The following is a 41,453-nucleotide window of genomic DNA, read 5'->3' as shown; positions in this document are numbered from 1 at the left end:
GCCATCTGAATGAGCTGCTCCTGGAAGACGGGCACACCGAGCGTGCGCTCCAGCACCGGCTCGAGCGCCGGGTGCAGATAGGAGACGGGCTCCGCGCCGAGCTTGCGACGCACGAACGGATGCACGGCCCCGCCCTGGATCGGACCCGGACGGATGAGGGCGATCTGGATCGCCAGATCGTAGAAGCTGCGCGGCTGCAGGCGCGGCAACAGCCCCATCTGCGCGCGCGATTCCACCTGGAAGACACCGATCGAATCAGCCCGGCAGAGCATGTCGTAGACGCCGGGCTCCTCTTTCGGGATCGTCTCCAGCGTCCACTCCTCGCCCGTGGAATCGGAGATCGCGTCGAAGCAGTTCTGCAGGGCGGCGAGCATCCCGAGCCCCAGCAGATCGAACTTCACAAGGCCCATCCACGCGGCATCATCCTTGTCCCACTGGATGACAGTGCGATCCGCCATGCGCGCATGCTCCACAGGGACCACCTCGCCGACCGGACGCGCTGTCAGCACCATGCCGCCCGAATGAATGCCGAGATGCCGGGGCGCCTTCAACATCTCCCCGGCGTACTCCAGAACGTTCTCCGGAATGTCATGCCCCTCCACAGGAAGCACCTCCGACCCCCAGCCATCGACCTGTCGTGACCAGGCATCCTGCTGGCCGGGGGAGTAGCCCAGCGCCCGGGCCATGTCCCGCACCGCATTCTTCGGCCGGTACTGGATCACGTTCGCGACCTGCGCCGCGCAGGAGCGGCCGTACTCCCGATACACCCACTGGATGATCTCCTCGCGGCGGCCCGAATCGAAATCGACATCGATATCGGGCTCCTCCTCACGGGTGCTCGCGAGGAACCGCTCGAAGGGCAGACCGTACAGGATCGGATCCACCGCGGTGATGCCGAGGAGATAGCAGACGGCGCTCGCCGCGGCCGAACCGCGACCCTGGCACAGGATGCCCCGACGACGGGCCTCTGCGACGATGCCGTGCACGATGAGGAAGTACCCGGGGAAGTCCTTCTCCTCGATCACAGCCAGCTCCCGCTCGATGCGCGCCCGACCCGCCTCGTTCAGATGCGGGTAGCGGCGGGGGACGGCGTCGTGCACGAGACTCCTCAGCCACGTCATCGGCGTATGCCCGGGCGGAACCTTCTGCGTGGGCAGATCCGGGCGCGCCCGGCGCAGAGGGAAGGAGGAAGCCTCGGCGATGCGCAATCCGTGGGAGATCGCGCCGGGATACCGCTGGAACCGTCGGGTCATCTCCGCCCCGCTGCGCAGATGAGCGGAGCGGTGCGCAGGAAGCCAACCATCCAGATCATCCAGGCTGCGCACCGCACGAACGGCGGAGACCGCTTCGGCCAGCGGAGCCCGAGAGGGAACCGCATAGTGCACGTTGTTCGTCGCGACCACGGGAATCCGATGCGCGGCGGCGAGATCCGCGAGGGCATCGTTGCGGCGGGAATCCTGCGGGTCGCCATGATCGAACAACTCCACCACGACGCGATCCGAGCCGAACAGGTCGATCAGGCGCCGTAGCGGAGCCGCGGCATCCCCCTGCTCCAGCCCGCGGCGCACAGCACCCTTGCGGCACCCGGTGAGGATGGTCCACTGACCACCCGCGCTCGCCGCAAGGTCATCGATGTCGTAGATCGGACGGCCCTTCTCGCCGCCGCGCAGATGAGCGCGGGTGATCGCCCCGGACAGGCGGTGATATCCGTCAAGGCCGTCGGCGAGCACGAGCAGATGCTCGCCGACAGGATCGGGGACGCCCTGCTGCGGGCCGGGAAGACCGAGGGAGAGCTCGGCACCGAATACCGTCTGAACATCGGTGCGCATGAGATGAGCGGCCTCGGCGAAACGCGCCGCGCCGTAGAAGCCGTCATGATCGGTCAGCGCGAGGGCCCGCAACCCCAATCGGGCTGCCTCGGCGAGGAGATCCTCCGGCGCCGAGGCCCCGTCGAGGAACGAGTACGAGGAGTGCGCGTGCAACTCGGCATAGGGGACAGCATCCGGCGGGGGAAGGGGCGTCGGGGGAACCTTCGATGCACGCGGAGCACTGACCGGGCTCGGTGCGGGACGGCCCCGCCCGCTGAGGGTCTGCTCCACCTGTGACCAGGGCATCCGGGGGTTGTGCCAGTTCATCAGCGGTAACGCCCCTCCGCCCACCACGAGTCGTCCTCCCAGAGCACCAACCAGGCGCGCTGGTGCTCATCGACGATCTGCAGTCGCTGTGCGCTGCGGGAACGCGGAGCATCCCAGCTCCGCTCGCGCAGCGGCCAGGGTCCCGCCCAGAGCATGATCGCCGCCCCCTCGATCCGAGCCGGTGCGGTGGAGAGCTCGCCGCGGTCATCGACGACGGGGGGAGAATCATCGGCCGCCGTCACGCGAATCGGAACAGGCGGGATGAAGATCTCCGAGGGGAGAGGGTGCGGCATGCTCCCCGGCCAGGGCTGCGCCGCATCCCGCTCCCGAGGAAGACGATCCCCCCAGGGCTGAAGCACCTGCCGCTCTGCGAGACGGCGCCCGCCGGCGATGACCGGAGTCACGACCGCCCGGTGACCGAGCAGAGCCTGCACCCGCGAGACGACATGGTGCAGGCGCTGCTCGGGCCCCTGCCCGAAGAGCCCCGGCTGATGGTTCGCACTGTCATCGATCCGGGTCGGGGTGATCCGCACCTCGCAGATCCCGGCCCCGACACGCCCTTCCGTCGATGCGGAAGGGGCCAGCGCCTCCAACTGCCAGCGCACCCGATCCACCAGATCGCCGGAATCGAAGGACGTCGGATGCAGCCACTCGCGTGAATCGAGAGAACCATCGTCATCCGTCATGTCGATGCGCACCTCGGTGCACACCTGTGAGCGCTCGGCGAGAGCAGCGATGACGGCATCGGCGGTCTGTCTGACGGCGAAGGCGATCTGATCCGCCTGGGTCAGCGGGGCATCGAAGTCGACCCGACGGGCAAGATCGGGCTCGGGCGGCTGCGGCTCCCCGGCCCGCGAATCCGCACCGCCCGCCAGAGCATGCAGCCGTGCGCCGCGCTGGCCGAGGCGATCGAAGACGGCGCGCGCATCGAGCGCTGCCAGATCTCCCAGAGTCCGAACGCCGAGCTTCTCGAAGAACGCGGCGGCATCCGGCTCGGACAAAGCCTCCACGGGGAGCGGTGCGAGGAAGGGGCGCGCCTCACCGGGAGGGACCACGAGCATGGGATCGGCGAGACGGGCGGCCTGCTCGGCGGTGAAGAGACCATCCGCGACACCGGCACGTGCCGAGGGATGCCCGTTCTCGGCGAGCACCTCGATGAGGTGCAGCGCGGCCTCGCGCTCGCCGCCGTAATAGCGCGCCGCGCCCCGTGCCCGCAGAGCCACGAGCCCCGGACGCAGCGGATGGATTCCCGGCACCCGCTCCTCCAAGATCCGCAACAGAGGGAGGAAGAGTCGTTCATCCCGCATCGGGTCCGCCGGGAGCATCCGCAGATCCGGCGCCTTCATCTGCGCGACCCGGCGCCGATCCCCGCGCCGCACGCCCCGCTGCCTGGCCGCACCCGAACAGGCCACGACGACGTTCGCCTGCACGATGGCCACCGGTTCCGTCGCTTCCTCGGCCCCGAACGCCGCGCGCACGGGCCAGTCGGGCACCCAGAGCACGAGATGCCGCTGCGGACCGCTCATCCGGCCGCCGCCCAGCGGCGCTCGGCCTCAAGCTCCGCCGAATGCGGGCGAGCAGCGAGAGGGCGAACCGGTTCGGGGACGGCATCGACCCGGCCGAGAGCACTCGGCAGATGCACCTGGATGCGTCGGGGTGACTCCTGACGCCGCCCCGAGGAGCGCAGCGTCACCGTGCGCTCGGCGAGCAGGCCCCAGCCGGAGCCGAGGCCGCTCCACTCGGTCTTCTCGACCGTGATCGTCGCCTCGCTCTGCGGCCAGCGGGCCGTCACCAGCAGGGTGCAGCCGCGGTCCCGCAGACGGGCATTCAGCCGCGAGATCTCCGCATCGGAAACACGGCTGCGCGGATGAACGGCGATGAGCGGTACGACTTCGGACAGCGTCGTCGCAACCGTCAACCAGCGCGGCCCTGGCTCGGGAACGAGGATCACCCGCTCCAGATCGACACCGAGAGCCTGCAAGGACTCGACACCGAGGGTCGGCATGCCGATCACGGCGCACCAGGTTCCTCGTTGCGAGGGTGCGGAGAGCAAAGCGCCGAGCAGGCTGGGGGAGGGGGAGAGCGAATAGGACGACCCCGTCCGCAGGCCCGCATCCGGCAGCAGCCCCTCGAGAGCGGGATCGAGGGCATGGAAGGGCACGTCGCTGCGCCTGCGCTGCATTCGCGCGATCTCGCCGCGCAGACGGTTCACCTCATGAGCGCGGGAGAGCGCGCTGCCGGGAGAAAGCGCCGACGGGGCGATAAATGCGGTGCCCATGCATCCATCCTCGAATAAATCTACGAACAAAGCAACCTTGATGAAGATGCTAATTCGTACATCCGACATTCGCTCTGGTGTGCATCGAAGGGGTTATCCACAGCGAAGAATCACCGCGACCCGGCATCTCGTACCCTTCCGGCATGCCACTCGATCTCCGGGAAATCCTCATCGTCATCGCCCATGCCGCGCTCGCCGCGGTGGGCCTCTGGTTGGTCGCGATCGACGCCCGAACGCATCGGCTGCCGAACCGGATCGTGCTGCCGGCGACGGCCGTGGCGCTCGTCCTCATCGCGGTCGATGCGGCGTTCGGCGGATCCTCCGCACAGCTGCTCGGGAGCCTCCTCGGGATGTTCGCACTCGGCGGCTTCTACCTGCTCCTGCGGGCGATCAGTCGGGGCGGCATAGGCGGCGGCGACGTCAAGCTCGCCCTGCTGATCGGCCTCGTGCTCGGATGGAACGGCTGGGCCGCGCTCGTGATCGGAGCCGCCGCAGCGTTCGTCCTCGGCGCCGTTTACGCGCTTCTCCTCATGACGATGCGGCGGGCCGATCGCACCACCCGCATCCCGTTCGGCCCCTGGATGATCGCCGGCGCGATCATCGGCCTCGCGGCGGCATGACGGCTCGGGGAGGGGCACGGGATTAGGGTGAGAACATGGCAGCACTTCCCGGGAACGACGCATCCGACGAGCCCATCCGCACATTCGAGATCGAACGCAAATACGATGTCGATGTCTCGACGCCGCTTCCCTCCTGGGAGACGATTCCGGGTGTTCTCACGGTGAGCGAGGGAGAGCTGCGCGAGCTCGACGCGCGCTATCTCGATACCGCCGACGTCGCCCTGTCGCGCGCCGGTGTGGCGCTTCGCCGACGCACGGGCGGCCCGGATGCCGGGTGGCACATCAAGGGCCCGCGTGAGGGCGATGGCCGGATCGAGCTGGGTTGGCCCTTGGGTGAGGAAGGCGATCTGCCGGATGCTGTGGCCGAGGCCATCGCGCGCTGGACCACCGAACCGCTGACGCCCCTGGCGCGCATCGAGAACAGCCGCACCGCCTACTTCCTCGCCGGGGCATCCGGTGTCATCGCTGAGTTCGTCGACGACCGGGTCCGCGCAACGGATCTGCGCACTGGCATCCAGCGCGAATGGCGCGAGTGGGAGATGGAGCTGGGGCCCGCAGCCGCGACCGATGAAGGCGGTCGGGAAACCTTCTTCGCCGCCGTGGATGAGGCGATCGCGGCCGTCGGCGGGCGGGACGCGCGCTCCGACTCGAAGCTGGCCCGCGCCCTGGGCGTCTGACTCGGAGCGAGCACCGGCACAAGCCCCTTCCCCCGGAGCATCCGGTCGTGCTTGCCTATCGGCATGACACGACCCGTCCGGCTCCGCTCCCTGCAGACCCTCGTTCCGGAGATGGCACTTGCGCAGAGCAGGGTGCGCGACCTCTTCGCCGCCCAACCGGGCCTGGGCCGCCTCGCGCAGCGGATCATCGCGACGTCCTTCGAATCCTCGGGAATCGAACCCGGCACACGGTTCTCGCCGAGCTCGCCGGCGGGGTCCCGGATGCGTGCTTCGTGGACTCCGAGACCGGGACATTGCGCGATCCGGGAACCCGGATGCGCAACGCGATCTACACGCGGGAGGCAGGACTGCTGTTCGTCGAGGCCGCACGGCGCGCCCTCGACGGCGACAGTGCGATCAACCCCGTCGATGTCACCCACGTCATCACCGTCTCGTGCACCGGCTTCTACGCGCCGGGACCGGACCACGAGATCGTGCGTGCACTGGGCCTTCGGGACGATGTGCGCCGGCAGCACCTCGGATTCATGGGATGCTACGCGGCGCTGCCCGCTCTGCGGATCGCGCGGGACTTCTGCCTCGCCGACGCGGATGCCGTGGTGCTGGTCGTCTGCGCGGAGCTGTGCACGCTGCACCTGCGGTCGTCGGAGGATCCGGACTCCATCGTGGCGATGTCGCTGTTCGCCGACGGCGCCGCAGCGGCGATCGTGACTGCGCGTGCGGTACCTGATGAGAGCACGGGGCTTCTCCTCGACGGGTTTCATACGGCGTCCATCCCTCAGGGACGCGACGATATGGCCTGGACGATCGGCGACCACGGATTCGAGATGGTGCTCTCGCCGGCGGTGCCGCGTGCGTCGCGGACGGCGTCGCGCACTGGGCGATCCATCCGGGCGGCCGGAGCATCGTGGACCGCACAGCCGCGGCGCTCGGGCTGGACGAGACGCACGCGGCACCGGCGCGGGATGTGCTGCGCCGCTTCGGGAACATGTCCAGCGCCACGGTCCTCTTCGTGCTGCGGGAGATCCTCGACGGCGCAGCGAAGCCGGGGGAGCGCGTGACGGCCATGGCGTTCGGGCCGGGACTGACGGCCGAGACCGCACTGATGACGGTGTCTCCGACGGTGCCGGCATGATCGGGGACCTCTCCCGTCGTGCCATCCACGAGCGCGAACTCATGGACGACCCCGATGCCGACCTTGACATGCTCGAACGCACCTATCGGCGCTTCGCCATCGTGAACGCCGTCGTCTCGCGTCGGCGGAGGGTCTATCGCCGGGAGATCCGCCCGCGGGTCGCACGGAACTCTCCGGTCCGCGTGCTCGATATCGGATCAGGCGGCGCTGACATGGCCCGGGCGATCGTCCACTGGGCGCATCGGGACGGAGCATCCGTCGACGTCACGGCTCTCGATCTCGACCCGCGCGCCGTCTCCTGGGCGCGCGCGAACGATACCGGCGACGCGGTGCATCACCGGTGCGCCTCCTCGAGCGCACTGGCGGATGCCGGAGAGAAGTTCGACGTCGTGCTCTCCAACCACCTGCTGCATCATCTCGACGAGACCGATCGTGCCGCGCTCCTCGCCGACTCGGAACGGCTCGTGGCGCCCGGCGGCGTCGCGCTGCACTGCGACATCGAACGCAGCCGACTCGCCTATGCCTCCTACGACCTCGGGACGGCGCTGTTCGCGCGCACCGTGCTCGCGGGCTCATTCATCCGCGCGGACGGACTGACCAGCATCCGGCGGTCCTATACGGCCGCCGAACTCGTTGCCGTCGCCCCGCCCGGATGGCACGTTGAACGCACCTTCCCCGCTCGTCTGGCGCTCCGACACGAACAGCCCGCATGATTCTTCGGAAACGCCGAAGGCCCGGCCGCGCATTCGCGTGACCGGGCCTTCGGGGTGACAGGTGTCAGAAGTTGATCATGTGCCCTGCGAGGCCGTGGAAGCCCTCCTGCAGAGCCTCCGACAGCGTCGGGTGCGTGTGCACGTTGCGCGCCAACTCCAGAGCGGTGAGGTCCCACTTCTGCGCCAGCGTCAGCTCGGGCAGCAGCTCGGAGACATCCGGTCCGATCATGTGTGCGCCGAGGAGCTCGAGGTGCTCGGCGTCCGCGATCATCTTGACGAAGCCGACGGGCTCGCCGAGGCCGTGCGCCTTGCCGTTGGCCATGAACGGGAACGAGACGACCTTGATCTCGCGTCCGGTCTCCTTGGCCTGTGCCTCGGTGAGACCGAAGGATGCGACCTGGGGCGAGCAGAACGTCGCGCGCGGCATCATGCGGTAGTCGCCCAGCGTCTGGGTCTCGGCGCCGCCGATGGTCTCGGCGGCCACGACGGCCTGCGCCTCGGCCACGTGGGCGAGCTGCAGCTTCGCGGTGACGTCGCCGATCGCGTAGATGCCGTCGACGTTCGTGCGCATGTGGTCGTCGATGTCGATCGCGCCGCGCTCGGTGAGCTTGACACCGGTCTTCTCCAGGCCGAAGCCCTCGACGTTCGGGGCGAAGCCGACCGACATGAGCACCTTGCCGGCGTCGATGGAGGCGCGGTTGCCGTCCTTGCCGGTGTAGGTGACGGTGACGGACGAGCCGTTGTCGACGATGGTCTCGACCTTGGTGGAGGTCAGGATGTCGACGCCGTAGTTCTTGTACTGCTTGGCGATCTCCTTCGACACATCGGCGTCCTCATTGGGAAGCGCACGGTCGAGGAACTCGATGATGGTGACCTTGACGCCGTAGTTCGTCAGGACGTAGGCGAATTCCATGCCGATGGCACCGGCGCCGACGATGACGATCGACTCGGGCAGCTCGCGGCTGAGGATCTGCTCCTCATAGGTGACGACGTTCTCGCTGAGCTCGACGCCTGGGAGCAGGCGCACCTTCGAGCCGGTGGCGATGATGACGTTGTCGAAGGTGACCTCTTCGGTCGAGCCATCGGCCTTCGCGACCGAGATGGCCTTCGGGCCGGTGAACGTGCCGCGACCGTTGTACTCGGTCACCTTGTTCTTCTTCATGAGGAAGTGGATGCCCTTGACCCGGCCCTCGGCGACCTGACGGCTGCGGTCGAACGCCTTGCCGAAGTCCATCGTGATCTCGCCGGAGATCCCGAAGAAGTCGGCCTTGTGGTTGAGGGTGTGGGCGAGCTCGGCGTTCTTCAGGAGAGCCTTGGAGGGGATGCAGCCCACGTTGAGGCAGACACCGCCCCAGTACTTCTCTTCGATGATCGCGGTGGAGAGACCGAGCTGCGCGCTACGGACCGCAGCGACATAACCGCCGGGGCCCGCGCCGAGGATGACGACGTCGTAATGAGGCATGTTCTCAGCTTATCGCTCCGACGGGGCGTTCGACGCGGAATTTCCGCGGCCTCGTCGGCGCAGCAGCACCACGAGAACGACGATGCCGACGAGGACGATGATGATGACGGCGATCCACAGCGGTGACAGGGATGCCGCGTCCTCTGCGACGGGCGCCTCAGACGGTTCCTCCGCAGAGGTCGCGTCGTCCGCGGGCGTCTCGGGAGAGGCCGTGGCTTCCTCCTCGGCAGGCTCAGCGGTCGGCTCGACGATCGTGCTCTGCTCGACCGTGAACGAGAACTCGCCCGAAGTCGGGTGCCCATCGCTGGAGACGACCTTCCACAGCACCCGGTAGGCGCCGGCGGATGCCTCGGAGGCCAACTGCTGCGTGACGATCGCGCCGTCGATCGTCGCCTCGCCGTCCGAGACGGACGTGCCGGACTCGTCCAGCACGACGATCTGCGTGGAGCCCTCGCCGCCGATGAGTGCGGCGCTGAAGGAGAGCGAGATCTCCGCCGGCAGCGTCTCGACGCTCGAGTCGGCATCGGGGGAGGAGCCGATGAGCGCATCATGCGCCGCGGCCGGAGACGGGGCGGAGAACAGGAGGAGGGCGGCGGCGAGAAGAACGCCGATGAAGGCGATCGCCGGGGACAGCGGAGTCAGGAGTCGAGTGCGCACGCCCCCACCATAGGAAAAATTCCGATGCATGGGCGGTGAGTGCTCCGCGGCCTCGCTCGAGCGCCCGGGAATCCGATAGTCTGAGGGAAGAGGAGGGCCACCGTGACAGATAACGAAGACCGATCCGCACGCGAATCGGCTATTCACCGCAGCGGAGAGCAGCGACACGACGCCACACAGACGTTCGGACACGACTCCGATCTCTCGTTCGTTCCGTTCGGGGTCGAGCTCACCGACGTGGAGCAGTCGGCGATCGCCGCGCTTCCGGCGGGTGCGGCGCTCCTGCTGGTCCGCTCCGGCGCGTTGGCCGGCGCGCGCTACCTGCTCGACACCGATGTCACGACGATCGGTCGTCACCCCGAGGCCGACATCTTCTTCGACGATGTCACCGTCTCGCGCCGTCATGCGGAGATCACCCGTTCCGGCGAATCCTTCGAGATCGTCGATCAGCGCTCCCTCAACGGCACCTACGTCAACGGCGAGCGGGTCGATCGCAGCGCCCTGGCGAACGGCTTCGAGCTGCGCGTCGGCAAGTTCCGCCTCAACTTCTTCGCATCACCGGTGGATCTCGCGGCGGCGAATTACTGATGGCGTCACTCCATGCCCGCGACCGCTCTGCGACCGCGGGGCTTCTGAGCATCGGTCAGGTGCTTGCGAGGCTGACGCCGGAGTTTCCCGATCTGACCTCCAGCAAGCTCCGATTCCTCGAGGTGCAGGGAATCGTTTCCCCCTCGCGGACGGAATCGGGCTACCGCAAGTTCTCGGCATCCGACATCGATCGCCTGCGCCTCGGACTCACCCTGCAGCGCGACCATTACCTGCCGCTGAGCGTCATCCGCGAGCAGCTCGACGAGGCGGAGGCGAACGGCGATTCCAGCGCCGCGCTGACGCCCCCGCCGTCGATCGCCCCGGCGCCGCGGCGGTACCGTCGTGACGAGCTGCTCTCCGCGGCCGGTGCCGGTCCGCAGATCCTGAACGATGCGATCAGCACGGGGATCATCGCTGCGGCCGAGACGTATCCCGAGTCCACGGTAACGCTGCTGCGCGGACTCGTCGCATTGGACCGTCACGGCATCGAGCCTCGCCACCTGCGCACTCTGCGCCAGAGCGCCGAGCGCGAGGTCTCGTTGATCGAGTCCGCCCTGTCGTCGATCCTGCGCCGCACGGATGCGACATCCCGCGGAAAATCTCGTGAGATGGCTCCGGAGCTGGCCACGAAGATCGACGAGGTGCGTTCGATCTTCGTGCAGGAAGCGCTCGCCCGAGTGCTTTCGTAACGAACTGATTGCGACACACCTTCGCCCCGTGCCGGATATCGTTGCCGGTGCCCGGGCTCTGCCCTAGCGTGGAGGTAAGCGCTCCAGAGAGGACTTCATATGAATGCGGATGAGCTTGCAGGCGACCCGCGGTTCGTGAGCGAACTCCTCTTCACGGACGGCTTGCCCGCGATGGATGACGAGGTCGGTTATCGCGGAGCCGTCGCGGCGCGCGCCGCGGGCATCACCTACCGCCAGCTGGACTACTGGGCCCGCACCGAGCTCGTCGTACCCACCGTGCGCGGAGCCAACGGTTCCGGTTCGCAGCGCATGTACGGCTTCCGCGACATCCTCGTGCTCAAGCTCGTCAAGCGACTCCTCGATACCGGAATCTCCCTGCAGCAGATCCGCATCGCCGTCGATCAGCTCCGTGCCGCCGGTATCCGCGACCTCGCGGGGACGACGCTCATGAGCGATGGCGCATCGGTCTACCTGTGCACCTCCAATGACGAGGTCATCGATCTCGTCAGCCGCGGTCAGGGCGTCTTCGGTATCGCCGTGGGCAAGGTGCTCCGCGAGGTGGAATCCACTCTCGTCGAGTTCGACCCGCAGGAGTCCGACCCCGCTGACGAGCTGGCTGTGCGCCGGGCCAAGCGCACGGCCTGAGCCGTCCCTCCGTCCGGCAGGATCAGAAAAAGCGCTCAGCGGATGCTGAGCGCTTTTCTCGTTGGGATCAGGCGGGCTGGCCGTTCTCCGGCACGGGGATGCGCCCGGTGCGGATGATGCGGTCGAGCAGCTGGTCGAAGTCTCCCGCGAGTTCCTGAGCGGAATCTCCCGGCCAGACGTGGAGCGGTTTCGCCGCACCCTGCGCCTGCTGCAAAGATGTGCGCTCGGGCAGCTGCGGGCTGAGGACGAGAGGTCCGAACATGTCGCGCAGCTCCTTGATGCGGAACTGGTGCTCGATCGACTGGGGCCGAACGCGGTTCACGACGATTCCCAGGGGCTGCAGGCGGGGGGAGAGGCCGCGGCGGATCTCCTCGATCGCGCGCAGTGCGCGGTCGGCCGCCGCCACCGAGAACAGTCCCGGCTCGGTGACGACCATGACGCGGTCGGACGCGGCCCATGCCGTGCGGGTGAGCGCGTTCAGCGATGGGGCGCAGTCGATGAGGACGAGATCGTACTCGTTCTCGACCGAGGCGAGGGCCTCCTCGAGCTTCCACACATCGCGCACGCTCGGGTGCGGGCCATCGAAATTGATGGCCGAGGGGCTGCCGATGAGGACATCGATCTTCCCGGGATGGACCTTGGCCCATCCGCTGGAGGTGATCGCCTGGCGGACGACCTTCTCCTTCGGGTTCTCGAGAACGTCGGCGATGTTGAGCCTGCCGGCGATCTGGATATCCATGCCCGTGGACACATCGGACTGCGGGTCGAGGTCGACGACGAGCGTCCGGACGCCCCGGGCGAAGGCCGCGGAGGCCAGGCCGAGAGTCACGGTCGTCTTGCCGACGCCCCCCTTGAGAGAGCTGACGCTGAGTACGTGCACGGACACCACGTTACCGTCCCCTAGGCTTGGAAAACACTCAGCCCCGCCCATGTGCGCGGAATCGCACGTGCATGAGTCAACAACGAGGTGTGCATGTTCCAGAAGATCCTGGTGGCGAATCGTGGAGAAATCGCGATCCGTGCCTTCCGCGCGGCCTATGAGGTGGGGGCGCGCACCGTTGCGGTCTTCCCGTATGAGGATCGCGGCTCCCAGCATCGGCTGAAAGCGGACGAGGCCTATGAGATCGGTGAACGGGGCCACCCGGTGCGCGCGTATCTCGACGTCGACGAGATCATCCGGGTCGCGCTCGAGTCCGGCGCGGATGCGATCTACCCCGGGTACGGATTCCTCTCCGAGAACCCGGAGCTCGCGGCGAAGGCCGCAGCTCATGGGATCGTCTTCATCGGCCCGCCCGCCCGCGTCCTCGAGATGGCGGGGAACAAGGTCGAGGCGAAGCACCATGCGATCGAGGCGGGGGTCCCCGTGCTGCGATCGACCGAGGCATCCGATGATGTCGACCTGCTCGTCTCCCAGGCCGCCGAGATCGGGTTCCCGCTCTTCGCCAAGGCCGTCGCCGGGGGCGGCGGACGCGGCATGCGACGCGTCGAGAGCGCCGGTGAGCTCGCCCCGGCACTGGCCGAGGCGATGCGCGAGGCCGGGAGCGCCTTCGGCGATGCGCGCATGTTCCTCGAACAGGCCGTCGTGCGGCCGAGGCACATCGAGGTGCAGATCCTCGCCGACAAGACCGGGGAGACCGTTCACCTCTTCGAGCGAGACTGCTCCGTGCAGCGCCGGCACCAGAAGGTCGTGGAGATCGCCCCGGCGCCGAACCTCGACGACAGCATCCGCACCGCGCTGCACAGCTATGCCATCGCCTTCGCCCGCTCCATCGGATACGAGAACGCGGGCACCGTCGAGTTCCTCCTCGAGACCGCCGGCGAACGCGCCGGCGAGGTCGTCTTCATCGAGATGAACCCGCGCATCCAGGTCGAGCACACCGTCACCGAAGAGGTGACCGACGTCGACCTCGTCCAGGCGCAGATGCGGATCGCCGCGGGGGCGACCCTGGACAGCCTCGGCCTGCAGCAGGAGGAAATCCACCTGCGCGGCGCCGCTCTGCAGTGCCGGATCACGACGGAGGACCCGACCCAGGGCTTCCGCCCGGACACCGGCAAGATCACGACCTACCGCTCGCCCGGAGGGGCAGGCATCCGTCTGGACGGCGGTACCGTGCACCAGGGCGCCCAGATCAGCCCGCACTTCGATTCGATGCTCTCCAAGCTGACCTGTCGTGGCCGGGACTTCGAAGCCGCAGTCGATCGGGCCCGTCGTGCCCTGGCCGAGTTCCGCATCCGCGGTGTATCCACGAACATCCCCTTCCTCCAGGCGCTGTTGGATGACGATTCGTTCGTCTCCGGGGACATCAGCACCTCATTCATCGATGAGCGCCCCGACCTGTTGCGCGGGCGGGTCTCGAAGGACCGCGGCACGAAGCTGTTGAACTGGCTCGTCGATGTCACGGTGAACAAGCCCCATGGCCCGCGCCCGGTTGCCGCGGACCCGATGACGAAGCTCCCGCGCCTCGATCTCTCGGCAGAGCCCGTCGCCGGATCCCGGCAGAAGCTCCTCGAGCTCGGCCCCGAAGGGTTCGCGCGGAGCCTGCGGGAGCAGGCGCCGCTGGCGATCACCGACACGACGTTCCGCGATGCGCACCAGTCGCTGCTGGCCACCCGGGTGCGTACCCGGGACCTGGTCGCCGCCGCCCCCTACCTCGCACGTCTGGCCCCGGAGCTGCTCTCGGTCGAGGCCTGGGGCGGGGCCACCTACGACGTGGCGCTGCGCTTCCTCGGCGAAGATCCGTGGGAGCGGCTCGACAAGCTGCGCGCGGCGCTGCCGAACGTCAACATCCAGATGCTCCTGCGAGGTCGCAACACCGTCGGATACACCCCGTACCCGACCGCGGTCACCGAAGCGTTCGTCGCCGAGGCCGCCCGCAGCGGTGTCGACATCTTCCGAATCTTCGACGCGCTCAACGACGTGGAGCAGATGCGTCCCGCGATCGATGCCGTGCGCGCGACGGGCACCGCGATCGCCGAAGTCGCCCTGTGCTACACCGGTGATCTGATGAACCCCGCAGAGGACCTCTACACCCTCGACTACTACCTCGCCCTTGCGGAGCAGATCGTCGATGCCGGTGCGCACATCCTCGCGATCAAGGACATGGCGGGGCTCCTGCGTCCGGCCGCCGCCGCCCGACTGGTCACGGCGCTGCGCGAAAGATTCGACCTGCCGGTGCACCTGCACACGCATGACACCCCCGGCGGCCAGCTGGCGACGCTTCTCGCCGCCAGTGCGGCCGGCGTCGACGCCGTCGACGCCGCATCCGCGCCGCTGTCGGGCACGACGAGTCAGCCCTCGCTGTCCTCCCTGGTCGCTGCGCTCGCGCACACCGACCGCGACAGCGGTCTCGACGTCGCGGCCGTTTCTGATCTCGAACCGTACTGGGAAGCCGTGCGCAACCAGTACGCGCCGTTCGAGTCGGGGCTTCCCGGTCCCACCGGACGCGTCTACCATCACGAGATCCCGGGCGGTCAGCTGTCGAACCTGCGTCAGCAGGCCAAGGCGCTCGGGCTCGCAGATGATTTCGAACTCATCGAGGACATGTACGCGGCGGCCGACCGCATCCTCGGCCGTCTGCCGAAGGTGACCCCGTCGTCGAAGGTCGTCGGCGATCTCGCGCTGCACCTGGCCGCTGTCCGCGCCGACCCGGCCGATTTCGAGATGAACCCGGAGAAGTACGACGTGCCCGATTCGGTCGTGGCCTTCCTCGCCGGCGAGCTCGGAGACCTGCCCGGCGGATGGCCGGAGCCGTTCCGCTCGAAGGTCCTCGCCGGCCGCACGGCCCGCACCGGGATCACCGAGATCTCCGCAGACGATGAGCGGGCCCTCGCCGGAACACCGGCGGAGCGCCGTGAACGACTCAACGCCCTGCTCTTCCCCGCGCCGACGCGCGAGTTCGCCGAGCGGCGAGAGATCTTCGGCGACCTCTCCGTCCTCGAGACCGGGGACTACCTCTACGGGCTCGTCCCCGGGCAGGAGCACCTCGTCGAGATCGACCGCGGCGTGCAGCTGTACGTCGGCCTCGAGGCGATCGGCGAAGCGGATGACCGGGGCATGCGGACGGTCATGACGACGCTGAACGGGCAGTTGCGGCCGGTCTTCGTCCGGGACCTCGCGATCGCCGTGGATGCGCACGAGGTCGAGAAGGCCGACACCTCCCAGGCCGGTCAGGTCGCTGCTCCGTTCTCGGGAGTCGTGACGCTGAAGGCGGCCGTGGGCGATGCCGTCCGCGCGGGCGAACCGGTGGCATCCATCGAGGCGATGAAGATGGAAGCCGCGATCACGGCGCCCGTCGACGGGGTCGTCGAGAGGCTCGCGATCGGGGCCACGCAGCAGGTGGACGCGGGAGACCTTTTGGTCGTCATCACTCCAGCGAAGTAATCTTGTGCGAGCGACACGCTCGCACAAGCTTGGAGTGACACCGTGAATTCGAACAACAGCAGCGACTCGTCCGACGACGAGCAGGTCGGCGTGCTCGACGAGTCCGCCTCGTTGGACACGACGTCTCTCGGCGTGATCGGCATGACCGCACAGGTCAATGTCGTCATCCCGCAGGATGACGACGATGATCTGGTCGATGACGAGGTCGTCGACGGAGAGCTCCCCGCTGAGCTCGTGCTCGACGGCCCCGTCATCGATCCGTCAGCCGGCGAGCAGCCGGTCGCAGCCGATGTCGTCGTCGAATCGTCGGCCGTGGAGTCGGAGGCCGTCGAAGAGCCGCTCCTCGCCCCGATCGTCATCGAGGTCGCGCCGGAGGAGGCTGTCGATGAGCCCGCCGTCCTGGCGGAGCCGGTCATCGAGGACGCGCCTGCGGCGACGGCATCCGAAACCGTTGCTCCGTCGAAGCGCTCCTCCTCGGAGAGTGCGACCTCGGCATGGATCACCGCGGCGATGAAACAGAGCGCTCCGGCGCCTGTGGAGGAGCCCGTCATCGATGAGCCCGTCGATGTCGAACCTGTCGTTGAAGAACCCGTTGCCGACGTTCCCGTCGTCGACGACCCGTCCGTCCCGGAGCGAACCTCCGCGGAATCGGCGGATGAAGAAAAATCCGCGCCGACCGACCCCATCGTGCCGGAATCCCCCCTCGATAATGAGATGACGTACCAGCCCGTGAGCACCCCCTCCGAACGATCCGAGCCCACCGAACGCGCCCTCACCCAGCGCCCGGCGACCCCCCGCCCGGAGGTCGCCATGACGTCGAAGCGTCTGGGGGAGCAGCTCGGACAATCGGCGCGCGAGTCGGCCGACCTGCTGACCGCCGATCGTCTCCTCGACCCTCGTCAGATGACCAAGCCCGAGCCCGAGGGCGGGTGGAGCCACTTCCTCTATTCGATCTCCGGTCACCGGATCAATATCGGCGACGGCAAGCGTGCCCGTGAGCGCAAGGCGCTGAGCGCACGCATCGCCGCGCCGATCGCGGGCGGGGCACGATTCGTGCCGGTGCTCTCGCGCAAGGGCGGCGTCGGCAAGACCACGATCACGACGCTGCTCGGCATGGCTCTGGCCGATGCGCGCAACGACCGCGTCATCGCCGTCGATGCGAACCCCGACCGCGGCACGCTCGCCGATCGCGTCGCCCGCGCGCAGAGCCGCTCGATCCGTGATCTCGCTCGCATCCACGATGAGATCACGGGGTATCACGACATCTCCGCGATCGTCGCCCGTGATACGACGCGTCTGGACGTGCTCGCCTCCGACTCCGATCCTCGGATCGCCGATGCCTTCAGCGACGAGGACTACCGTGACGTCGCCGAGGTCGCCGCACGCTACTACTCGCTCGTGCTCACCGACACGGGAACGGGCATCGTGCACTCGGTCATGGGCGCTACGCTCGACCTGGCGGACCAGATCGTCATCGTGTCCGGCCTCAGCGTCGACGAAGCGCGTCTCGCCTCCGAGACGCTCACGTGGCTGGAGAGCAACGGATACGAGGAGAAGGCGCGCAACGCGATCATCGTGCTCAACCAGTCGACGCCGGGCAGTCCGCTCGTGCGTCTGAACGAGCTCGAAGCCCACTTCGGGACGCGTGCGAAGAGCGTCGTGCGGATGCCCTACGACGCGCAGATCGCCGGTGGCGGGCCGATCGTCTACTCGAACCTGCAGGTCGAGACGCGTCGCGCGGCCCGCGAGCTCGCGGCTCTGCTGATCGACGGCCTGCGCACGAGCGGCGTCTGATGGCGGTCCGTGAGATCCGGATCTTCGGCGACCCGGTGCTGGGCACGGTCTGCGCACCGGTCGACGAGATCGATGACGGCGTGCGCTCACTCGTCGCCGATCTTCTCGACAGCGTGAAGCTGCCGGGACGTGCGGGCGTAGCCGCACCGCAGATCGGCGTCGCCGTGCGCGCATTCAGCTACAACATCGACGGCGACATCGGCTACATCCTCAACCCCGTTCTGACCGAGGTGCGCGGCGAGCCCGTGCCCACCGGTGAGGGCTGCCTCTCGGTGCCCGGCCTCTGGCACGATGCGATGCGCCACCCCTGGGCGCGCGTCGAGGGCATCGACCTCAACGGGCAGCCAGTCGTGCTCGAAGGGGAGGGCTTACTCGCACAGGCGCTCCAGCACGAGACCGATCACCTCGACGGGAAGCTCTATCTCACCCGACTGAGCGCCGAGGACCGCAAGGCCGCCATGCGAGAAGTGCGCGAGAGCGACTGGTTCTGACCTCGCATCCCGTGCACATGACGAACGCCCCGACGATGTCGGGGCGTTCGTCATGTGGGGCGCGGGCTCAGCCGATCGCGACGTTGGTGGTCTGCACCGGTTCGTCGTAGATCGCGGAGACCTCATCGGCGAAGTCGGTCATGATGACGTTGCGCTTGATCGACAGCTTCGGCGTGAGATGGCCGCTGGCCTCGGTCCACTCGGAGTCGAGGATGCGGAACTTGCGGATGGACTCGGCCCGCGAGACCGCCTTGTTGGCGATGTCGACGGCGCGCTGCACCTCGGCGCGGACGGCATCGTTCTTCGCGGCATCCGCCAGCGACATGTCGGCGGGCAGAGCGTTGTTCGCCAGCCACGTCGGCAGCATCTCCGAGTCGAGCGTGATCAGAGCCGAGATGAACGGCTTCTGATCGCCGACGACGACCACCTGGCCGACGATCGGGTTCGCTCGGATCGGGTCCTCGAGGGCGGCGGGGGAGACGTTCTTGCCGCCGGCGGTGACGATGATCTCCTTCTTGCGACCGGTGATCGTGAGGAAGCCCTCGGAATCGAAGCTGCCGATGTCGCCCGTGCGGAACCATCCGTCGTGGAAGGACTCGGCCGTCGCCTCGGGGTTGTTCCAGTACTCCTTGAAGACGTTGATTCCGCGGACCTCGATCTCGCCGTCCTCTCCGAGACGGATGCCCACACCGGGCAGGGCCGGACCGACGGTGCCGATCTTCGACTTGTCGGCGAGGTTGACGGTCGCCGGAGCGGTGGTCTCGGTGAGTCCGTATCCCTCGAGGATGACAACGCCAAGGCTGTGGAAGAAGTGCCCCAGGCGCGGGCCGAGAGGCGCGGACCCGGATACCGCGAAGCTGACACGGCCGCCCATGGCCGCGCGCAGCTTGCCGTAGACGAGCTTGTCGAACAGCGCGAATTTGATGCGCAGACCGAGCGGCACCTTCGCGCCCGCCTCGAGCAGGCGGGAGTGCTCGACGGCGGCGGCGGCCGCGGCGCGGAAGATCTTGCCCTTGCCGCCGGCCTCTGCCTTCTGCTCGGCGGAGTTGTACACCTTCTCGAAGACGCGCGGGACCGCGAGGAGGAAGGTGGGCTTGAAGGATCCCAGCGCTGGCAGCAGCTGCTTGGTGTCGGGCTGGTGGCCGGTGCGGACGCCGGCGTGCACGGCGAGGATCGAGATGAACCGTGCGAACACGTGCGCCGTCGTGATGAATAGCAGCGTCGAAGCATCGGGCGCGGAGACGACCGGGTCGAGGGCCTTGGCCGAGTTTCGGGCCAGCTCGACGAAGTTGCTGTGCGTCAGCACACAGCCCTTCGGGCGGCCCGTCGAGCCGGACGTGTAGATGAGGGTGGCGAGGTCGGAACCGACGGCGATGCTGCGGCGGCGCTCGATCTCGGCATCCTCGATGTCGAGACCCGCCGCGGTCAGGGCATCGATCGATCCGAGGTGCATCTGCCAGACCTCGCGGACGAGGGGCAGGTCGCCGCGCACCTCGTCGACCTTCGCGAAGTGGTCGGCGGATTCGACCATGAGGGCGATGGCGCCCGAATCCTCGAGGATCCACTGGATCTGGGCGGGGGAGCTCGTCTCGTAGATCGGAACCATGACGGCGCCGGCATAGAAGAGGGCGAAGTCGACGAGGGACCACTCATAGGTGGTCCGGGCCAGGAATCCGACCTTCTCGCCGGGCTGGATCCCGGATGCGACGAACCCCTTGGCCAGAGCGATGACGGCCGTCTGGAAATCGGCGGCGGAGATGTTGCGCCAGCCCGCGCCGTCGGGGACGGAGAACAGTGCACGATCAGGGGTCGCCTCAACGCGCTTGGCCAGCAGATCGCTGATGTTCGCCTCGGGATCAGCAGGGACGATCGCGGGGACTTCGAATTGAACCACGGCAACTCCTTCGGTACCGGTCGGGTACGGGTTTCTCCAGAGTCTAGGGCACGGAGGGCGCGCTCGATGGGATGAATTGGGATTCAGTCGCACAATTTCTGGCACTCAGTCACGGTTGGTGAGATCCCTGGCCGGTGCGGTGCGGGGGCGCCGGCCGGGGTGCGGGATAGACTGCCAGACGATGTTCTACTGGCTGATGAAGTACGTCGTGATCGGCCCCGTGATCAAGGCGATCTTCCGCCCCTGGATCGTGGGGCGCGCGAACGTGCCCAAGAATGGTGCCGCGATCCTCGCGAGCAACCACCTGTCGGTGTCCGACTCGATCTTCCTGCCCCTGCTGATCGACCGCCGCATGTCCTTCCTGGCCAAGAGCGACTACTTCACAGGTCGCGGCATCAAGGGCTGGGCCACCCGCAACTTCATGAAGGCCACGGGGCAGATCCCCATCGACCGCTCCGGCGGAAAGGCCTCGGAGGCATCGCTGAACACGGGCCTGCAGGTTCTCGGATCTGGGGAGCTCCTCGGCATCTACCCCGAGGGAACGCGCAGTCCCGACGGCAAGCTCTACCGGGGCCGGACGGGCATCGCGCGCATGGCGCTGGAATCCAAGGTGCCGGTGATACCCGTGGTCATGGTCGACACCGATACGGCGATGCCGATCGGCCGGACGATCCCGCGAGTGGTGCGGGTGGGCATCGTGATCGGAGAGCCTCTGGACTTCTCCCGCTACGCCGGCATGGAGAACGACCGCTACATCCTGCGCTCGGTCACGGACGAGATCATGGTCGCGCTGCAGCGCCTGGGTGAGCAGCAGTACGACGACGTGTACGCGTCCTCTGTGAAAGAGCGGATGCCGCGCCGTAACTGACGGTCCGCAGCCCGCACGGCGCCCAGTAAGCTGGGGCAATGCATCAGCAGCACGACGCCCTGGACGCCTGGCGCACCCTCCCGATCAAGCAGCAGCCCACCTGGCCCGACACCGACCGCGTCGCGGACGTGTCGCGTCAGATCGCGGCGCTCCCGCCGCTCGTCTTCGCAGGAGAGGTCGACAACCTCCGCGACCGCCTCGCGCGTGCAGCATCCGGTGGAGCATTCCTGCTGCAGGGCGGCGACTGCGCCGAGACCTTCGCCGGCGCGACCGCCGAGCAGATCCGCAACCGGATCAAGACGGTTCTGCAGATGGCCGTCGTCCTCACCTACGGCGCATCCATGCCGGTCGTGAAGATGGGCCGGATGGCGGGGCAGTTCGCCAAGCCCCGCTCGAGCGACAGCGAGACGCGCGGCGATGTGACGCTGCCCGCGTACCGCGGCGACATCGTCAACGGCTACGACTTCACCGAGGCATCGCGCACGGCCGATCCCGGCCGTCTGCTGCAGGGGTACCACACGGCGGCATCCACGCTGAACCTCATCCGGGCGTTCACACAGGGCGGTTTCGCAGACCTGCGCGAGGTGCACTCCTGGAACAAGGGCTTCGCCACCAACCCCGCCAACCAGCGCTATGAGCGCATGGCGGTCGAGATCGATCGAGCCATCAAGTTCATGGAGGCCGCGGGAGCGGACTTCGACGAGCTCAAGCGCGTCGAGTTCTTCACGGGGCACGAGGGCCTGCTGATGGACTACGAGAGCCCGATGACGCGTATCGACTCGCGCACAGAGACGCCGTACAACACATCGGCGCACTTCCTGTGGATCGGCGAGCGCACGCGCGATCTCGATGGCGCGCACGTCGATTACTTCTCCAAGATCCGCAACCCGATCGGCGTGAAACTCGGCCCGACGACCACACCGGAGACGGCGCTCGCGCTGATCGACAAGCTCGATCCGAACCGCGAACCCGGTCGCCTGACGTTCATCACCCGCATGGGTGCCGGCAAGATCCGCGATGCTCTGCCGCCGCTTCTGGAGGCCGTACGCGATTCCGGCGCTCAGCCGCTGTGGGTCACCGACCCCATGCACGGCAACGGCATCACGACGCCGACCGGTTACAAGACGCGCCGCTTCGACGATGTGGTCGACGAGGTGCGCGGCTTCTTCGAGGCGCATCGCGCCGTGGGCACGTTCCCCGGCGGCATTCACGTCGAGTTGACCGGCGACGACGTCACCGAGTGCCTGGGCGGTTCCGAGCACATCGACGAGGCAGCTCTGGCGACTCGTTATGAGAGCCTGTGCGACCCGCGCCTGAACCACATGCAGTCGCTGGAGCTCGCCTTCCTCGTGGCCGAGGAGCTCGAGAAGCGCTGAGCAGCAGAACGTTCAGAAGCCGTCCGGATGCCGTGGAAGCGGATCCGGGCGGCTTCGTCGTTTTCCCGAGCGGATGCGGGCGAGCGGCGCCGGCTCGTGACGGGAGGGCTCAGAGGCCGCTGCTGCGGATCAGCAGGGTGATCTCGGTGCCCGCGCGGCGCATCGATCCGCCTTCGGGATCGGTGCCGCGCACCTCCGTGAGCCCGTTCGGGAACGGCGTCCACAGGGCGTTCCAGGTCGGCTCGAAGCCAGCATCGCGGATGCGCTGCGCGGCGTCGTCGCGGTTGAGCCCGGTGACATCGGGAACCTCGAAGAGCTGAGGTCCGAGCGAGATCACGAGCGGCATGGTATCGCCGGGGCGCCAGTTGCCGCCTTCTGCACGGTCGCCCGTGCGGATGACGACGCCCTCGGCGATCGAGTCGCTGTACTCCTCGGCGAGGTCGACGGAGATCTGCTTGTCGCCGAGCTGCGCGGTCGCCTCGGCGCGAGAGAGTCCGACGACATCGGGGAGTGCGCCCAGCGACACGACGAGGCGAGCACTATCGGCTTCGAAGATTTCGCAGCCGTCGCCGCACTCATAGGCTTCGCCGCCCGCGCGAGGCGTGATGGTGGCATTGATGACGACATCGGGCTCGGCATCCGAATACAGCAGCAGATCGTCATCGGCGACGTCGACGTGCAGCTCATCGAGATAGGCGCGGGCATCGTCTGCGGTCATGCCGTTCAGCGGATCGAGCCGGTGCTGGGCGGGGCCGGAGGAGACGAAGACGGTGACCTCGGTGCCCTTGTCCTTGCGTTCGCCATCGGCGGGATCCGTGCGGATCGTCAAGCCCGGTTCGATATCGATCGAGCTCTCGTCGGCCGGAACTGCGACGAAGCCGTCTTCGGCCAGTGCGGCAGCCGCGGCGTCATAGTCGAGACCTGCGACGACGGGAACCGTGACAAGCGAACCGGGGCCCGAGCCGAACCACCAGCCCACGCCGCCGGCGATCGTCGCCAGCAAGAACACGAGGGAGAAGACGAGCGCGCCGCGAGCGCGCCGTTTGGCGGTGCGGCGGCGCAGCACGGTGGCGTTGTCGATGGGCTGCGGAATCGGGCCCGTCGGCTCGAGCGTCTGTGCGACCATCGTGGCCGGCATGACCTGGGTGAGGTCGCTGGAGTCGCTCATCGACTTGATGGTCTTGGTCGGTGCTGTCGTCGCCGTCGGGGCGATGTCGAGTTCGCGCTCGATCTCGCGGAGCCGGTCGAGCATCTGCTGAGCATCGTCGGGGCGCTCATCGGGTGCCTTCTCGGTCGACCACAGGACGAGCTCATCGAGCTGCTCGGGAACGGCGGGGTTGCGCACGCTCGGGCGCGGCACCGATTCGGTGGCGTGCTGGAAGGCGATCTGCATGGGCTGCTCGCCCTTGTAGGGCTGCTCGCCGGTGAGCATCTCGTAGAGGAGTATACCGAGCGCGTAGATATCGCTACGGGCATCCGCCGTGCCGCGGGTGACGAGTTCGGGGGCGAGGTAGGCGATGGTGCCCAGCAGCTGCTGCCCGGTGGCGGTGTTTGCGGTCGTGGCGCGGGCGAGTCCGAAGTCCCCGATCTTGATGCGGCCGTCCTCGGCGAGGAGGACGTTCTCGGGCTTCACGTCGCGATGCACGATCCCGGCCTTGTGCGCGGCGGCGAGCCCGGAGAGGATCGCATGCATGATCGTGATGGTCTGCGCGATCGTGAGCCGCCGCTGCTCGCGCATGAGCTCCCGCAGGGTGATGCCGGGCAGGTATTCCATGACGAGGTAGGCGAGTTCGCCGTCCTGCCCCTGATCGAAGACGTTGACCACATTCGGATCGGCGAGCCGGGCCGCGGCTCGGGCCTCCTGGATGAAGCGGCTCTGGAACACCGAGTCGTCGCTGAGGTGGCCGTGCATGACCTTCAGCGCGATGCGTCGCTCGAGTCGGAGGTCGGTGGCGACGTACACGGTGGCCATCCCGCCGCGGGCGATGCGCGCCCGGACCCGGTACCGACCGTCGACGAGCCGCCCGATGAGCGGGTCGGCTTGCTGATTGGTCGTCACGTACGAATTCTATGGAGAAGTGGCTGTGAGGCCCGGGAACGCCTCACCTTTTGCGCGGGGAAAGCCGCGAGAATCAGCCGTACAGCTCGAGCCAGCGGTATGCGGCCTGCTCCCAGAGCCCGTAGCGCTCCGGGTAGGCGGAGATCTGCACCGCCTGGGCGGCATCGCTGAAGGGCATCTCCTGCCAGCCGGGAATGTCGAGGAGGCCGCGTGTGGTGGTTCCGTCGGCGTTGTGCGCGCCGAGGAAGAACGAGCGGATGCTGTGCCCGCGGTCCATGATCTGAGAAGGGTCGCCCCATCCGGTGCTGGGGCGCTGCTGGAAGAGGCCGAGCGAATCGCGATCGCCCCAGTCGAGATTGCGCATCCAGGATTCGACCATCGAGGTGCTCAGGGCGATCGCGATGCCTCGTTCGGGGACGCCGAGCTCGCGGCCGATGCGGATGATGAGGGCGGCGTTCTCCGCCTGGGACGCGTTGAGCGCGGCGGTTGTGTCGGGCGCTGCGGATGCCGCGGGGGCGGCGTCCGCGGACGGCGCCGGGGGAGCGATCCGGAGGATCTGGCCGGGGTAGATGATCGATGCGGGCGTGAGCGAGTTCGCCGCGAGGATCGCCGCGACGCTCGTGCCGTGGTTCTCGGCGATCGCGAAGACCGTGTCACCCGCGACGACGGTGTGCGTCCCCGTCGTCGCGGACTTCGGTGCGGGAGAGGCGGAGGGCGAGTGGGAGGTCAGCCGGATGGTCTGGCCCGGGTAGATGACGGATCTCCAGCTGAGATCGTTCCAGGCGAGGACGTCGGCCGTGGCGAGGCCGAAGGAGGCAGCGATCGCGGCCACGGTGTCTCCCGGGCGCACCGTGTGGAACTCCGGGAGGTTTGTGCCGGTGGCCGCGGCGGTTGGAGCGGATGCGGCCGCGCGGGGCAGCGCTGTGGCGTCGAGCTGGTGCGTGTCGCCGGTGGAAGCCGGTTCGACTGCTGTCGCGGGCGATGCGCTCATCGCGCTCGCTATGACGCCGAGAACCGCAGCGGGGACCCCGATCTGAGCGTGTCGTGGCGTGGTCGTTTTCATGGTTCCCCCGTCTTTTGACTCCTGAAACGCTGACACGCTCGTCAACGCATGTCAACCAATGTGGCGGATGTGGCGGTAGTGAACTGTGTCGCAGGGCGTCTCGTCAGCCGGGAGATGAGATAGTCGGAGGGTGTCTGAGACTGCTCCCGAAACCCCGGCCTTCGACTGGCTGACCATGCCCGACCTCGTCGAGGTGCTCGATGAGCCGCTGGGGCGGGTGCGGCGTCTGATCGCCGAGCAGTACCTGATCGGCTCGCAGCGCCACGGCGCGTTCGCCGTTCCCTCGATCTTCATCGTGAACGGCAGCCCGCTTCCGTCCCTGCGCGGGACCATCATCGTGCTGCAGGACGCCGGTTTCTCGGATGATGAGGCGATCGACTGGCTGCTGGCCGAGGAGGCCGAGCTCGGACGCTCGCCCATGGCGGCGCTTCTGGACGGACACAAGAGCGCGGTCCGCCGCGTGGCGCGCACGCTCGCCTGAGGCCCGACGCTCAGGACGAGCGGACGGTCGCCGCTAACCCGAGATCGCGCAGGTCGTCGACTGCGGCCGCTTCGAGGCGCGCCCCGACCAGTGCTGCTTCGGCGGAACGGGCGTGCTCCGTGATCATCTCCTCGACGCGGTCGAGAGCGTCCGCCGCACGGATCACGGACTGCATCCTCTGAACCTGCTGCTCGGTGAGCGACCGATCGCCGAGCATCGCATCGAGCTCCTCGCGCGCCGGCCCGTCGAGCCGTTCACGCGCGAGCGCGATGAGGACGGTGCGCTTGCCCTCACGCAGATCGTCACCGGCGGGCTTTCCGGTCACGGACTCGTCGCCGAAGATCCCGAGCACGTCATCGCGCAGCTGGAAGGCCACGCCGATCGGGTGCCCGAAGCCGCGCAGTGCGGCGATCTGCTCCGCATCGGCGCCCGCCAGGGCCGCCCCGAGCACGAGGGGCTGCTCGATGCTGTATCGGGCGGACTTCAGCGAGACGACGCGCAGGGCGCGCGCGGCATGGGTCGAGGCGTCGTTGACGCGCCACGCGGATTCCTCGGCGATGTCGAGGAACTGGCCGGTTGTGACGACGCGTCGCATGCGGGCGTACTCCTCCCGCACCGCAGCGGCGTGCGGGTGCTCGGCGATCGCCTGCTCCATCAGGTCATCGCTCCAAGCGACCAGCAGGTCGCCGAGCAGGATCGCGGATGCGCGTCCGAACGCCTCGGCGTCGCCGGCCCAGTCCAGATCCCGGTGCTGCTCCTCGAGAGCGCGATGCGCGGCGGGACGGCCGCGACGCGTGTCGGAGTTGTCGATCAGATCATCGTGGACGAGGGCCGCGGACTGGAAGATCTCCAGGGCCGCGCAGAGGTCCCACAGGGCAGCCGTCTCGGCGGCCTCGGGGAGCGCCTCGCGCGCCACGGACAGCCAGCCGCTGTGGCAGAAGCGAGCCCGTAGGCGCTTGCCGCCCAGGAGCGTCCCGCGCGCGGCCTCGAGGAAGAGGGCGGCGTCCGGGCCGTAATCGTCGGACTCCTCTCGTCGCTGGGCGAAGAAGCGCTCCAACCGGTCGGCGACGGCGTCCTGAACGAGTGTCGAAGAAGTCACGATCCTCAGCTTAGGTTCTCAGCCGATGGCTAGCCTCGGGGGACCGGACGCGGCTAGACTGGAGGTCACCGACATGAGGGGAGACGTCATGCCACTGTCAGAACAGGAGCAGCGTCTGCTTGATGAGATGGAACGCCATCTCCTGCACAACGACGCGGACATCGTCAGTGCTCCCTCCGGGGATCGCACGCTCAGCTACCGAAACCTCGTATACGGTGCGCTTCTGCTGCTCGTCGGCATCGCCGCGCTGGTCTCCGCCGTCGCGCTCGGCAGCACGATCGGCGCGGTCGGGAGCATCGTGGTCGGCGTGATCGGATTCGCGGCGATGGTCGTCGGCGTGATCCTCGCGGCCACACCCGTCCGTCGTACCGGCCCGACCGCGGTTCCCTCGGGATCCTCCGCGAAACGACCTGCGCCGGGGTCGGCATCCTTCATGGATCGCATGAACGATCGATGGGATCGCCGCCAAGACGGCCGCTGAGCCTCTCCCTTCCAGAACCCGGATGCCATTGGCATCCGGGTTTTTTGTTTCTTCCGGCGTGCCGTTCGAAACGCCCCATTTCCCTCCACTCGCCCTCCCCGTGGAGATTCCCCGGTATTCCGGGGTTTTTGAGGTGCCAATCATACAGATCATCGAGACCGGTGGAGTCCAGCCATAGGAAAGTGGGGATAAGTGGAGTAAAGTGGGGCAAACCTCGAGGTTGGCCGGACACAGAGGGGGTGATGGCCGATGTTGTTGGGGACGCATACTCCGAAGCTCGATGACAAAGGTCGTGTCATCCTTCCGGCGAAATTCCGTGAGGATCTCGGCGGCGGCATCGTGGTCACCCGCGGCCAGGAGCGATGCCTCTACGTCTTCAGCACCGCCGAATTCGAGGCGATGCATGAACGCATCCGGCAGGCGCCGCTCACCAACAAGCAGGCTCGGGACTTCCTGCGCATGTTCCTCTCGGGAGCGAGCGCGGAAATGCCCGACAGCCAGAACCGCATCACGATCCCCGCTCACCTGCGCCAGTACGCCGGTCTCCAGAAGGAGCTCGTCGTCACCGGCGTCGGCGCGCACGCCGAGATCTGGGATGCCGCCGCCTGGAACGCCTACCTCGAAGCAGGCGAGGAGAACTATTCAGAACTGGAACAGGAGGTGATCCCGGGCCTCTTCTGACCTTCGGCTGTGATGCCCCGCCGCTCCCGCCCCGACACACTTCCCCGGTGCCGGGTCGCGAAGCGGAGGGGAATCAGAGCCGAAGATCACCGGAAAGAATCATGGACATCCGAGACATCCACACACCCGTCCTCCTCGACCGCTGCGTCGAACTCCTCGCCCCCGCGCTCCAGCACGACGGCGCGATCCTCGTCGACGCGACGCTCGGCATGGGCGGCCACTCCGAAGCGCTGCTCGAGCGGTTCCCGAACATTCGGCTGATCGGCCTTGATCGTGACACCGACGCGCTGCGCATCGCAGGACAGCGTCTGGCGCGCTTCGCCGACCGGGTGACCCTCGTCCACACGGTGTACGACGAGATCGCCCTGCACGCGCAGGGAGCCTCCGGCATCCTGATGGACCTCGGCGTCTCCTCCCTTCAGCTCGACGAGGCGGAGCGCGGATTCGCGTACTCCAAGGATGCTCCGCTGGACATGCGCATGGACCAGACCGCCGGCATCACCGCGGCCGAGGTCCTGTCGACCTACAGCGAGGGGAACCTTCGCCGGATCTTCGAGCGCTACGGCGAGGAGAAGCTGGCGGCCCGCTACGCCCGGTTCATCGTCCAGGCCCGCGACGAGAAGCCCCTCGTGCGATCGCAGGACCTCGTGGACCTCCTGCAGGCGGCGACGCCCGCGGCCGCGCAGCGGACGGGGCATCCCGCCAAGCGCGTCTTCCAGGCGCTGCGCATCGAGGTCAACGCCGAACTGAGCGTCCTCGCCGACGCGATTCCCGCCGCCATGGGCTCTCTCGCGGTCAACGGGCGCATCGTGATCATGAGCTACCAGTCGCTCGAAGACCGACTCGTCAAGCAGGCCTTCGCGGCGGCATCCGCTTCGACCGCACCTGCCGGCCTCCCCGTCGAGCTGCCCGAGCACGCGCCGCGCTTCCGCACCCTGACGAAGGGGGCGGAACTCGCCGACGAAGAAGAGAAGGCGCGCAACCCCCGGGCCATCCCGGTCCGCCTGCGCGCCGCCGAGAGAATCCGGGAGTCGATATGAGCCGTGCCACAGCGGCAGCAGCGCTGCCCGTGCCGAGCAAGCCCGCGGCTCGACCCGCGCGTCGGCTCACCACCGTCACGGCCCCGGCCCGCAAGCGCCGGCCGAAGCTCATCTATGCGCTCATCGCGCTCGGGGGAGCGGCGGCGATCGGAGCGGCCCAGGTCGGACTGTCGCTCGCGATCACTCGCGACTCGTTCGTCCTCGCCGACCTCACCTCCCAGCAGCGTGAGCTCGACCTGCGCTCCAGCGCCCTCAGCGACGATCTGGCCGGTCTCGCCTCGCCGCAGCGTCTGGCGACCAAGGCCGATGAGCTCGGAATGATCGTCGCCGGTTCCGCGTCCTACCTCCGGCTGAGCGACTCGGCCGTCCTCGGTGCGGACGCCGGAGCCGGCTGGTACTCCAGCGTCGATCCCACCGGGACCGGCGCGGTCCAGAACGCGCTTCTCGAGGCGAAGGCGGCCGCGGCGGCCGAGAGCAGCGAAGCCGCGGAGGAGGAGACTCCCGCTCCCGTCGAGTCGAACCTCCCGCCCACACTCGATGACGGACTCCCCAGCCCGACCACCCGCTGACCAGATGATTGAGGGAACCCCATGACGTCACGAGCAACGCGAGGACCCCGGCGCCGGACGGTCTTCGCCCTCGGAACGATCCTGTGCGTGCTGGTCGCCTTCGTCATCCGCCTCGTCGACATCCAGGTGGTCAGCGCCAACGACCACATCGCGGATTCCCTGGAGGTCGGAAAGCTCGGCTCGACGCAGACGCTCACCGGTGCCCGCGGCACGATCGAGGACGAGAACGGCATCGTGCTCGCTTCGAGCGTGAAGATCTACGACGCGCAGCTGAGTCCGAGCCTCATCGAGGAGGTCGACGGAAACGAGAAGAATCCGCCCGAGCACCCCTGGGAGGAGGCATCGGAGCTGATCGCCGAGATCACCGGGCAGGACGCCGCCGATCTGCGCGCCGGTGTCGCAGCGAACCTCGAGAACAATCCCGACTCGCAGTACTACCTGCTCAAGAACGGGCTGAGCACCGCCGACTACTTGAAGCTGCGCGACCTGGGCCTGGTCTACCTGTCGATGACACCGCGCGAGACGCGGCTGTATCCGAACGGGGCCGTCGCCGGAAACATCGTCGGATACCTCGACAGCGCGGGTGAGGCCCAGTCCGGTGTCGAGCAGCTCGAATCCGCCTGTCTCGCGCCCACGAGCGGGGAGCGCACCTATCTGCGCGGGACCGACGGCGTGATCATTCCGGGGAGCGACCGCACGGTTCCCGCGGAGGACGGCGGCACCGTCACCCTGACGATCAACAGCGATCTGCAGTGGTACCTGCAGCAGATGATCGCCGAGGAGGCGCACACCCAGAACGCCAAGGCGGGTTCGGTCACGGTGGTCGAGGTCAAGACCGGAAAGATCCGCGCCGCCGCCGAATGGCCCTCGCTCGACCCGAACGACCTCGATTCCTCGAGCCCGGAGGACTGGGGAACGCGCATCTTCACCCGCACGTTCGAGCCGGGATCGACCTTCAAGGCGATCACGGCGGCCACCCTGCTCGAAGAGGGGGTCGTCAACGGGAACACCACGGTCTCGGCATCCAGTCATGAGAAGTTCGCGAACGGAGCGGTCATCAACGACGCCTTCGTGCACGGCGCCCATCAGTACACGCTCGCCGGATCCATGATCGACTCCTCGAACGTCGCACTGGCGAAGTTCGGCACCATGATCGATGCGCAGACGCGCCACGAGTATTTGGAGCGGTTCGGCGTCGGAGAGACGACGATCGACTTCCCCCGCGAGGAGCCGGGTCTGCTGCACCCGGTCGAGAACTGGGACAGCCAGTCGCTGTACACGACGACCTTCGGACACTACTTCACCGTCACGGCGCCGCAGCTGGCCGGCGCCTATCAGGCGCTCGCGAACGGCGGCGAGAAGATCGACCTCTCGCTCGTCGAGTCCTGCACGCTCGACGATGGAACGGTCGTGCCCGCTCAGGCCCCCGAGCACGAGCAGATCATCTCCGAATCGACGGCGGATCAGGTCTCCCGCATCCTCGAGAACGTCTCGGTCCAGGGCGGGCTCTCCGACAGCATCAAGGTCCCGGGATACCGTGTGGCGACCAAGACCGGAACCGCGCAGGTGCCCGATGGCAATGGCGGCTACAAGGACGGGATCTACTTCACGAGCATGGCCGGCTTCGCCCCGGTGGACGATCCGGAGTACGTGGTCGTCGTGACACTCGACGAGCCGACTAGAGTTGTCTCGTCAGCAGCGACCGCGGATGCCTTCCAGAAGGCGATGACTCAAGTGCTCAAGGCCTACCGCGTGTCGCCGTCCTCCGAACCGATGGACGAGCTGCTTCCCAAATTCAAGTAGCCGGCACGAGCGTGCCGCACCTGGAGATTTCATGATCGCCCTGTCGCTCGCAGAGATCGCCGCCATCACCGGCGGCGACCTGCGCATCGACGGCACCGACACCGCGCAGACCGTGGTGGACGGGGTCGTCGACACGGATTCCCGAAAGATGGTTCCCGGGGGCGTCTTCGTCGCCAAGCCCGGTGCCGACACCGACGGACATCGCTTCGTCGACGCCGCGGTCGCCGCGGGGGCTGTGCTCGCCCTCGTGGAGCGCCCCGTGGATGCGCCGGTCTCGCAGATCGTCGTGCCGGATGCCGTCACCGCCCTCGCCGACCTGGCGCGCGCCGTCGTTGCACGGGTTCGGGATCAGGGCGATCTGAGGATCGTCGGCATCACCGGGTCCAACGGCAAGACGACGACGAAGAACATGCTGGCCCGCATCCTCTCGGACGAGGGTGAGACGGTCTCGCCGATCGCGTCGTACAACAACGAGGTCGGGGCTCCGCTGACGATGCTGCGCGTCACCCCGACGACGAAGTTCCTCGTGAGCGAGTTCGGAGCGGCAGAGCCGGGGAGCATCGCGCACCTGGCGGGTCTGGTCGAGCCGGACATCGCCGTCGTCCTGATGGTCGGCATGGCGCACGCCGGAGGCTTCGGGGGCATCGAGGCCACGGCGAAGGCGAAGTCGGAGCTCGTGACCGCCGCCCGCTCCACCGGCACGGCCGTGCTGAACATCGACGACCCCCGCGTCGCCGCTATGCGCGAGATCGCCGCCGCGCGCGGCATGAGCGTCGTGGGCTTCGGGCAGGGCGCGACCGCGGACCTCCGAGCCGAGGAGATCTCGGTCGCGGCGGACGGCACGCGCACCGCGATCGTCGTCGACGGTGAGACGCTGCCGCTCCACCTGCAGGTGCTCGGCGCGCACCACGTCAACAATGCCCTGGCCGCGATCGCCGCCGCTCGCGTTCTCGGCGTCGCGCCGGCCGTCGCGGCCGCGCGCCTCGAGACGCTCGAGATCGCGGAGCGCTGGCGCATGCAGCCCCTGGGCAATGATCGGGTGCGCATCATCAACGACGCGTACAACGCCAGCCCCGATTCCATGGCCGCGGCGCTGCGCACTCTGGCGCAGATCAGCGGAGCCGAGGAGCGCACCGTCGCGGTTCTCGGCGCGATGAGCGAGCTCGGCGAGGATGCCGGTGAGGAGCACGACCGCATCGGGCTGCTCGCGGTGCGTCTGAACATCCGCCGGATCGTCATCGTCGGCCCGGAGGCACGCCGGCTCTACCTCGCCGCGGTGGGCGAGGGTTCGTGGGACAGCGAAGCCGTCCACCTGCCCGACCAGGACTCCGCATTCGATTACCTGCGCACCGAGCTGCGCGACGGCGACCGTGTGCTCGTGAAGTCATCCAACTCCGTCGGGCTCCGACACCTCGGCGACCGTCTGGGAGAATTGTTCTCGTGAGATCACTCCTCATGGCTGCGGCCATCTCGCTCGCCTTCACTCTTTTCCTGACCCCGGTCTTCCTGCGGCTGTTCCGCCGCTGGGGGTGGGGACAGGTCATCCGCACACCGGAAGACGCGAGCAACCCGAGCCACGAGGCCAAGCGGGGAACGCCCACCATGGGCGGCATCATCTTCATCCTCGGCACGATCGTGGGCTACTTCACCGGCGTCTACGCGGGCGGGAGCACGCCGGCGCTGTCGGCGATCCTCGTGCTGTGGCTCATGCTCGGCTTCGGCATCGTCGGTTTCATCGACGACTACATGAAGGTCAAATCCCAGCGCAGTCTCGGCCTGTCCGGCTGGCGCAAGGTCTTCGGCCAGCTCCTCGTCATGATCCCGTTCGGAGTCGTGGCCCTGAACTTCCCGAACCAGTTCGACCAGACTCCGGCGAGCGGCTACATCTCGCTGTTCCGCGACATCCCCTGGCTCAACCTGTTCGCCTTCGGGGTGATCATCGGCTGGATCGTCTACCTGGTCTGGATCGCGCTCGTCGGCATCGCGACCTCCAACAGCGTGAACCTGACCGACGGGCTCGACGGCCTCGCCGCCGGAGCCGGTGTCTTCGTCGTCAGCGCATACAGCCTCATCGCCTTCTGGCAGTTCAAGCAGTCCTGCTTCAGCGCCACGGGTGCCGAGGCAGATGTCCTCGAGGCATGCTATTCAGTGCGCGACCCCTTCAACCTCGCGATCGTCGCGGCCTCTTTCGCCGCGGGGCTCGTCGGCTTCCTCTGGTGGAACGCACCCAAGGCCAAGGTGTTCATGGGCGATGTCGGATCGATGTCGATCGGCGGCGTGATCACGGCGATGGCGATCCTCACCCGGACCGAGCTGCTTCTGCTGCTCATCGCGGGCATCTTCGTCCTCTCCTCGGGGTCCGTGATCCTGCAGCGCGCGTACTTCAAGATCACCCGGGGCAAGCGCCTGTTCCTCATGAGCCCGTTCCACCACCATCTCGAGATGCGCGGGTGGCCCGAGGTCACGATCGTCGTGCGGCTCTGGATCATCGCGGGTCTGCTCGCGGTGTCGGCGATCGGCCTCTTCTACGTCGAATGGCTCAGCCTCGCATGAGCAGCCGCCTCGACTCGCTGACCAGCTGGCGCGCCGACTGGGCGGGGCTGCGCGTCGCCGTCCTCGGACTCTCGGTGACCGGCTTCTCCGCCGCCGACACCTTGACCGAGCTCGGCGCCGAGGTCCTCGTCCTCTCGGAGTCCGCCTCCGAGGAGTACGAGCGCCTCGTCCCCGTGATCGGTGCGCAGCTGGCGATCGGAGAACTGGATGAGGCACCGGCGGCGCTCGTCGCGTTCGCGCCGGACGTGGTCGTCGCCTCGCCGGGCTTCGCGCCCTCGCATCCGCTCATCCGCTGGACGCAGGAGCAGGGAATCGCCCTGTGGGGAGACGTCGAGCTGGCATGGCGGGTGCGCGACAAGGTCGTGCGCGATGACGGAACGCCCGCCGACTGGGTGCTCATCACCGGCACCAACGGCAAGACGACCACCACGCAGCTCACCGCGACGCTGATGCGCGAGGGCGGGTTGCGGGCGGCGCCGTGCGGCAACATCGGGATTCCGGTCCTCGACGCCGTGCGAGACCCCGCAGGGTTCGATGTTCTCGTCGTCGAGCTCTCCAGCCACCAGCTCTGGTACATCGGACAGAGCAGCGCCGCCGGCGAGCTCGAGCCCCACTCATCGGTCTGCCTGAACCTCGCCGACGACCACCTGGTCTGGCATGGCAGCGCCGACGCGTATCGCGCTGCGAAGGCCTTCGTGTACCGGAACACGCGCGTCGCCTGCGTCTACAACAAAGCCGACATCGCGACGCGGGAGATGGTTGAGGAGGCCGATGTGCGCGAGGGGGCGCGGGCTATCGGATTCGATCTCGGCGTTCCCGGGCCGAGCGACTTCGGCATCGTCGACGGCATCGCCGTCGACCGGGCCTTCATCGAGGACCGGCGCAACAGCGCCCTGGAGCTCACCACGATCGACGATCTGGTCGCCGTGGGCCTCTCGGCACCGCACATCGTGCAGAACATCCTCGCGGCGAGTGCTCTCGCACGCGCCGTCGGCGTCCCTGCCGAGGCCATCCACCGTGCGCTGCAGGGCTTCCGACTCGATGCGCACCGCATCCAGGTCGTCGCCCGCCACGCCGGCATCACCTGGATCGACGACTCCAAGGCGACGAACCCGCACGCCGCAGCATCCTCGCTGCGCGCCTACCCGGGAGCCGTCTGGGTGCTCGGCGGCGATCTCAAGGGCGTCGACCTCTCTGACCTCATCGCGGGAGCCGGACGCACGGCGGGCGCCGCGCTCATCATCGGTGTGGAACGCGCCGAGCTGGTCGCGGCATTCGAGCGACACGCGCCCGACGTGCCCGTGATCGAGGTCGTCAGCGCTGAGACTGAAGAGATCATGACACGCGTGGTCGAAACGGCCGCGGGGATCGTCGCAGACGGGGGCACGGTTCTCCTGGCCCCTGCCGCGGCATCCTTCGACCAGTTCGACAGCTACGCGGATCGTGGTCATCGCTTCGCCGAAGCGGTGCGCAGGTGGATCGACCGGGGGAGTGCTGATGACTCAGACGGCTCGCCCGTCGCGGAGTGAGTCCCGGGGACTCGCCGCGCGGGTCACACTGGGGCGAATCTTCACACCGCCGTCGACCGAGTTCCTCCTCATCGCATCGACCGCACTGCTGCTGACCTGCTTCGGCATCGTCATGGTCATCTCGGCGACGAGCGCCGTCGAGATGGGCGTCATGGACACCGCTCTCAAGCAGGCGATGTTCGCCGCCGTCGGAATCCCACTGATGTTCCTCGTCAGCCGGGTCCCGATCTCGGTGCTGAAGAAGATCGCCTGGCCGGCGCTCATCGCGGGGATCGCGATGCAGCTTCTCGTCTTCACACCGCTCGGCGTGGCCGCTGATGGAAACCGCAACTGGATCAAGGTCGCGGGCATATCGGCGCAGCCGTCTGAATTCCTCAAACTCGCCCTGGCGATCTGGATCGCCTACGTGCTGCTGCGCAAGCGCGCTCTGCTGGGCGTGTGGAAGCACGTGTTCATCCCGGTCGTCCCCGTCAGCGTCCTCGTGATCGGCACGGTCATGGCGGGCCACGACCTGGGCACGAGCATGGTGCTCGTCCTCATCCTGCTCGGATGCCTGTTCTTCGCCGGGGTCAGGCTGCGGCTGTTCGTCATCCCCGTTCTGCTCGGTGTCGTCAGCGTCGCGCTGCTCGCCGTGATGAGCCCGGACCGCATGCGACGAATGACGGCGAGCTGCGAGGACATGACCCTCTACGAGACCGACTGCTACCAGTCGATCCACGGGGTCTGGGGGATGGCCAACGGCGGGATCTTCGGCCTCGGACTCGGCAACTCCCAGGAGAAGTACGGCTGGCTGCCCGCGGCGGCGAACGACTTCATCTTCGCGATCGTCGGTGAAGAGCTGGGATTGATCGGCTGCATCGTCGTGCTCGGGCTCTTCACGTTCTTCGCCATCGGCGCCTTCCACATCATGCGCAAGACCTCCGATCCGTTCATCCGCGTCGCAGCAGGCGGCATCACGGTCTGGATTCTCGGACAGGCACTCATCAACATCGGGGTCGTGCTGCGCATCGTCCCCGTGATGGGCGTTCCTCTGCCGTTCATGTCCCAGGGCGGCACTGCGCTGATCGCGGTCCTGCTGGCGTGCGGCGTGCTGCTCGCATTCGCGCGGACGATCCCGGCGCCCGAGCGGGAACAGGTCGGTGGAAAGGGGTAAGGTCACCTGGTGACCTCGTACCTTCTCGCCGGCGGTGGCACCGCCGGCCACGTGAACCCTCTGCTCGCCGTCGCCGATGGGCTTCGTGCCCGCGACCCCGAGGCGGACGTGCTCGTCCTGGGAACGAAGGAAGGACTGGAAGCGCGTCTGGTGCCCGAGCGCGGCTATGAGCTGCTGATCGTCGACAAGGTGCCGTTCCCGCGCCGGCCGAACCGCCAGGCGCTGGCCTTCCCCGCTCGTTTCCGTCGTGCGATCGCGCAGGTCCGCGGGCACATCCGCCGCCACCGGATCGATGTCGTCGTCGGTTTCGGTGGTTATGCCTCCGCGCCGGCGTACATCGCTGCGCGCCGTGAGGGCGTGCCCTACGTGGTGCACGAGGCCAACGCGAAGCCCGGCTTGGCGAACCGACTCGGTGCGCGGCGTGCAGCCGGACTCGGCGTGGCCTTCGACGGGACCCCGCTCTCCGGCGCCGAGGTCGTCGGGATGCCCCTGCGCCGTGAGATCGTGGAGCTCGACCGGGTCGCGACCCGCGCGGAGGCGGCCGAGCACTTCGGTCTGGACGCCGAGCGCCCGGTCCTCCTGGTCTTCGGCGGCTCCCTGGGAGCGCAGCGCCTGAACGAGGCTCTGGCCGGCTCCTGGGCGGATGTCATTGCCGCCGGCTGGCAGCTGCTGCACGTCACGGGCGAGCGGAGCGAGCTCTCCGATCCCGAGGTGCCCGGTTATGCGCTTCGCCGCTATGTCGATCGCATGGATCTCGCGTTCTCCCTGTCCGATCTCATCGTCTCCCGCGCCGGATCCGCGACCGTCAGCGAGATCAGCGCGCTCGGCATCCCCGCCGTGTACGTTCCCTATGCGGTGGGCAACGGCGAGCAGAAGCTGAATGCGGCCTCCGCCGTGTCCGCGGGAGCCGCGATCCTCATCGAGGACGCCGGCCTCACCGGCGACAGCATCCGAGATCAGGTGATCCCACTGCTGAACGACCGAGAGCGCATCGCCGCGATGGCGAAGGCGGCCGAGGGCGTCGGCACGCGCACCGGCACCGAGAACATGATCGGATTGATCGACCGGGCCGTGGCGCGCTGAGCCTTATCCACAGCCCGGCGTGCCCCGAACCCCCGATCAGGGGCGCGAATTAGAATGAATGCGACATGATCAGACCTGACCTCTCCCTCCCGATCCCGGAGTCCATCACCGCCGCGCACTTCATCGGCATCGGCGGATCCGGCATGAGCGGACTCGCCCAGATGTTCCTCGACGCGGGCATCCGCGTCTCCGGCTCCGACCGCTCCGACAGTGACGCGCTCCGTGCGCTGGAGGCCGCGGGGGCGACCGTCCACGTCGGACACGACGCCGCTCACCTCGGTGAGGCCGATACCGTCGTCCACACCGGAGCGATCTGGCCGGAGAACCCCGAGTTCGTCACGGCGAAGGAGCGCGGCCTGCACGTGATCCACCGCTCGCAGGCGCTGCACTGGCTGATCGGCCGGCGCCGCCTGGTCTCGATCGCGGGGGCCCACGGCAAGACGACCTCGACGGGCATGCTCGTCACATCGCTGCAGGCCCTGGGCGCAGACCCCAACTTCGTCAACGGCGGCGTCATCGAGCAGCTGGGCGCCTCGAGCGCATCGGGCGCCGATGAGCTGTTCGTCGTCGAAGCCGATGAGTCGGATGGCACATTCCTCCTCTACGACACGGCGATCGCCCTGATCACCAATGTCGATCCCGACCACCTCGACCACTACGGCTCCGACGAGGCCTTCCACGATGCGTTCATCCGATTCGCGGATGCCGCCTCCGAAGCCGTCGTCATCTCCAGCGACGACCCCGGTGCGCTCCGCGTGCTGGCCGGGCTGTCGCACGAGAACGTCACGACCTTCGGTCTGGCCGAGGACGCGGATGTGCGACTGACCGAGATCTCGACCGCCGGTCCCGTCTCGGCGACGATCACGTATCGCGGATCCTCCGAGCGGTTGCAGCTGGCGATCCCCGGCGCGCACAACATCATCAACGCCGCGGGAGCCGTCGCCGTGCTGCTCATGCTCGGCTACGAGCTGGCCGAGTCGGTGCGCGCCGTCGAGGGCTTCGCGGGGACCGTCCGCCGCTTCGAGCTTCACGGAGTGGAGCGCGGGGTCAGCGTCTTCGACGACTACGCGCACCACCCGACCGAGGTCAAGGTCGCGCTCGAAGCAGCGCGCAGCGTGGTCGGCGACGGACGCCTGATCGCGATCCAGCAGCCGCACACCTATTCGCGCACTCAGCACATGTACCGGGAGTTCGCGGAGGTCCTCGAGGCCTATGCCGATCACACGGTGATGCTCGACGTCTACGGCGCCCGGGAAGATCCCGTGCCCGGTGTGACGGGCGAGCTCGTCAGCGGTGCTTTTCAGGATGCTGCCAACGTGCGCTACGTCGCCGATTGGCAGGAGGCCGCCGACTACACGGCGACCGTGGCCCGCGAGGGCGATTACGTCATCACTCTCGGCTGCGGCAACGTCTACCTGATCATCCCGCAGGTGCTCGACGCCCTCCGCGGCACCGCCGAGGCCTGAGCATGCGTCGCCCGGCACCGCTGCCGTCGACGGCGGAGCGCGAGGAACCGGCCCCGTGGCGGGGCCCGTCGCGCTCCGGTGCCGGTGAGGAGCAGCCGGATACGCCGGACCCCATCGACATCCGGGATCCGGGAGCAGATGAAGCCTCCGGAGAGGCGGCTCCCGATGCGAGCGTCGAGGATGCTCCGGACGACGAGCGAGTTCTGACGAGCCGTGACGTCTGGCGCGCGGCGCGTGCGCGCCGCAAGACCTTGCGGGCCGAGATCCGCCGGTTCACCCAGAGGTCGAGACGGCGGCGGATGCTGTGGCTGGGCGTGACGGGCGCGATCCTCCTTCTCATCGGGGGCAGCGTCGCCGCCGCTTACAGCCCGCTGTTCGCCGTGCGCCGGATCACGGTGGCGGGGGCATCGACGCTGGATGCCGGGCTCATCGAGTCGGCGCTGTTCGAGCAGATGGGAACGCCGCTCGCCCTCGTCGACGAAAGTGAGATCAAGGCGGCGCTGATGGCCTTCCCGCTGATCGAGAGCTACGCGCTCGAAGCCCGCCCGCCGCACGATCTAACGGTCAGGATCGTGGAGCGCACACCGGTGGGGGTGCTGGAATCGGATGCCGGATTCACCCTCGTCGACGCCGCCGGAGTCGCACTCTCGACGACGCCGGACCGACCGGAGGGGCAGCCGATCCTGAACGTCGTGGGCGGGCCGGGCTCGGATGCCTTCGAGTCCGTCGGCCTCGTGGTGCGGTCCCTGCCCGAGGACGTGCGAGCCGGGGTCGTGGAGGTCGCGGCGAGCACACTGGACGATGTCACGATCACGCTGGACAACGGACTGGTCGTCGTGTGGGGGAGCGCGGAGGAGTCGGTCCTGAAGGCGCAGACCCTGAGCGGCGTGCTCACCGCGAAGCCGGACGCCCGGAGCATCGACGTCTCGTCGCCGCTCGCCCCCGTCGCGGGATGACGAGGAGCCCGGTGATACGCCGACACGCCGTGTCGTTGCACGCGCGCGGGCGGATGGCGCATACCTTCGATCTGAGAGAACGCAATACCGGGAAATACTTTACACCTCTAGTTGAGGTTTAAGGTTCACATTCTTCCAGGCTCGACATATCGGAGGCCGGCCATGAGCCAGAACCAGAACTACCTCGCCGTGATCAAGGTCGTCGGCGTCGGCGGTGGCGGCGTCAACGCCGTCAACCGCATGATCGAGCTCGGCCTGCGAGGCGTCGAGTTCATCGCCGTCAACACCGACGCGCAGGCGCTGCTTATGAGCGACGCCGACGTCAAACTCGATGTGGGCCGTGAGCTCACCCGCGGACTGGGAGCCGGAGCGGATCCCGAGGTCGGCCGTCGCGCCGCAGAGGATCACGCGGAGGAGATCGAGCAGGCGCTCACGGGCGCCGACATGGTCTTCGTGACCGCCGGCGAGGGCGGCGGTACCGGCACCGGAGGCGCGCCGGTCGTGGCGCGCATCGCCAAGTCGATCGGCGCACTGACCATCGGCGTCGTCACGAAGCCGTTCTCCTTCGAGGGGCGTCGTCGTCAGAGCCAGGCGGAGGCGGGTGTCGCCAAGCTCAAGGAAGAGGTCGACACGCTCATCGTCGTCCCGAACGACCGCCTTCTGGAGATCAGCGACCGCGGCATCTCGATGATCGAGGCATTCGCGACCGCCGACCAGGTGCTCCTCGCCGGTGTGCAGGGCATCACCGATCTCATCACCACGCCCGGTCTCATCAACCTCGACTTCGCGGATGTCAAGAGCGTCATGCAGGGCGCAGGATCCGCGCTCATGGGCATCGGCTCCGCTCGGGGAGCGGACCGCGCCATCAAGGCCGCAGAGCTCGCCGTCGAGTCTCCTCTGCTGGAGGCATCCATCGAAGGTGCGCACGGCGTGCTGCTGTCGATCCAGGGTGGATCGAACCTCGGCATCTTCGAGATCCACGACGCCGCCGACCTCGTCAAGGAGGCCGCGCACCCCGAGGCGAACATCATCTTCGG

35 protein-coding genes and 1 pseudogene are annotated in these 41,453 nt (G+C 67.9%); 26 read left to right on the top strand and 10 right to left on the bottom strand.

Annotation, left to right across the window (positions count from 1 at the left end; translation table 11 throughout):
• From dnaE to Q0Z66_RS06815, 3 genes are all read right to left on the bottom strand, one after another.
• The coding region (gene dnaE, locus Q0Z66_RS06825; RefSeq protein ID WP_298039335.1) for a DNA polymerase III subunit alpha at positions 1–2,135 on the bottom strand (2,135 nt) is incomplete at its 3' end.
• Positions 2,135–3,661 carry a DNA polymerase Y family protein gene (locus tag Q0Z66_RS06820; protein ID WP_298039333.1) on the bottom strand — a complete coding sequence of 509 codons (1,527 nt, stop codon included), beginning with the start codon at positions 3,659–3,661 and terminating at the stop codon, positions 2,135–2,137. The genes dnaE and Q0Z66_RS06820, both read right to left, overlap by 1 nt.
• Positions 3,658–4,413, bottom strand: coding sequence for a hypothetical protein (locus tag Q0Z66_RS06815; protein WP_298039330.1), 756 nt, complete (start codon positions 4,411–4,413; stop codon positions 3,658–3,660). Before Q0Z66_RS06815 ends, Q0Z66_RS06820 begins: the two co-directional genes overlap by 4 nt.
• Positions 4,414–4,556: 143 nt before the next feature.
• Between Q0Z66_RS06815 and Q0Z66_RS06810 the strand changes: the two genes are divergently transcribed.
• The 4 genes and pseudogenes from Q0Z66_RS06810 (at position 4,557) to Q0Z66_RS06795 (ending at position 7,555) form a co-directional block, all read left to right on the top strand.
• Positions 4,557–5,033: an A24 family peptidase gene (locus Q0Z66_RS06810; protein WP_298039327.1), complete on the top strand. Its 477-nt coding sequence runs from the start codon at positions 4,557–4,559 to the stop codon at positions 5,031–5,033.
• A 35-nt stretch (positions 5,034–5,068) separates the two neighbouring features.
• On the top strand, positions 5,069–5,710 hold the full coding sequence (locus tag Q0Z66_RS06805) for a CYTH domain-containing protein (RefSeq protein WP_298039325.1): 642 nt from the start codon (positions 5,069–5,071) through the stop codon (positions 5,708–5,710).
• A 63-nt stretch (positions 5,711–5,773) separates the two neighbouring features.
• Positions 5,774–6,842, top strand: a pseudogene (locus tag Q0Z66_RS06800) (type III polyketide synthase).
• A complete protein-coding gene (locus Q0Z66_RS06795) occupies positions 6,839–7,555 on the top strand; it encodes a methyltransferase domain-containing protein (RefSeq protein ID WP_298039322.1) in 717 nt (238 codons plus the stop codon). The pseudogene Q0Z66_RS06800 and the gene Q0Z66_RS06795 overlap by 4 nt, the downstream one beginning before the upstream one ends.
• Positions 7,556–7,619: 64 nt before the next feature.
• Here Q0Z66_RS06795 and lpdA read toward each other — a convergent pair whose 3' ends face one another.
• Positions 7,620–9,017: a dihydrolipoyl dehydrogenase gene (lpdA, locus tag Q0Z66_RS06790; RefSeq protein WP_298039320.1), complete on the bottom strand. Its 1,398-nt coding sequence runs from the start codon at positions 9,015–9,017 to the stop codon at positions 7,620–7,622.
• A gap of 9 nt (positions 9,018–9,026) precedes the next feature.
• Positions 9,027–9,674, bottom strand: coding sequence for a copper resistance CopC family protein (locus Q0Z66_RS06785; protein WP_298039318.1), 648 nt, complete (start codon positions 9,672–9,674; stop codon positions 9,027–9,029).
• 102 nt (positions 9,675–9,776) lie between these two features.
• On the opposite strand from Q0Z66_RS06785, the gene Q0Z66_RS06780 reads away from it, so the two are divergent.
• From Q0Z66_RS06780 to Q0Z66_RS06770, 3 genes are all read left to right on the top strand, one after another.
• Entirely contained in the window at positions 9,777–10,262 is a 486-nt protein-coding gene (locus Q0Z66_RS06780; protein WP_298039315.1) for an FHA domain-containing protein, read from the top strand.
• A complete protein-coding gene (locus tag Q0Z66_RS06775) occupies positions 10,262–10,951 on the top strand; it encodes a MerR family transcriptional regulator (protein ID WP_298039313.1) in 690 nt (229 codons plus the stop codon). Before Q0Z66_RS06780 ends, Q0Z66_RS06775 begins: the two co-directional genes overlap by 1 nt.
• Positions 10,952–11,050: 99 nt before the next feature.
• Entirely contained in the window at positions 11,051–11,596 is a 546-nt protein-coding gene (locus Q0Z66_RS06770) for a MerR family transcriptional regulator (RefSeq protein WP_298039311.1), read from the top strand.
• 67 nt (positions 11,597–11,663) lie between these two features.
• Here Q0Z66_RS06770 and Q0Z66_RS06765 read toward each other — a convergent pair whose 3' ends face one another.
• The gene (locus Q0Z66_RS06765; protein WP_298039340.1) at positions 11,664–12,476 is read right to left on the bottom strand and encodes a ParA family protein; all 813 of its coding nucleotides are present in this window, start codon (positions 12,474–12,476) and stop codon (positions 11,664–11,666) included.
• 93 nt (positions 12,477–12,569) lie between these two features.
• Here Q0Z66_RS06765 and Q0Z66_RS06760 point away from each other — a divergent pair, with 93 nt between their 5' ends.
• From Q0Z66_RS06760 to Q0Z66_RS06750, 3 genes are read left to right on the top strand one after another with little or no spacing between them, the layout of a single operon-like run.
• Complete coding sequence (locus Q0Z66_RS06760) at positions 12,570–15,977, top strand: pyruvate carboxylase (RefSeq protein ID WP_298039308.1); 3,408 nt, start codon at positions 12,570–12,572, stop codon at positions 15,975–15,977.
• Between the two features lie 42 nt (positions 15,978–16,019).
• On the top strand, positions 16,020–17,771 hold the full coding sequence (locus Q0Z66_RS06755; protein WP_298039305.1) for an AAA family ATPase: 1,752 nt from the start codon (positions 16,020–16,022) through the stop codon (positions 17,769–17,771).
• Positions 17,771–18,262, top strand: coding sequence for a peptide deformylase (locus Q0Z66_RS06750; protein ID WP_298039302.1), 492 nt, complete (start codon positions 17,771–17,773; stop codon positions 18,260–18,262). Before Q0Z66_RS06755 ends, Q0Z66_RS06750 begins: the two co-directional genes overlap by 1 nt.
• Positions 18,263–18,329: 67 nt before the next feature.
• Here Q0Z66_RS06750 and Q0Z66_RS06745 read toward each other — a convergent pair whose 3' ends face one another.
• Positions 18,330–20,156, bottom strand: coding sequence for a long-chain fatty acid--CoA ligase (locus Q0Z66_RS06745; RefSeq protein ID WP_298039299.1), 1,827 nt, complete (start codon positions 20,154–20,156; stop codon positions 18,330–18,332).
• Positions 20,157–20,337: 181 nt separating this feature from the next.
• Between Q0Z66_RS06745 and Q0Z66_RS06740 the strand changes: the two genes are divergently transcribed.
• Both Q0Z66_RS06740 and Q0Z66_RS06735 read left to right on the top strand, forming a co-directional pair.
• Positions 20,338–21,024 carry a 1-acyl-sn-glycerol-3-phosphate acyltransferase gene (locus Q0Z66_RS06740; RefSeq protein WP_298039296.1) on the top strand — a complete coding sequence of 229 codons (687 nt, stop codon included), beginning with the start codon at positions 20,338–20,340 and terminating at the stop codon, positions 21,022–21,024.
• A gap of 38 nt (positions 21,025–21,062) precedes the next feature.
• On the top strand, positions 21,063–22,400 hold the full coding sequence (locus tag Q0Z66_RS06735) for a class II 3-deoxy-7-phosphoheptulonate synthase (protein WP_298039294.1): 1,338 nt from the start codon (positions 21,063–21,065) through the stop codon (positions 22,398–22,400).
• A gap of 109 nt (positions 22,401–22,509) precedes the next feature.
• On the opposite strand, the gene pknB is transcribed toward Q0Z66_RS06735, so the two are convergent.
• Both pknB and Q0Z66_RS06725 read right to left on the bottom strand, forming a co-directional pair.
• Entirely contained in the window at positions 22,510–24,459 is a 1,950-nt protein-coding gene (pknB, locus tag Q0Z66_RS06730; protein ID WP_298039291.1) for a Stk1 family PASTA domain-containing Ser/Thr kinase, read from the bottom strand.
• A gap of 73 nt (positions 24,460–24,532) precedes the next feature.
• The gene (locus tag Q0Z66_RS06725) at positions 24,533–25,450 is read right to left on the bottom strand and encodes a LysM peptidoglycan-binding domain-containing protein (RefSeq protein ID WP_298039289.1); all 918 of its coding nucleotides are present in this window, start codon (positions 25,448–25,450) and stop codon (positions 24,533–24,535) included.
• Positions 25,451–25,652: 202 nt separating this feature from the next.
• Here Q0Z66_RS06725 and Q0Z66_RS06720 point away from each other — a divergent pair, with 202 nt between their 5' ends.
• Positions 25,653–26,003, top strand: a complete 351-nt coding sequence (locus Q0Z66_RS06720; protein ID WP_366938978.1) for an Rv2175c family DNA-binding protein — start codon at positions 25,653–25,655, stop codon at positions 26,001–26,003.
• Positions 26,004–26,013: 10 nt separating this feature from the next.
• Here the strand turns inward: Q0Z66_RS06720 and Q0Z66_RS06715 are convergent, their stop codons facing one another.
• The gene (locus Q0Z66_RS06715) at positions 26,014–27,102 is read right to left on the bottom strand and encodes a polyprenyl synthetase family protein (protein ID WP_298039287.1); all 1,089 of its coding nucleotides are present in this window, start codon (positions 27,100–27,102) and stop codon (positions 26,014–26,016) included.
• Positions 27,103–27,190: 88 nt separating this feature from the next.
• Between Q0Z66_RS06715 and Q0Z66_RS06710 the strand changes: the two genes are divergently transcribed.
• The 13 genes from Q0Z66_RS06710 to ftsZ all read left to right on the top strand — a co-directional run.
• Positions 27,191–27,583, top strand: a complete 393-nt coding sequence (locus Q0Z66_RS06710; RefSeq protein WP_298039284.1) for a DUF3040 domain-containing protein — start codon at positions 27,191–27,193, stop codon at positions 27,581–27,583.
• Positions 27,584–27,832: 249 nt separating this feature from the next.
• Positions 27,833–28,264 carry a division/cell wall cluster transcriptional repressor MraZ gene (mraZ, locus tag Q0Z66_RS06705; RefSeq protein WP_298039282.1) on the top strand — a complete coding sequence of 144 codons (432 nt, stop codon included), beginning with the start codon at positions 27,833–27,835 and terminating at the stop codon, positions 28,262–28,264.
• A 101-nt stretch (positions 28,265–28,365) separates the two neighbouring features.
• On the top strand, positions 28,366–29,304 hold the full coding sequence (rsmH, locus tag Q0Z66_RS06700) for a 16S rRNA (cytosine(1402)-N(4))-methyltransferase RsmH (protein ID WP_298039279.1): 939 nt from the start codon (positions 28,366–28,368) through the stop codon (positions 29,302–29,304).
• Positions 29,301–29,873 (top strand): hypothetical protein, encoded by a 573-nt coding sequence (locus Q0Z66_RS06695; RefSeq protein WP_298039276.1) that lies wholly within the window; start codon positions 29,301–29,303, stop codon positions 29,871–29,873. Before rsmH ends, Q0Z66_RS06695 begins: the two co-directional genes overlap by 4 nt.
• 21 nt (positions 29,874–29,894) lie before the next feature.
• Positions 29,895–31,676 (top strand): penicillin-binding protein 2, encoded by a 1,782-nt coding sequence (locus tag Q0Z66_RS06690; RefSeq protein ID WP_298039274.1) that lies wholly within the window; start codon positions 29,895–29,897, stop codon positions 31,674–31,676.
• 31 nt (positions 31,677–31,707) lie between these two features.
• Positions 31,708–33,120 carry a UDP-N-acetylmuramoyl-tripeptide--D-alanyl-D-alanine ligase gene (gene murF / locus Q0Z66_RS06685; RefSeq protein ID WP_298039271.1) on the top strand — a complete coding sequence of 471 codons (1,413 nt, stop codon included), beginning with the start codon at positions 31,708–31,710 and terminating at the stop codon, positions 33,118–33,120.
• Positions 33,117–34,229, top strand: a complete 1,113-nt coding sequence (mraY, locus tag Q0Z66_RS06680) for a phospho-N-acetylmuramoyl-pentapeptide-transferase (protein WP_298039268.1) — start codon at positions 33,117–33,119, stop codon at positions 34,227–34,229. The genes murF and mraY overlap by 4 nt, the downstream gene beginning before the upstream one ends.
• A complete protein-coding gene (gene murD / locus Q0Z66_RS06675) occupies positions 34,226–35,758 on the top strand; it encodes a UDP-N-acetylmuramoyl-L-alanine--D-glutamate ligase (protein ID WP_298039265.1) in 1,533 nt (510 codons plus the stop codon). The genes mraY and murD overlap by 4 nt, the downstream gene beginning before the upstream one ends.
• A complete protein-coding gene (locus Q0Z66_RS06670; protein ID WP_298039263.1) occupies positions 35,727–36,911 on the top strand; it encodes a putative peptidoglycan glycosyltransferase FtsW in 1,185 nt (394 codons plus the stop codon). The genes murD and Q0Z66_RS06670 overlap by 32 nt, the downstream gene beginning before the upstream one ends.
• A gap of 9 nt (positions 36,912–36,920) precedes the next feature.
• Positions 36,921–37,994 (top strand): UDP-N-acetylglucosamine--N-acetylmuramyl-(pentapeptide) pyrophosphoryl-undecaprenol N-acetylglucosamine transferase, encoded by a 1,074-nt coding sequence (locus Q0Z66_RS06665; RefSeq protein ID WP_298039261.1) that lies wholly within the window; start codon positions 36,921–36,923, stop codon positions 37,992–37,994.
• A gap of 65 nt (positions 37,995–38,059) precedes the next feature.
• The gene (gene murC, locus Q0Z66_RS06660; RefSeq protein ID WP_298039259.1) at positions 38,060–39,460 is read left to right on the top strand and encodes a UDP-N-acetylmuramate--L-alanine ligase; all 1,401 of its coding nucleotides are present in this window, start codon (positions 38,060–38,062) and stop codon (positions 39,458–39,460) included.
• Between the two features lie 2 nt (positions 39,461–39,462).
• Complete coding sequence (locus Q0Z66_RS06655; RefSeq protein WP_298039257.1) at positions 39,463–40,416, top strand: FtsQ-type POTRA domain-containing protein; 954 nt, start codon at positions 39,463–39,465, stop codon at positions 40,414–40,416.
• A gap of 162 nt (positions 40,417–40,578) precedes the next feature.
• Positions 40,579–41,453 (top strand): cell division protein FtsZ (ftsZ, locus tag Q0Z66_RS06650; RefSeq protein ID WP_298039255.1); only part of this gene is annotated, 875 nt, incomplete at its 3' end.

Source organism: uncultured Microbacterium sp. (genome assembly GCF_947632095.1).
Taxonomy (GTDB): Bacteria; Actinomycetota; Actinomycetes; order Actinomycetales; family Microbacteriaceae; genus Microbacterium.
The sequence above is the reverse complement of the archived record's forward strand: the minus strand, read 5'-3'. Positions and strand labels throughout refer to the sequence as shown.

What these genes read in the sequence shown, in the direction of transcription:
- Q0Z66_RS06820 (WP_298039333.1), bottom strand. Translation starts at nt 3,661, where the DNA reads ATGAGCGGTCCGCAGCGGCATCTCGTGCTCTGGGTGCCCGACTGGCCC.
- Q0Z66_RS06815 (WP_298039330.1), bottom strand. Translation starts at nt 4,413, where the DNA reads ATGGGCACCGCATTTATCGCCCCGTCGGCGCTTTCTCCCGGCAGCGCG.
- Q0Z66_RS06810 (WP_298039327.1), top strand. Translation starts at nt 4,557, where the DNA reads ATGCCACTCGATCTCCGGGAAATCCTCATCGTCATCGCCCATGCCGCG.
- Q0Z66_RS06805 (WP_298039325.1), top strand. Translation starts at nt 5,069, where the DNA reads ATGGCAGCACTTCCCGGGAACGACGCATCCGACGAGCCCATCCGCACA.
- Q0Z66_RS06795 (WP_298039322.1), top strand. Translation starts at nt 6,839, where the DNA reads ATGATCGGGGACCTCTCCCGTCGTGCCATCCACGAGCGCGAACTCATG.
- lpdA (WP_298039320.1), bottom strand. Translation starts at nt 9,017, where the DNA reads ATGCCTCATTACGACGTCGTCATCCTCGGCGCGGGCCCCGGCGGTTAT.
- Q0Z66_RS06775 (WP_298039313.1), top strand. Translation starts at nt 10,262, where the DNA reads ATGGCGTCACTCCATGCCCGCGACCGCTCTGCGACCGCGGGGCTTCTG.
- Q0Z66_RS06770 (WP_298039311.1), top strand. Translation starts at nt 11,051, where the DNA reads ATGAATGCGGATGAGCTTGCAGGCGACCCGCGGTTCGTGAGCGAACTC.
- Q0Z66_RS06760 (WP_298039308.1), top strand. Translation starts at nt 12,570, where the DNA reads ATGTTCCAGAAGATCCTGGTGGCGAATCGTGGAGAAATCGCGATCCGT.
- Q0Z66_RS06750 (WP_298039302.1), top strand. Translation starts at nt 17,771, where the DNA reads ATGGCGGTCCGTGAGATCCGGATCTTCGGCGACCCGGTGCTGGGCACG.
- Q0Z66_RS06740 (WP_298039296.1), top strand. Translation starts at nt 20,338, where the DNA reads ATGTTCTACTGGCTGATGAAGTACGTCGTGATCGGCCCCGTGATCAAG.
- Q0Z66_RS06735 (WP_298039294.1), top strand. Translation starts at nt 21,063, where the DNA reads ATGCATCAGCAGCACGACGCCCTGGACGCCTGGCGCACCCTCCCGATC.
- Q0Z66_RS06725 (WP_298039289.1), bottom strand. Translation starts at nt 25,450, where the DNA reads ATGAGCGCATCGCCCGCGACAGCAGTCGAACCGGCTTCCACCGGCGAC.
- Q0Z66_RS06710 (WP_298039284.1), top strand. Translation starts at nt 27,191, where the DNA reads ATGCCACTGTCAGAACAGGAGCAGCGTCTGCTTGATGAGATGGAACGC.
- mraZ (WP_298039282.1), top strand. Translation starts at nt 27,833, where the DNA reads ATGTTGTTGGGGACGCATACTCCGAAGCTCGATGACAAAGGTCGTGTC.
- rsmH (WP_298039279.1), top strand. Translation starts at nt 28,366, where the DNA reads ATGGACATCCGAGACATCCACACACCCGTCCTCCTCGACCGCTGCGTC.
- Q0Z66_RS06695 (WP_298039276.1), top strand. Translation starts at nt 29,301, where the DNA reads ATGAGCCGTGCCACAGCGGCAGCAGCGCTGCCCGTGCCGAGCAAGCCC.
- Q0Z66_RS06690 (WP_298039274.1), top strand. Translation starts at nt 29,895, where the DNA reads ATGACGTCACGAGCAACGCGAGGACCCCGGCGCCGGACGGTCTTCGCC.
- murF (WP_298039271.1), top strand. Translation starts at nt 31,708, where the DNA reads ATGATCGCCCTGTCGCTCGCAGAGATCGCCGCCATCACCGGCGGCGAC.
- murD (WP_298039265.1), top strand. Translation starts at nt 34,226, where the DNA reads ATGAGCAGCCGCCTCGACTCGCTGACCAGCTGGCGCGCCGACTGGGCG.
- Q0Z66_RS06670 (WP_298039263.1), top strand. Translation starts at nt 35,727, where the DNA reads ATGACTCAGACGGCTCGCCCGTCGCGGAGTGAGTCCCGGGGACTCGCC.
- murC (WP_298039259.1), top strand. Translation starts at nt 38,060, where the DNA reads ATGATCAGACCTGACCTCTCCCTCCCGATCCCGGAGTCCATCACCGCC.
- Q0Z66_RS06655 (WP_298039257.1), top strand. Translation starts at nt 39,463, where the DNA reads ATGCGTCGCCCGGCACCGCTGCCGTCGACGGCGGAGCGCGAGGAACCG.